This window comes from Fluviibacter sp. (genome assembly GCF_057744235.1).
In genome coordinates this window covers 1-42,671 of the sequence record NZ_JBIJFP010000015.1, presented here as the reverse complement: position 1 = coordinate 42,671, position 42,671 = coordinate 1, and the positions used below count along the sequence as shown (strand labels likewise).

The window sequence follows — 42,671 nt, the reverse complement described above, 5'->3', positions numbered from 1 at the left end:
GCCGGCCTTGTGGCAGAAGATCCGTGTGACCAGTGGCTGGGAAGTGGCCGTTGAAGCGGTGCTGCGCGAGCGGCTGAAGGCCGTGGCCTGCGGACAACAGGATCTGCCGGATCTGGAGCGCTGGTTTGCCGAGCCACCGGCATTGCGTCTGACGCTGCTGCTGCCGGACAGTGCGGGTCAGGAAAGCGTAGGGCAGGAAAATTCACAGGGGCCGGATTCGCTTATGGCACAGGTGGAATGTCTGGATGCCTCGCTCAAGCCGGCACTGAGCCGCTGGTTAGCTGATGTCCGTGTGGTTCAGGATCTGGTATCGGCGCGTGCGCAACAGGCCCAATTGGCGACCAACGAGCTGTTGGTTACGGCAGCCGGTGTGCTGCTGGATCGCTATAGCGTGACCTTCTTTGCACCGGATGCGGCCGACCATGGGTTACTGGAACGTCAGCAGGAGCTGGAAACCACGCAGGCCCGGGTGGCGGCACTGACGGGCCCGTTGGAAGACGCCAATCAAGCCGTGGAAGCGGCACGGGAAGGTTTGCGTTCGGCCAGAATGGCCCTCGAGGCCCTGCGTCAACTGGCGCAATCCGCCCAGGCCGAACAGAACCGTTATGCACTGGATTACGAAAAACTGGCCCAGGCCGTGCGCCATTACGAAGAGCGGGTGCGTTCGCTGGATGCCGGCCGTGATGAACATCTGATCGAGCAGCAGACCGAACAGGCGCGTCTGGAAGAGCAGCATGCGCTGCTGGAGAATCTGGAATCCGCCGTGACGGTTGCCCAGAGCTCGCTGACCGAGCGACTGTCGGTGCGGGAAGCCGCCAGCCGTGCGCTGCGTGATGCCCGTGATGCCATGGTGAAAGTGGAGCGCGACGTGCAGGAAGCCGAGTTCTCCTGCCGGGAGTGTCAGACGCGTCTGGATGATCTGAGAAATCAGGCCCGTTTGTCGGTGGACGAATGCCGCCGTATTGATGACAGTCTGGCGCAATCGAAGACCGAGCTGGCGGGTGCCGATGGGGATGAGCTGCGCGAAAAGCTGGAAACCGCGCTCGTGTTGCGGGCGGAAAAAGAACAGGTGCTGGCAGACATTCGTGACACGGCCGAAAGCAAGGCGGGTGAATTGCGCACACTGGAAGAAGGCCGACTGCGAATGGAGCAGCAGCTGGAGCCGGTGCGTGCCCGGATTAACGATCATCAGCTGAAACATCAGGCCGCCGAGCTGGCCGCGGCACAGTATGAGGGGTTGCTGACCGAAGCGGGCTGTTCACCCGAACAGATCGAGCACCTGCTGGCCAATGTCGGTGATGTGAAGCCGGGCCCGCTGCAGTCGTCGATTACCCGGATTCAGCGTGAGATTGAGGCCATGGGCCCGGTGAACCTGGCGGCGCTAGTCGAGCTGAACTCGGCACAGGAACGCAAGACGTATTTGGATGCCCAGTCGGATGATCTGCTGCGTGCCATGGAAACCCTGGAAAACGCCATCCGTCGCATTGACCGTGAAACGCGCAGTCTGTTGCAGTCCACCTTTGATGCCGTCAATCAGCATTTCGGCACCTTGTTCCCGAGTCTGTTCGGGGGGGGTGAGGCGCGTCTTATCATGACGGGTGATGAAATTCTGGACGCCGGGGTGCAGGTGATGGCGCAGCCGCCGGGTAAGAAGAATTCGACGATTCATCTGCTTTCCGGTGGCGAAAAAACGCTGACGGCGATTGCGCTGGTGTTCTCGCTGTTCCAGCTGAATCCGGCACCATTCTGTCTGCTCGATGAAGTCGATGCGCCGCTGGATGATGCCAACACCGTGCGTTTCTGCGAGATGGTGAAACGCATGTCGGACAAGACACAGTTCCTGTTCATCAGTCACAATAAGATTGCCATGGAAATGGGCAATCAGTTGGTCGGTGTGACGATGCAGGAATTCGGTGTGTCGCGGATCGTCGAAGTGGATATGGAAGAAGCGCTGCAAATGCGCGAAACAACGGTGGGTTGATCATGAACGAACTACAACTGAGTCTGTTGGGGCTGGGGCTGGGCGCGATTGTTCTGGTGCTGATGTATAACCGTTGGCAGGAACGCAAACATCGTCAGCGTCATGCGCCGGCACCGGAAAATATCGCGGAACAGGAAGCGCCTATGGAGTCTTCCGGTGAGCGGCAGGAGCCCATGTGGGACCAGGATAATGCAGGCGCAGCGAATCCTGATTCGACTGCAGTACCGTCGGTTGAACCAGCGCTGACCATGCCGGAGCCTGTGGCTGCTTTGACTGAAGCCGAAACCTGGGTGGATGCGATTGCCACGCTGCGTTTTTACGAGCCACGAAGTGCCGGTTCGATCCGTGAGACTCTGAACCAGATGGGTCCGGAGCGCTTTGAACGTGTCGAGTTCTACACTGCGGATGCGTGGCATCGCGCAGAATCACTTCCGGCCGAAGCCCTGGTCAGTAATCTGCGTTGTCGGTTGCAACTGGCATCCCGCCGGGGGCCGCTGGCACCGGAAGCTATTCATGGCTGGATGCGCTCGCTGGAAAGCCTGGCGCAGATGTTGTCGGCCGGGCTATCGGTCGAATCCGAGGCCAAGCTGGTTGATCGTGCCGTGAATCTGGATGCGTTCTGCGTCCGGGTGGATACCCTGATCAGCATGAACCTGAAGCCGCGTGAAGATGCTGCGCTGGCTTTTGCCCGATTGTCTGGCGATGCTGAAGGGTTTGGTCTGATCGGTGCTTATCCGGCCTATGCGCGTACCGGCGCAGATGATTCGGTGAGCTTCCAGGTGCAGGCAGATGCGAATAGTGGCCTGGTATCCTTCGTCATGGATTTTCCGCATGTCTTGCGGCCGGATGCGGTGGTGACTGACATGTGTGACATGGCCAGAAATCTGGCGGGGCATCTGAACGCCGAGATTGTGGACGATACTGGTCGGCCCTTGAATGACGAGGGCCTGGCACTGCTAACCAATCAGGTGGTTCGCCTGAATGCGGTGCTGCAGGCACAGGGGATTGAGCCCGGATCTGCCCTGGCTCGACGTCTGTTCTCCTGATACGTGATCGTGCAGGACGCTTTTGATTTTGGTGACACGGCGCCGCCAGCAGGCTCTCGCTGCGAAATCTTGCGGACACTGCTCAATCGCTATGCGCATGCCTACTATGTCTGTGATGCACCGGAAGTGCCGGATGCCGAATACGACCGACTCTATCAGGAGCTTGAGGCGCTCGAAGCCGCAGATCCGAGCCTGATTACGCCGGATTCGCCGACGCAACGGGTGGGCGCACCGGCGTTAACTTCGTTTGCACCGGTACGTCACACCGTGCCTATGCTCAGTATCCGTACTGAAACCGATACAACGGCAGGCGGGGCGCAGGCCTTTGATGCTCGGGTTCATCGGGAACTGGGATTGTCTGAGGATGCGCTTCCCGTTGACTATGCGACAGAACTGAAATTTGACGGTCTGGCCATCAGTCTGCGTTACGAGCGGGGATTACTGGTACAGGCGGCGACCCGTGGGGATGGTGAGACGGGCGAAGATGTGACACAAAATATCCGGACCATTCCGCAGATCCCGCTCCGCTTAACGGGATGTGATGCCGAGGTGCTGGAAGTCCGCGGTGAGGTGTATATGCGCCGCGATGATTTTGAAGTGCTCAATGAACGTCAACGTGCCCTGATTGCCGCCGGTGCTAAAAACGAAAAAACCTTCGTCAATCCGCGCAACGCTGCTGCGGGTGCGGTACGCCAGCTGGATTCTGCCGTTGCTGCCAAACGCCCATTAAGCTTTTATGCCTATGGCCTAGGCGATGTCGTGGGCTGGCACATCCCCTCAACGCACAGCGGACTCCTTGATGCACTGGCATTGCTGGGGTTGCCGGTCTGCACCCATCGTGCCGTGGTACAGGGGGCTGATGGTCTGATGGGTTTCCATCAAAGAATTGCCGCGTTGCGCGATGCACTGCCCTTCGATATTGATGGGGTGGTCTACAAAGTCAATGATCGGCGCTTGCAGCAGCAACTGGGTTTTGTCACGCGCGAACCCCGCTGGGCCGTTGCCCATAAATATCCGGCGCAGGAACAGCTGACGCAATTGCTGGATATTGATGTACAGGTCGGTCGTACCGGTAAGCTGACACCGGTCGCTAAACTGGCTCCCGTGTTTGTCGGTGGCACGACCGTGAGTAATGCCACGTTGCATAATGAAGATGAGACACGTCGTAAGGATGTGCGTGTTGGTGATACGGTGATCGTTCGGCGGGCAGGGGATGTGATTCCCGAAGTCGTTGGCGTGGTCCTTGAACAGCGTCCGACAGACGTTGGGCCCCCCTTCGATTTGTATGCCCGATTGCAGGGGCGGTGCCCGGTATGCAGCAGCCCCATTGAACGCGAAGCCGGAGAGGCCGATTGGCGTTGCACCGGCGGCCTCACCTGTCCGGCGCAACGTAAGCAGGCGCTGCTGCATTTTGCCGGTCGCCGTGCGATGGATATCGAAGGCCTGGGAGATAAGCTTGTCGACCAGCTGGTGGATGCCGGTGTGATTGGTTCGATGGTTGATCTCTATGATCCGCAACGCTTAAACCTCTCCTCACTTTGCGCGCTGGATCGCATGGGCGAAAAGAGTGCGCTCAATCTACTGGCAGCAATTGAGCACAGCAAGACAACCACACTGCCGCGCTTCCTTTTCGCCCTGGGGATACGTCATGTCGGTGAGGCGACGGCGAAGGATCTGGCGCGACATTTCGGATCCGTGGAACGGTTGATGGCAGCATCTGAGGCAGCCTTGCTGGAAGTGAATGATGTCGGCCCGATCGTGGCGGCCAGTCTGCGCCACTTTTTTGATCAAGCGCAGCATGTAGCCGTGGTACGGCAGCTGCAAGCGGCAGGTGTGCATTGGCCAGAGGTTGTCGGGCAGGCCAGTGATAGTCCACGGGCCCTGTTGGGTAAAACGGTGGTGCTCACCGGTACCTTGCCTCATCTGAGTCGCGATGAGGCGAAAGCCATGATTGAAGCCGCTGGCGGTAAGGTGTCCGGATCGGTTTCCGCCAAAACCCATTTTGTGGTGGCCGGCGAGGCGGCTGGTTCGAAGCTCGAGAAAGCGCTCAGCCTCAATGTCGAGGTCCTGGATGAAGCCGGCCTCCTGAAACGATTACAATCCTGAAATATCGCAAACACGATGCATACGGAGCCATTGATGAAAAAAGTGCGCAAGGCAGTATTTCCTGTGGCGGGTCTGGGTACCCGTTTCTTACCAGCGACCAAGGCTAGTCCGAAGGAAATGCTCACGGTGGTGGACAAGCCACTGATTCAGTATGCAGTCGAAGAGGCTGTTGCCGCCGGTATTACCGAAATGGTGTTTGTCACGGGTCGAAGCAAACGTGCCATCGAAGATCACTTCGATAAAGCCTATGAGCTTGAAAGTGAATTGGCCCAGAAGAACAAGTTGGCGCTGCTTGAAGTGGTTCAGAACATTCTGCCCAAGCACGTGAATTGCATTTATATCCGTCAGTCTGAGCCTCTAGGTCTGGGCCATGCCGTGTTGTGCGCCAAACCGGTGATTGGTGACGAACCCTTTGCCGTGCTTCTGGCCGACGATTTACTGGATGGTGAAACACCGGTGATGAAGCAGATGGTGGATTGTTATGACTACTACCGCTGCTCGGTCCTAGGTGTTCAGGATGTCCCGCGCGCCGATACCAAGAGCTACGGGATTGTTGATGCCCGCACGGTGTCAGAGCGGCTGGAACAGGTTAATGCGATTGTCGAGAAGCCGGATCCGGCTGTGGCACCGTCGACACTGGCCGTGGTCGGTCGTTATATTCTGTCGGGCCGTATTTTCCATCATCTGGAAAACATCCAACCGGGAGCCGGGGGAGAGATTCAATTAACGGATGGGATTGCCAGTCTGCTGGCAGAAGAGCAGGTACTCGCCTATCGCTACGATGGTGTACGCTACGACTGCGGCTCCAAGCTGGGTTATCTGAAAGCGACGGTGGCCCTCGGTCAGCGTCATCCGGAAGTCGGCACCGAGTTCAGCCAGTATCTCGCATCCATTTAAACCTGGTAAATTATTGAGGGATTTCTGTGCACCATAATCCATCGGTTGCCGAATGCGTATTTGATCGCGCAGCGATTGATGCAATGATGGACACGCAGGCAGCGTTGCTCAATGCACGTTATGCGCAAGCCAGGCCCCTGGTGCTGTGTGTGATGACGGGAGCCCTGGTATACGCAGGTCAACTCTTACCGCGCCTGAACTTTGCGCTGGATCTGGATTACGTGCATGCCAGCCGTTATGGTGAAGCGAGAAGGGGTGGCGAACTAGCGTGGATGGTTCGCCCGCGGCACGACGTGCATGGTCGCGAGGTCTTACTGCTGGATGACATTCTGGACGAGGGCGTGACACTCAACGAGATCCGCAACTGGTTGCAGGTTGCGGGGGCCGTGTGTGTGGAGATTGCGGTATTGACGCACAAGAGAAAGCCATTGTCACAACCTTGTGCGCCAGATTATCCGGCACTGATAACGCCGGATCGCTATGTCTATGGCTTCGGCCTGGATGTTGATGGTCTTTGGCGCAATGCCAATGGGATTTTTGTCGCAACGGATACGGCCGAATGAAACAGGCTTCGGACATGGCCCTGGCGGCTTTGCATGAACCACTGGCCGAAACGCTGAGTCGCTGGTCGGCAGAGTCGGCAGACCTCGAACGTCAGGGCGCTTATGATTGGCTCTGTACGCGTGTCTCAGCGGGCCGAGTACTGGAAATCGGCTGTGGATTTGGTCTGTCAACGGCGGTGTTGCAGCGTCATGGCAAATCGGTATTTGCACTGGATAACCGGATGGATTGTCTGGAGGCTGCGCGTGAGCGGGTGCCTCATGCCGTCTTCGGACTGGCTGATGTTGCTCAGGTTCACGAGATGCTGGTGACGGATTTACGCGACTTTGCACCGGAGGCACTGGTGCTCTGGATGGCCGGTGCACCGGCCGAGGCTTTGCCTCGAACCGAACCTGCGCAGGCGGTGATGCAATACCGTCTGGCATTTCAACGGGCGGCCGTTGCGCTGGCCGCTCAGGTGCCTTCGATTGCCACAGTCCATCTGGCGGACCGGACAGCCTTTCCTTGGCAGATGAAAGATGCCGGCCGTGAGACGATGGCATCCGTGATCCGGAATGCTGTCATTGCCGAAACCCCCTTTAAGCTGGATGTCTGCGATGTGCAATTCCGCAAATTGACACTGCCCGTTTCGACCTCGGTTCACGCCATGCCCGCCGGGATTGTGCCGGTGCTAGGTGAAGCCACCTTGCGGCGGATTGCCTAGACGGGTGAAGGCTTGTTACTCATTTCTTGAGAGAACGTTATGATGACCCACGCTTCTGCGACTCCAGCCACGCAATCGCCTTTGCTGGCAATTATTGGTGGTAGTGGCCTGAACCAGTTGTCGATTCTGGAGGATGCAAGCCGGCAGTTTGTACGGACACCCTTTGGTGAGCCTTCCTGTCCGTTGACGCTGGGCAGCATCTGCGGACACCCGATGGTATTTCTGGCTCGTCATGGTCATGGGCATACCATCATGCCGGCCGATATTAATTACCGGGCAAATATCTATGCACTGCAGTCCATGGCGGTTACCGGCATTATTGCCGTGGGCTCGGTGGGATCGATTCATCCTGCCATGACCCCCGGTGACCTGGTGATCCCGGATCAGGTGATTGATTACACCTGGGGTCGTGCACCGACTTTTCATGGCGCACTGCCGGATGTGGAGATGCACACGGATTTTACGCATCCGTTTTCGTCCGAAATTCGCTCACGGCTTCTGGATGTTGCTGATCTGCTCGGTTTCCAGGTGCATGACGGTGGTGTGTATGCCTGTACCCAGGGACCACGACTTGAAACCGCTGCCGAAATTCGGCGCCTGGCGGGTGATGGTGCCGATGTTGTGGGTATGACGGCTATGCCGGAAGCGATACTGGCACGCGAGCTCAAGATACCCTATGCGCAACTGAATGTCGTGGTGAACTATGCCGCCGGTATCGGTGAAAGCGCCCAGGGTATTGAGTTCAGTGCTCTGGGCGATGTCATGGAGCTGGCAATGTGCAAAGTCCGGTTGTTGATTGAAACCCTGGTTGGCTGCAAGCTTCCTGGATGATCTCCGGCGCAGTTTCAGGTTTTCAGCTGTTCCAGCAGATCATTTTCGAGCAATAGCCGATCCCGGCTTTGTGACAGCGCCCGTCCGGAAATCAGGAAGGTATCCTCGACGCGTTCACCCAGGGTGGAAATACGTGCTGTGTGCAGTGAAGCGCCATGTCGCGTGAGGGTTTCGGCGATGGCATAGAGTAGTCCGGTTCGATCAGCCGCACGGATTGACAAGACATATTGCTGGCCGCTTTCATCCGGTTCTAGCAATACAACCGGTGTAATCGGAAAGGATCGTACCTGACGCGAGATGCGCCCCATGGGCGGTGACCCCGGCCGCGTTTTACCCTGCAGGACTTCCAGCAGATCATGTTCGATGATGGTGCAGGTTTCTCGATCCATACCCCGGTTTGAAGCGTCAAACAGATTGAAACTGTCCAGGGCATAGCCGTGCTTGGTGGTGTGGATCTTGGCATCCATGATCGAGTAACCAATCGAGGCGAAGTATCCGCATAGATGCAGAAAGAGGTCTGGTTGATCCGGTGCGTAAGCCAACACCTGAATCCCTTCGCTATCCGGATTAGGGCGGGCACGTACTACCGGTTTGTTTTCGTGGGTTCGATAGTAGAGGCAGCGGGTGTGCCAGGCGATTTCTTCGTCGGTATGACGGATGAAGTAGACGTCGTCCAGTTGTTTCCAGAACTGCGTCTGTACTGATTCGCCGAGTGCAAAAAAACGCAGATGGGCCAGTGCTTCGCGCTTCCGTTGGACTACGGCGTCACCTAACTGTTCGCTGTCATCGCCTTCGGCCTCTTCTTGCTCCAGCCGGCTCAGCGAACACCGGTATAGCGTTTCAAGCAGTCGCGCTTTCCAAGAGTTCCAGACCTTCGGACTGGTGCCGCGAATATCTGCCACGGTCAGCAGATAAAGTGCCGTGAGGTGGCGTGGGTCGCCGACGCGCTTGCAGAAGGCAGCCACGGTCGCCGGATCGGAAATGTCTTCCTTCTGCGCAACGGCCGACATGGTCAGATGTTCTTTGACCAGCCAGACCACCAGGTCGGTATCTTTTTTCTGCAGGCCATGTGATTTGCAGAACAGCTCGGCATCGGCCATGCCGAGTTCCGAGTGGTCACCACCGCGGCCTTTGGCAATGTCGTGAAAGAGCGCCGCCAGTACCAGCAGCCAGGGTCGTTCGAACTCGTTCATCAAGCGGTGACAAAAGGGATTTTCATGCGCGAAATCTTCACGCACGAAACGACGGATATTTCGGACCACCTGCAGGATATGCTGATCCACGGTAAAGACGTGAAAGAGGTCGTGCTGCATCTGGCCGACGATTTTTCCGAAAGCCGGGATATAGCGGCCCAGTATGTCGAACTGGTTCATCAGACGCAAGGCATGTAGGACACCGTTTTTTTGCCGCAGAATCTGGATGAAGCGTTGCTTGTTTTCCTTCTGTTGACGGAACTCACGGTTGATCAGTCGACGCGCGCCATAGAGTGCACGTAGTGTGCGTGCAGACATTTCCTGTACACCGCCCTGTTTTTCCATGAGCAGGAAGGTTTCCAGAATGGCCGTGGGCTGTGTTTGATAGAGCAGCGGGTCCACGATGTCCAGCTTGTGACCGACTTTCTGGAAGCGGTCATTCAAGCGGCGAATTTTCTGTTTGCTGGCCGGTGCAAGTCGTTCACTGATTGATTTGAGGACGAGGGTGTTGATCTGGGTGACACGTTTGGCAATCCGGTAATAGCGCTGCATGAACTGTTCGCTGGCGCGACGTTCGGCGATATCGCTGAAGCCGAACCGTTGGGCAATCTGTCCTTGGATATCAAAGAGCAGTCTGTCTTCGGCGCGGCCTGTGAGCAGGTGTAGCTGAATACGGACATCGGCCAGAAAGCCGGCGGCACGTTCGATGGCGACGCGTTCATCACCTTGCATGAGTGCGTGCTGCTGTAACGATTGCCAGAGGTGTCCGTCCAGGCCGAAGCCGGCAGCACGTGCCACCCAGGCCAGGCTGTGCAGGTCACGTAAGCCACCGGGGCTTTCCTTGCAATTGGGCTCCAGGCTGAAAGCCGTAAAGGCCTGACGCAGATGACGCTCTTCCTGCTCGGCGAGCTTGGCGGCAATAAACTGATCATGCGCCATGCTTTGGCTGAGTTTAATTTGCAAGGTGTCGTAGAGTGCAGTGTTGCCGCAGATCAGTCGGGACTCGAACAGGGCGGTTTGCACGGTGACATCGGATTGAGCAGCTTCGATACATTCCTCGATGGTACGAACGCTGTGTCCGACAGCCAGGCCGATATCCCAGAACTGGCTGATCAGATGCTGTAGCGTTTCTTCCAGTGCTTGGGAGGGCGTGGCATCCAGGGCAATGAGAACATCAACATCCGAGTGCGGGTAGAGTTCACCTCGACCATAGCCGCCCACCGCAATTAGACTGGTGCTTGCCGGCATGCCAGCGTTTTCCCAAAGTCGGGTCAGTAGGCAATCGACGAGCTGACTTCTGCCTTGCAGATAGGCTTTGTGGTCAGGGCGTGTCAGGTAGGCCGATGCCAGATCCGATTGGCCCTGTCGGAGCGTCTCCCGGATTTCCGTGAGGGGGGTCATGCCGGGCTGTGCCTTCGCCATGGTATGTTGGTCAGAACGTCGGGCGAGCCGGTGTGCCGGCCGAAACGGTCAGCACCTCAACACCGGTGGCTGTGACCACAATGGTGTGCTCCCATTGGGCGGACAGCGAGTGGTCTTTGGTCACGATGGTCCAGCCGTCGGCCAGCTCGCGAATATCAGCTTTGCCGGCATTGATCATGGGTTCGATGGTAAAAATCATGCCTTCCTGAAGCTTCAGGCCGGTGCCCGGTTTGCCATAATGCAGCACCTGCGGATCTTCGTGAAAGTTCTCGCCGATGCCATGGCCGCAAAATTCTTTGACGACGGAGAAGCCGTGTTTCTGGGCGTGTGTCTGGATGGCGTGTCCGACATCGCCCAGTGTGGCACCCGGCTTCACCACATCAATGCCTTTCCACAGGCATTCATAAGTCACGTCGCTGAGGCGTTGGGCCATCGTTGACACGTCGCCAACACTGAACATACGACTGGTGTCACCATACCAGCCATCCTTGATGACGGTAATGTCCAGATTGACCACATCGCCTTTTTTAAGCTGCTTGTCACCGGGAATGCCGTGGCAGACCTGGTGGTTGACTGACGTACAGATCGATTTGGGGTAGGGGCTGTAGCCGGGCGGCTGATAGTTGAGCGGGGCGGGAATCGTCCCCTGGACGTTGACCATGTAGTCATGGCAAAGCCGGTCCAGTTCACCGGTAGTGACGCCGGGCTTGACGTAAGGTGTAATGTAATCAAGCACTTCGGAGGCCAGTCGGCAGGCGACGCGCATGGCATTGATCTGTTCCGGGGTCTTCAGGGTGATGCTGCTCATGATTCGGATCTTTATCGGAGTTTTTATAAGGAAGTGCCGGGCCGTTGGGTTACGGGCGAGCCAATCCTGAAGCATAACCGAGACACTGCCGGTCGGCCAGATAAAGCCCGTGAAAGCTTGCTGCACTGCATTGGTTGCTGATACAATCTACAAGTTTTCTTCGTGAAAACCGACCTTTGGGTCGTTTCTGCCTCAAGCCGTCCGGTTTGGGGCTAATCCTCACACGAGACCGAATTCAGGGTGTTTTTCTCCGGAAAAATCGCAGTCGGTGTCGTGGCGGTCTAACCCTGCAAGGAGTCGTTATGTCGACAATGCGTCAAATGCTGGAAGCCGGCGTCCATTTCGGACACCAGACCCGCTTCTGGAACCCCCGTATGGCCCCCTACATTTTCGGGGCTCGTAACAAGATTCATATCGTTAACCTTGAAAAGACGGTTGCCAAGTACAACGAAGCCATTTCGTTCGTCAAAAAGCTGGCCGCGAACAAGGGAACGGTTCTGTTTGTTAGCACCAAGCGCCAGGCTCGTGAAATCGTTGCGGAAGAAGCAACCCGCGCCGGTATGCCGTATGTTGACCAGCGCTGGCTGGGTGGCATGCTGACCAACTACAAAACGCTGAAGCAGTCGATCAAGCGCCTGAAGGACATGGAACTGTCCGTTGAAGACGGCTCTTGCGAGCGTCTGACCAAGAAGGAAGCCCTGAACTTCAAGCGCGAGCTGGAGAAGCTGCAGAAGTCTATTGGCGGCATCAAGAATATGGCAACGCTCCCGGACGCCATTTTTCTGATCGATGTCGGCTATCACAAGATTGCTGTGACCGAAGCCAATAAGCTGGGTATCCCGGTGATTGGCGTGGTTGATACCAACCATAGCCCGGAAGGCGTGGACTACATCATTCCGGGTAACGATGACTCGTCACGTGCGATTCGTCTGTACGCCCGCGGTATCGCTGATGCGGTGCTGGAAGGTCGTAGCCAGTCGATTCAGGAAATCGTTGACGCCGCTGCCGGTGACGACGAGTTCGTCGAAGTCGAAGAAGAAGTCGCGGGCGAATAACCCGTCAGGCCGGAGCTCCGGTTTCCAGGTGCGATGCCTGGTACTCGCTCCGGCATGGTCGGCCGCCTTCGGGCGGCCGATTTGCAATAAAACCCTGCCTGCCCGGGCGATCGAGACTGGCAGGCGGTTTAAGACCGATTTGAATCAGGAGATAAGCATGGCTGAAATTACCGCAGGAATGGTCAAGGAACTTCGCGAAAAGACCGATGCGCCGATGATGGAGTGTAAAAAGGCATTGACCGAAGCTGGTGGCGATATGGCCAAGGCTGAAGAGATTCTGCGCGTCAAGCTGGGTAGCAAGGCTTCGAAGGCTGCCGCACGTGTCGCCGCTGAAGGGATCGTGGGCATCTATATCGCCGCTGATGGCAAGCTGGCTTCGATGGTTGAAGTGAACTGCGAAACCGACTTCGTTGCCAAGAATGATGATTTCCTGGCCTTTACGAATAAGCTGGCCGAAATGGTTGCCACGCAGAATCCGGCCGATGTGGCTGCCCTGTCCGCCATGCCGATGGACGGTTCGACCGTTGAAACCGTTCGCGCTGCGCTGGTGGGCAAGATCGGTGAAAACATGTCGATCCGCCGCTTCGTGCGTATCGAAGGTGCCGGCAAGGTCGCTTCCTATGTGCACGGTGGCAGCAAGATCGGTGTCCTGGTCGATCTCGAAGGTGGCGAAGAGGGTCTGGCCAAGGATCTGGCCATGCACATTGCCGCCAATAAGCCGAAGTCGCTAGACGCCTCGGGTGTTGATGCTGCATTGATCGAAACCGAGCGCCGTATTGCGACCGAAAAGGCTGCTGAATCGGGCAAACCGGCTGATATCGTTGCCAAAATGGTGGAAGGCACGGTTCAGAAGTTCCTGAAGGAAGTCACCCTGATGGGTCAGGTGTTCGTGAAGGCTGAAGACGGCAAGCAGACGATCGAACAACTGCTCAAGCAGAAGAATGCACAGATCAAGGGCTTTACGCTGTACATCGTCGGTGAAGGCATCGAGAAGAAAGTAGACGACTTTGCTGCCGAAGTGGCTGCACAACAGGCTGCTGCCGCTGCTGCAAAAAAGTAAATTTCATTCTGAGTGGGGTCGCGCCGGTTGGGTGCGACCTACCGGATTCTTGAAGCACGCATTTCTGTATTGAAAGGTCTTACTATGGCAACGCCGAAATACAAACGCATATTGCTCAAGCTGTCCGGTGAAGCATTGATGGGCGATGATGCCTACGGCATCAATCGTCAGACGATCACTGGTATCGTCGCAGAAATCAAGAAAGTCGCCGATCTGGGTGTCCAGATGGGCGTGGTGATTGGTGGCGGCAATATTTTCCGCGGTGTTGCGGCTTCCGCTTCCGGTATGGATCGCGCCCAGGCTGATTACATGGGTATGCTGGCGACAGTGATGAATAGCCTGGCACTACAGGATGCGATGCGCCTTGCCGGTTTGCCAGTGCGTGTGCAGTCCGCACTCGATATCCAGCAAGTGGTCGAGCCGTATGTCCGCGGCAAAGCGATCCGCTATCTGGAGCAGGGACGTATCGTGATCTTTGCTGCTGGTACCGGCAATCCGTTCTTTACAACGGATACCGCTGCAGCGCTTCGTGGTGCTGAAATTGGCGCCGAGATCGTGCTCAAGGCCACCAAGGTGGATGGTATCTATACGGCGGATCCCAAGAAGGACCCGTCAGCAACCAAATATGCCACCATTTCATTTGACGAAGCGATCCAGAAGGATCTTAAAGTCATGGATGCAACGGCTTTTGCCTTGTGCCGTGACCAAAAATTGCCTATTAACGTTTTTTCCATTTTTGAGCCAGGCGCCCTTGAGCGCGTGGTGATGGGTGCCGCTGAAGGCACGCTCGTTTATTGCTGATGGATAGGGTTTTGTAACATGAGCGACGTGAAAAAAAATGCCGAGCAGAAAATGCTCAAATCGATTGAAAGCCTGAAGAACGAGCTGGCGAAGATTCGCACGGGTCGTGCCCATACAGGTATTCTGGATCATGTGATGGTGGAGTACTACGGTTCCATGGTACCGGTTAATCAAGTGGCCAATGTCACGCTGGTTGATGCCCGTACGCTGGGTGTGCAGCCGTGGGAAAAACCGATGTCGGCCAAGATTGAAAAAGCCATCCGCGATTCTGATCTCGGGCTGAACCCGGCGGCTCAGGGAGAACTGATTCGTGTGCCGATGCCGGCTCTGACTGAAGAGCGTCGCAAGGAACTGAATAAAGTCGTGAAGTCCGAGGGTGAAAACGGCAAGGTCGCTATTCGTAACCTGCGTCGTGATGCGAACAATACGCTAAAAGATCAGCTCAAAAACAAGGAGATTTCCGAGGACGACGAACGTCGCGCCCAGGAGGAGATCCAGAAGCTGACTGACAAGTTTGTGGCTGAAGTCGACAAGATGTTGGTTGAAAAAGAGAAAGAGCTGATGCAGATCTGATCGGATACTGTCATGTCGCTTACGCGCTGGTTCAAAAAACAGGCTCAGCCCACGGCTGAGCCTGCTGTCCATGATGGTGTCTGTCCGCGTCATATTGCCATTATCATGGACGGTAATGGCCGTTGGGCGAAACGGCGCCTGCTGCCCCGGGTTGCTGGTCACCGGCAAGGCGTTGAGACTGTCCGAAGTACGGTACGGTGTTGTCTTGAGCTGGGCGTTGCCCACCTGACCCTGTTTGCCTTCAGTTCGGAGAACTGGCGTCGCCCGGCCGACGAGGTCAGTCTGCTCATGCAGCTTTTCATGCGAGCTCTAGAGCAGGAGGTCGGCAAGCTCAAGGATCACGGAATCCGTCTGCGGATTGTTGGTGATCGTAGCCGCTTCGCACCGGAGCTGCAGAATATGATCGCCCAGGCGGAAGCTGAAACGGTTGGCAATATTCGGCTCACATTGCATGTCTGTGCTAACTATGGTGGCCGCTGGGATATCGCTCAGGCGATCAATGCGCTGGTACTGGCCGCGCCGGATAAAGCAGGGGAGTATACGGAGCAGGATCTCGAGCCCTATCTGTGCTTTGCCGGAGTGCCGGAACCCGATCTGTTTATCAGGACGGGCGGAGAAGAGCGCATTTCCAATTTCCTGCTCTGGCAGCTGGCGTATTCGGAGCTCTATTTCACACCCATTCTCTGGCCAGAGTTTGGTGAAGAGGCCTTCTTCACGGCTGTACGTTCATTTCAGAAACGGCAGCGGCGGTTCGGTCAGACGGGTGATCAGATCGAAGCGGCGCAACGTGCTGCGCACCAGGGGCAGAACCCCGTCAAAGAGGATGTCTGATGTTGATGACCCGAATTAAAACGGCGGTAGTTTTGCTGATTCTGGTGGCACTGGTGCTGTTCGTTCTCCCGGAATGGAGCTGGATCCTGTTCTGTTCACTGCTGGCGGCACTCGGCTTCTGGGAATGGTTGCGCATGACGCCCCAGCCTTACACTTCACCGATGGCGCGAATGATTCTGGCGCTGGTTTTTGGTAACGCGCTGGCCGCCGTTGCTTTGGCTGCACCCCTGATGGTCATGGGTTGGCTGACGGGCCTCAGCTTACTGGTGGGCACGGCGTTCTGGCTTTTGATTGTGCCGTTATGGCTCGTCAAGCGTTGGATACTGCGTTGGCCAGCCTTGCACTTTCTGGTCGGATTGATTCTGCTTTTGCCGGCCTGGTGTGCCCTGATTTCTATGAAATCGATCCCGCCGGAGCCCTGGTTGCTGCTGGCGACGATGGCCGTTCCCTGGATCGCCGACATCGGTGCCTATTTCGCCGGTAAAAAATTTGGTAAGCGCAAACTGGCACCCGCCATTAGCCCCGGGAAAACCTGGGAAGGTGTTTTGGGTGCGTCTGTCTGTATGCTGATCTATGCCGTAGTCCTGAATCAGCTGGGCGGTATTTTCAGTGCACTTTCGATTCCGGTGCTACTGTTGCTCCTCGTGTTGTCGGTGGCCGGTGATTTATTCGAATCCCTGATGAAGCGACAGTCCGGTATGAAGGATAGCTCACAGCTCTTACCGGGGCATGGGGGAGTGCTGGATCGGATTGATAGCCAGTTATCTGTTTTACCGGTGGCGCTGCTCTTGATCATTCTATCTGTGGGTCATTGATGTCTAAGTCGTCATTGCAACGGATTGCTGTACTAGGCTCGACCGGTTCCATTGGTCGGAACACCCTAGATGTGATCAGCCGTCATCCTGAACGCTACCAGGTAGTTGCTTTGGCCGCATTGCGGCAGGTTGATCTGCTTGAATCACAGATCCATCAGTTCAATCCCGGCATCGTGGTGGTGGTGGATCCGGAAGCCGCTGATCAGTTGCGGATCCGGTTGCAGGCGCGGGGTTGTGCGACACAGGTCCTGACCGGTGCGGCAGCTCTGAATGCCGTTGTACAGCGCACGGATGTCGATACCGTGATGGCGGCTATTGTCGGTGCGGCCGGCTTCCCATCGGCCCTGGCAGCCGCCGAAGCGGGTAAACGGGTATTGCTGGCAAATAAAGAAGCCCTGGTCATGGCAGGGCCAGTTTTTATGGAGGCTGTGAAGCGCTCAGGTGCCATATTGCTGCCGATTGATAGCGAACACAACGCGATCTTCCAGTCTCTGCCACCGAGTTACCGCAGCGATCCGAATACACATGGGGTCAGCCACATTATTCTTACGGCGTCCGGTGGGCCGTTCCGAGGATACACCCGAGAACAACTTGCCAACGTTACGCCTGCTCAGGCGATCAGTCATCCCAAGTGGTCTATGGGCCGCAAGATTTCTGTGGACTCTGCCACGCTGATGAACAAAGGGCTGGAAGTCATCGAGGCGCATTTTCTTTTCGGGTTGTCGGCCGAGCGGATTCAGGTGGTTGTCCATCCGCAAAGCACGATTCATTCACTGGTTCAGTATGTTGATGGATCAGTGCTTGCCGAGCTGGGTGATCCGGATATGAGAACCCCGATTGCCCATGCATTGGCCTGGCCGGACCGCATTACTTCAGGTGTTGGCATGCTTGATCTGGTGGCCTGCGGCCAGTTTGACTTTGCTCTGCCGGACTTGGCGTCATTTCCGTGTCTGGCACTGGCTTTTGACGCACTTTCTCGAGGTGGTTCGGCACCGGCCGTTTTGAATGCTGCCAATGAGGTCGCTGTTGCTGCTTTCCTGGATGCGCAGATTGCTTTCCTCGATATTCCCGAGATCATCCGCAAGACATTATCGGCGATTCCGGATGTGGTCTTGACGGATCTGGCTTCTGTGCTTGCTGTTGATCTGCAGGCACGACGTTATGCCGAGTCGCTGCTGCCGGGTGTTGCATGACTGTGCTGAATTCACTCTGGGCTTTTGTGGTCGCGATTGGTCTCCTCGTGATCATTCATGAACTGGGGCATTACCTGGTCATGCGGTGGTGTGGCGTTCGTGTGTTGCGTTTTGCCTTCGGATTTGGCAAAACCCTATGGTCGCGACGTGACAAATCTGGCACTGAGTGGGCACTCTGCCTCTGGCCTCTGGGTGGCTATGTGAAGCCGCTGGACACTCGAGATGGCGAACGCATATCTCCGGAAGATCGACGTTATGCTTTCGATACCCAATCGGTAAGCAAGCGCATTGCCATGGTGGCGGCTGGCCCGATTGCGAATTTCCTCCTGGCGATTGTGTTGTACTGGGTGGTTTTTCTCAGTGGGGTGACGGAGTGGCGTCCGATTCTGGCAGCCCCCGAACCTGCGACGCCTGCCGCGGTGGCTGGTATCAAAGCCGGTGATCTGGTGACACGGGTTGATGGTGCGCCGGTAGAGACCTGGGCTCAAACTCAGTGGCAATTGCTGCAGCTTCTGGGTAAGGAACCGGAGATCATGCTGGCGGTTGTTGCAACCGACCGTGGTGAACCTGTGGCCGGCGCGGCTGATCGAGGAGTGACCTTCAAGATACCGGCCGATCTGTCGATTGGTCCGACAGCGCTGGCTGGATTGGGTATTCGATTGGGGTCGCCACAGCTCCCGGCACAGGTCGGTGTAGTTCAGGCGGAAAGTGCCGCCGAGAAAGCTGGTCTTCAGGCGGGTGATCTGATCCAAACGGCCGATGGTCAACCGATTGAGGATTGGGCGGCGTTTGTCAAAATCGTGCGGATGCATCCGGATCAGCCTTTTGCGCTGACGGTGCTGCGTCAGAATGCCACGCTCACGCTTGAGCTAAGGCCAGCGAGCGTTGACGAGCAGGGTCAGGAGATCGGCCGGGCAGGGCTGTCGCCGGCGCAGGGGAAGGCACTGGATGCCTATCGGATTCATCGGGCGCTTACTCCGGTGGAGGCCTTGGCTGCCGCCGTTACTGAAACTTGGGACAAGAGCCGCTTTACGCTGGTGATGCTGGGCCAGATGCTGATCGGTAAAGCGTCACTGGATAATCTCTCGGGCCCGATCAGTATTGCTTCGGCCGCCGGACAGACCGCGAAGATCGGTCTGGAAGCCTTTCTCCGTTTTCTGGCGATTGTCAGCCTCTCCTTGGGGGTGATCAACCTGGTGCCGTTACCGCTCCTCGATGGGGGGCACTTGATGTATTATTTGGTTGAGATTCTGACCGGAAAACCCGTTTCGGCCGAGCGTCAGGCCTTGTTTCAGCGTTTTGGTATCGTAGTGCTCGGATCGCTGATGTTTATTGCAGTTTTCAACGACTTACAGCGACTTTTTAACTGGTAACCGGATGTCATCGAAGCGTTCATCCCCTCTAGAACCGCGTTTTATGAAACATCGCTTGTGGGCGGCCTGTTTCATGGGTTTACTGTCATTGACGACAATGACTGATGTCTGGGCACAACAGCTGCATGAAGCGGCCTCGTTCCATCCCTTTGTCGTTCGCGATATCCGTGTTGAAGGCCTGCAGCGTACCGAGCCCGGTACCGTCTTTACTTATTTACCCATCAAGGTGGGTGAAACAGTCGATGCGGCCAAAATTACCGAAGCCATTCGCGCTTTGTACGCCACCGGTTTTTTCAAGGATGTACGGATCGAAGCTGAAGGCCACGATCTGATTGTTACTATTGTCGAACGGCCTGCGATTGCTTCGATCACGTTTGAAGGTCTCAAAGAATTTGAAAAGGACGTTGTCCTCAAGGCTCTGAAGGAAGTGGGCCTCGCCGATTCGCGTATTTTTGACCGATCCGTGCTGGAACGTGCCGAGCAGGAACTGAAGCGTCAGTATTTGTCACGCGGTAAATATGCGGTAGAGATCACGACGACAGTGACACCCCTTGAGCGTAATCGTGTGGGCATCAACTTCAACATCGTTGAAGGTGAAACCGCTAAGATTCGTGAAATCAATATTATCGGCGCCAAAGCCTATCCGGAAACCGAGCTGCTGGATCTGTTCGAGCAGAGCACGCCGACCTGGATTTCCTGGTACACCAAGAGCGATCAGTATTCACGGCAGAAGCTGACGGCTGATCTGGAAAAACTGCGTTCTTTTTACCAGGATCGGGGTTATCTGGATTATGCGATCGATTCCACGCAGGTTTCGATTAGTCCGGATAAGGAAAATATCTATCTAACCATCACGCAGAGCGAAGGTAACCGTTATCTGATCAGCAGTGTCAAGGTGGTGGGTGAGTTCATTGTCCCCGAACAGGACATTCGCAAACTGATCAAGATTGCTCCGGGACAGGATTTCTCGCGTGCCAAGGTCAACGACACCATCAAGGGCATTACCGAACGACTGGGCAAGGAAGGCTATGCTTTTGCCAACGTTAATGCCGCACCGGATGTGAACCGTGAAAAACGGCTGGTTGGTTTTACCTTGTTTGTGGATCCGGGTCGTCGGGTGTATGTGCGTAAGGTCAACATTACAGGCAATACCAAATCCCGTGATGAAGTTGTTCGTCAGGATATGCGTCAGATCGAGGGAGCCTGGTATGACGCCGACAAGATCAAACTGTCGCGGGAACGTCTGATGCGGACAGATTTCTTCAAGCAGGTAGATATCCAGACGCCACCTGTGCCCGGTACCAACGACCAGGTTGATACGAACGTCAATGTGGAAGAAAAATCAACAGGTAGCTTCCAGATTGGTGCTGGTTTCTCCAGCTATGAAAAGCTCACCCTGTCCGGATCGATCAGCCAGAACAATCTTTTTGGTAGCGGTAAGAACGCCACGCTTTCAGTTAACACCAGTAAGGTCAATACGCTCTACAGCCTGTCGTATACCGACCCGTATTACACGGTCAACGGCATCAGTATCGGCTACGACGGCTACTACAAGACTTTCAACTCGGCGACGCTGGACTGGCTGTCCACGTATAAGACGATGTCAGGCGGCGGTGGTATCCGATTTGGCTACCCGCTGAGTGAAACGAGTAGCACCAATCTGGGCTTTACCATCGATTCAACCAATATTGATTTGTCGGGTGCAAGTACGGTGACGGTGACAGATACCAGTGTGACGCCGAATACAACCTATAACTACCCTAATGTCCCGTATAACATTTACAACTTCACACAGAAGTACGGTTCGACCAATACTTCGCTGATTTCCAGCTTGGGCTGGCGCCTTAATTCGTTTGATTCCAATATCATGCCGACCAAAGGTAACCGCTTTGCAGCTGGGGTTGAGCTGGCGAGCCCACCCGGGAGCATTGCCTATTACAAACTGTCGTATCAGCAGCAACATTTTGTGCCGCTGACGCCGAAGAAATCCCTGTTGGCTATGGCCAACGTTAACCTGGGTTACGGTCAGGGGATGGGGGATAAGGCCTATCCGTTCTATAAAAACTTCTATGGCGGTGGTATTGGTTCCGTCCGCGGTTATAAGCCGGGTACGGTTGGCCCGCAGGCGACTAACGCCGGCGGTGGCACTTCGTATATCGGTGGTAACGAAATCGCAACCGGTAACTTCGAGTTCCAGGGGGCTTTGCCCGGTTTGGGTGATACGCTGCGCTGGAACGTTTTTTATGACGTTGGCTATGTGGGTGCCACAGGTTCTGCAGCACCGGGCTGTTATCCGGGGATGGTGTGCAGTCCAACGAATAACACGGTTGCCACCTCTGTTGGTGTCGGCATGTCGTGGGTATCGCCTGTGGGACCGCTCAAGTTCAGCCTGGGTTATCCTATCGGTGCCGGGCCTGGGGCGCAGAAGCAGCCATTCCAGTTCACCATGGGTAGTGCTTTCTAAAGAGAAAATGATGTCAGTCATGCGTTATTCGATACGAGCTTCAAGTGTCTTGGTGGCGAGCGCCTTTTTATTTTCGGCGTCAGCGCTGGCAGATGTAAAAATCGGTTTTGTCGACATGCAGCGTTTGTTTGATCAGGCACCGATTGCCGTTAAGGCCAATAAGAAACTGACCACTGAATTTGCAAAACGCGAGCTGGAACTGCAGAAACTCGGTAAGCAGATCAAGAGCCAGCAGGATGCGCTTGAGAAAAATGGTGCCACGATGTCTGATGCTGAGCGTCGTAATCGTGAGCGCGAGATTGCCGATGCCTCCCGTGAATTTCAGCGTAAACAACGTGAGTTCCGTGAGGACCTGGATGTCCGACGTAACGAGGCCATGGCCGTGGTGCTGGATCGTGCCAACAAGGCACTTAAGCAGATTGCAGAAGCGGATAAATATGACCTGATCGTTCAGGATGCTGTTTACTTCAGTCCCCGTATCGACATTACTGACAAGATCATCAAGGCACTGGCCGATGACGGAAAGCTGCCGGCACAATGAGCCATCGTCGCGTGAGTCTGTCGCTGGCCGATATTCAGTCGGCTCTCGGTGGCGATCTGGTCGGCGATGGTGCTGTTACGGTTGAAACCATCGCGCCGCTGGCCGATGCCGGGGCAGGGCAGATCAGCTTTCTGTCACAGCGCAAATACGCGCCGTTGCTGGCAACAACGCAGGCCACGGCACTCATTCTGCCAATGGAGGCCGCAGGGCACTTCCCTCGTCCGCATATTCTGACAGCAAATCCGTATCTCTATTTCGCCCGGGTGAGCCAGCTGCTTAATCCGGTGCGAGTGCCCGAACAGCCCATTCATCCCACGGCCGTGATTTCGCCATCCGCAAAAATTGGCCGCAACGCTGTCATTCATCCTGGGGTTGTGATCGGTGAAAATGTTGTCATTGGGGATGATGCCGTGATCTACCCGAATGTGGTGATTTACCATGATTGCCAGATCGGTGACCGGGTAATCCTGCATGCCGGCGTTGTTATTGGTGCCGATGGTTTTGGCAACGCGAAGGACGGAGACGCGTGGGTCAAGATTCCGCAGATTGGTCGTGTCGTGATGGGAGATGATGTTGAAGTCGGGGCCAACACCTGTATTGACCGCGGTGCTCTGGATGACACACTTATCGGTCATGGCGTCAAAATCGACGACCAGATCATGATCGGTCACAATTGCCGCATCGGTGATCACACCGCCATTGCTGCCTGCGCCGGTATTGCCGGTAGTACAACCATCGGCAAACGCTGCATTATTGGTGGGGCAGCCATGTTCTCGGGTCACATCGAAATTACGGATGATGTGACCATTTCGGGTGGTACGGCAGTTATCAAGAATATCCGGAAACCGGGTCAATACACCGGTGTTTTTCCAAGCCTGCAACATGCAGACTGGTTGCATATCGCGGCCAATTTGCGTCAGCTTGATACACTGGCCCGCAAGGTTCAGGCACTCGAATCACAAATCCAGTCTTTGACTGCACAACATACCGGGGAGTCATCCACATGCCACAGCTGAATATTCACCAGATTCGTAAGATTCTCCCGCATCGTTATCCCTTTCTTCTGGTGGATCGCGTCGAAGATATCGATTACGGCAAGTCGATTCATGCCATCAAGAATGTGACGGTGAATGAGCCCTGTTTTACGGGGCACTTCCCGGAGTACCCGGTGATGCCGGGTGTACTGATTATGGAAGCCATGGCCCAAGCCGCAGCGATTCTGACGTTTGCCTCGGCTTCGGAAGAAGAAACCCTGCAGGCGGCTGACGATCTGTATTTATTTGCCGGTATCGACAATGCCCGCTTCAAGCGCCCGGTCGGCCCGGGGGATCGGATTGATCTCTACGCCGAGATGGTTGCGAACAAACGGGGTATTTACAAATACAAGGCGGTTGCCAAGGTCGATGGCCTGGTGGTGGCCGAAGCGGATCTGATGTGCGCCCACCGTAAGATGGGTGAGTGATATGGTCACCATTCACCCGAGCGCTATTGTTCATCCAAAAGCCGAACTCGGCTTTGGTGTGAACGTCGGTGCTTTCACAATCATCGGAGAGCATGTCAAGATCGGCAATGGTACCAGCATAGGTTCCCATTGCGTGATTGAGGGTCATACACAGATTGGTCGCGACAACAGGATTTACCATTACGCGGCGCTGGGTGGTGTTCCCCAGGATAAGAAATACAACGGAGAGCCCACTCGCCTGGAAATCGGGGATCGTAATACCATCCGCGAATTCGTTAGCTTCAATGTTGGCACGGTACAGGATAAAGGCATCACTTCGATCGGTTCCGATAACTGGGTCATGGGCTATGTGCACGTGGCTCATGATTGCCGTATCGGAAACCAGAATGTGTTGGCCAGCAATGCACAGCTAGCAGGACACTGCGAAGTCGGCGATTGGGCGATTCTGGGTGGCCACACGGGCTATCACCAGTTTGTACGCATCGGCTCGCATGCCATGATTGGTGGTGGTTCCATGCTGGTTCAGGATGTGCCGCCTTATGTGATGGCGCAGGGCTATCCGACGATTCCGCGCGGTATCAATGCCGAAGGGCTCAAGCGTCGTGGTTTTTCGGTGGAAGCCGTCAATGCCATCAAGCAGGCTTACCGGGCGGTCTACAAGTCCGGTCTGAGTCTGGAAGAAGCCCGCGTCAAGCTCGATGACTTGCAGAAAAGCTTCCCCGAAGTTGCGGTGCTCAACGAGTTTCTCGCATCGTCGCAGCGCGGCATCATTCGTTAATCTGATCGGTTGGCATGTCTCGTCCGCTGCGTATTGCCCTGGTGGCCGGAGAAGCGTCGGGCGATGTGCTAGGTGCCAGTCTGATTGATGCGCTGAAAGCGCGTTACGCCGATGCCGAGTTCTACGGCATCGGTGGCCCGAAAATGATCGCTGCGGGTTTGCGTAGCGAGTATGAACAGGAAAAGCTGGCTGTGCGTGGCGCGGCTGAAGTGGTTGCGCATCTGCCGGAAATTCTATCGATTCGTCGGGGGATTACGGCAAAACTTAAAGCCTGGCAGCCAGATGTGATGATTGGCATCGACGCACCGGATTTCAACCTCGCCGTTGAGCGTCAGCTCAAGAAGGCAGGGATTCCGACGGTGCATTATGTCAGTCCCACGGTCTGGGCCTGGCGCCGCGGACGTACCAAAAAAATTGTGGCTGCGGTCAATCAGCTGCTCTGTTTGTTCCCCTTTGAGCCGGCGTGCTACCAGGGCCAGGGGCTAGCACCGGTCTTTGTCGGACACCCGCTGGCGGATGAGATTGATCCGGCGATCAATCGTCAGCAGGTGCGCCAATCGCTTAACTTGCCTGAAGCGGCACCACTGATCACGCTGATGCCGGGTAGTCGACAGTCCGAACTGGCCTATCATGCGCAGCTCTTTGTGGAAACGGCCAACCGGGTTGCGCAGGCGCTGCCCGAGGCGCTCTTTCTGGTGCCGCTAACCACCAAAGAAACGCGGGCGCTGTTTGAAGCAGCACTCAAAGCCCATGCGGTTGCCGAGTTGCGCGTACGCATTCTCTTCGGTCACGCCCGCGACGCATTGGCAGCAAGTGATCTGGCGCTGGTATGTAGCGGTACCGCTACCCTCGAAGCCGCTTTACTGCGTTGTCCGATGATCATTACGTATCGATTGTCGGCGTTTTCAGCCTGGGTCTATAAAAAGTTACGCTATCTCACGTGGGTCGGTCTGCCGAATATTCTGCTGGGGCGTCTGGTGGTGCCTGAACTATTGCAGGAGGAGGCGACGGCAGAGAAATTATCGGATGCTCTGATTCAGCTCTGGCGACAACCGAACCGTCGTGCCGAGATGGAAAGTGCCTTTGCATCGATTCATCAGAAGCTCCGGCAGAGCTCGGCCGAGCGTGCGGCCGATGCCGTGCTGGACTGCATCAACCCTGTGTATCGTTCTTTCCAATGAGTGAGTCCAGTCACTGGATCTGTGGCGTTGATGAAGCCGGACGTGGGCCGTTGGCAGGTGCCGTGGTTGCTGCCGCAGTCATTCTGGATCCGGCAAAGCCGATTACCGGTCTGGCAGATTCCAAAAAACTCAGTGCCAGGGTGCGTGAGCGACTGGCTGAAGAGATTCGGGAGAAGGCTATTGCCTGGTGTGTGGCAGAAGCCAGCCCTGCAGAAATTGATCAGATCAATATTCTGCAGGCCACCATGCTCGCCATGCGTCGTGCCATCGAGGGTTTGTCGGTGTTGCCGGCGCATGCGCTCATTGACGGAAATCGCGTGCCGATGGGCCTGGCCTGTACGGCCGAGGCCATTATCAAAGGTGATGCCAAGGAAGCCGCGATCTCGGCCGCATCGATTCTGGCTAAAACTACACGAGATGCCCAGATGGTGGCGCTGGACGTGCGTTACCCGATGTATGGCTTCAAACAGCACATGGGTTACCCGACAGCAGCGCATCTGGCGGCATTACAGGCGCATGGCCCGACACCGGCGCATCGGCGTAGCTTTGGCCCGGTTGCGCAATGCGTATTGCCCGGAGTTGCCTGATGGAACATATTGCCTCTCGCCAGAACACTCTGATCAAGTATGTGCGAAAGCTGGCCGAAAGCAAACGGGCCCGGGCGCAGCATGCTCAGGTATTGGCTGAAGGGGTGCATCTGCTGCAGATGCTGCTGGCGGCTGGCGGCCAACCTGAAATTATCGTTCTGGCGGAGCGCGTCAGCCACGACCGGGAAGTGCATACCTTGTTGACACAATGTCCAGAGGCACGTGTGGTGGCGGTGCCGGATTTACTGTTCGATCAACTTGCGCTGACGGATTCGCCCAGCGGCCTTTTAGCCATATCCGCACAACCGGCTTTAGAACGGCCAATGGACCTTGGCCAGGATACGCTGGTCCTGGATCGCGTCCAGGATCCGGGTAATGTCGGTAGTCTCATTCGCACGGCGGTCGCCGCAGGGATTCGTCAGATGGTACTTTCACCAGGCTGTGCGGATCCCTGGTCACCCCGTTGCCTGAGAGCCGCCCAGGGGGCTCAATGGTTGTCTACGGTATTGGCGGATGTGGACCTAAAGGACTTTTTAAAAGCATACTCCGGTACCATTGCCGCAACGCTATTGGAAGGGGGCTCGCTGCTGTATACCCACGACCTCCGGCAACCAACCGCATGGCTGTTCGGCAATGAAGGCCAAGGTGTTGATCCTGCCCTGGCGGCGCAGGCATCCCAACGGCTGACGATCCCTATGCCGGGTGGGATGGAATCACTCAACGTGAACGCGGCAGCGGCGGTCTGTCTTTTTGAGCAGGTGCGTCAGCGACTTACTTAGAAGGCTGTCGCCTTGTTCTCCAGGCGGATTTCCTGCATCACGGTGGTCGAGATTTCTTCGATGCTCTTGCTGGATGAGTCCAGCCAGTGAATGCCTTCACGACGCATCATCTTCTCAGCATCGCTCACTTCCTGGCGACAGTTGGCCAGTGACGCGTATTTGCTGTTGGGACGACGTTCTTCGCGAATCTGTGCCAGGCGTTCCGGCTGAATCGTCAGGCCGAAGAGCTTGCCTTTATGATCCTTCAGGGTACCGGGCAGGGTGCCACGATCGAAGTCTTCGGGAATCAGCGGGAAGTTCGCGGCCTTGATGCCGAACTGCATCGCCAGATAGAGCGATGTTGGTGTTTTGCCGCAGCGTGACACACCCACCAGAATCACATCAGCGGTGCTCAGATCGCGATCCGTAATACCGTCATCGTGGGCCAGCGTGTAGTTGATGGCTTCAATCCGGTTTTTATAATCGGAACTATCGGTACGGCCATGGGTACGACCCACGGTGTGTGTGGATTTGATGTTGATTTCGGCTTCAATCGGTGCCAGAAAGGTTTTGAAGAAGTTCAGGCAGAGGGCGGGTGCGTGTTCCAGCAGCGTGGAAATTTCATCGTCGACTAGCGTGGTAAATACAATCGGGCAACAACCATCCCGCTCGGCAACCGCCTCGATGCGTTGTACCGCTTCCAGCGCTTTCTCGCGGGTATTGATAAAGGGTAGACGTTGCTGGATCCATTCCACGCCTTCAAACTGGCTCAGTAGGCTGTGTCCCAGCGATTCAGCGGTAATGCCAGTGCCGTCGGAGACGAAAAAAACAGTACGTTTTGTCATAGTTCTTGCATTGTATCTAAACCGTTGTTTTTATGTTTGGTAAATTGGTCATACCAAAAACATCCTAGTGGATTGAAAATATTTCACTTTAAACACTGGTGTTTCAGAATTTCTCTGTGATAAATTGTGAACTATTCAATCTTCCTAGAAATTGGTAAGACCAATTAGGGATTTAAAGACTGGTTCTTGATCACATGAGCACGACGCGTTTATCGGACACTGTGGCGCATCAACTGGAGCAACGCATTCTTGAAGGTGCGTTGAAAGCCGGTGACCGTCTGCCGTCTGAGCGTGAACTGGCACAGGAGCTGGGTGTGTCCCGGCCCTCTTTACGTGAGGCCTTACAGAAACTCGTTTCCCGAGGCCTGCTCTACAGTCGGCAGGGGGGCGGGACCTTCGTTGCCGACCAGTTGAATGATGCGGTCGCCGATCCATGGGCCGGCATGCTGGCGTCGCATCCGGCGCTGAGTGATGATCTGATTGAATTCCGTGCCGTGCTCGAAAGCCAGTGTGCTGAATGGGCAGCCATGCGGGCAATGCCAGCAGATCTAGTACGGCTCGAAGCGGCGCTTGTTGAGGCTGCCAGTGCCATCATGGCGCTCGATATCGAAGCCGTTGCTGTTGCCGATAGGCGTTTTTACCAGGCACTGGCTGAAGCAGCGCATAACGTTTTTATAGCGCACATGATGTCGACGGTGCAGGGCTTGCTGCACAAAGACATTGTTTTTAATCTGAGTGAACTGCTGAGCGTTCCTGTGGCCAGTCGCATGCTGATCGATCAATGGACAGCGATTGTGGCAGCGGTGCGGCAGCAAAATGCCGGCGCAGCCAGACAGGCAGCAGCCACTCATGCCGGTTTCTTCCGCGAAACCCTGAGTCAGGCACAGCGCGCTCTGGCGCGACGAGAAACAGCCGAGCGCCGTCAGGCAGCAACCAATTTTTAGCCGCTTTCCTTTTTACTGAATTTTTAACTTTCACTCACAGGGGATTTTTGATGAACGCCTTTGTTATCAACTTCAAAGAACTGCGCATGACGGACGTCGAGGAAGTCGGCGGCAAGAATGCGTCACTGGGCGAAATGATTAGCCAGCTGTCGACCGCCGGTGTGCGCGTGCCAGGTGGTTTTGCAACCACGGCCGAAGCCTATCGTGCCTTCCTTGCGCATAATGGCCTGGCCGACATGATCAATGCGCGCCTGTCGGGCCTGGATGTCGATGATGTCGATAAGCTCTTGAAAACGGGTGCCGAAATACGCCAGTGGGTCGTTGAGACGCCGTTCCCGGAACAGCTCGAGAAAGAAATCGCTGTTCACTATGCGGCCCTGATTGCTGAAAGTGGCCCGGACGCTTCGTTTGCCGTGCGCTCGTCTGCGACGGCAGAGGACCTGCCGGATGCTTCGTTTGCGGGTCAGCAGGAAACCTTTCTCAACATCAGCGGTCTGGAAAATATCCTGCACGCGATCAAGGAAGTTTTCGCGTCGCTCTACAATGATCGCGCCATTGCCTATCGCGTGCATAAGGGTTTTGCGCACGCCGATGTGGCGCTGTCTGCGGGTATTCAGCGCATGGTCCGCTCAGACAAGGGCGCAGCTGGTGTGATGTTCACGCTGGATACCGAATCCGGTTTCCGAGATGCCATTTTCGTGACGTCGTCTTATGGACTGGGTGAGACGGTTGTACAGGGCGCCGTGAACCCGGATGAGTTCTATGTACACAAGCCGATGCTGCGTGAGGGACGTCCGGCCGTGATTCGCCGCAACCTGGGTTCGAAGCTGATCAAGATGATCTTCTCGACTGACAAAATCGCCGGTAAATCGACCCACACCGTTGATGTGGCGGAAGCCGATCGCAACAAGTTTTCGATTGCCGATGACGAGGTTCTGGAGCTGGCCCGTTTCGCCGACATCATCGAGAAACACTATCAGCGCCCGATGGACATCGAGTGGGGCCGCGATGGCACCGATGGCCGTCTGTATATCCTGCAGGCGCGTCCTGAAACCGTGAAGTCGCAGGAGTCGAAGGACAAGGTCGAAAAATTTGCGCTGAAGAGCTATGGCAAGGTGCTAGCCTCGGGCCGTGCCATTGGCCAGAAAATCGGCGTTGGTCCGGTGCGTGTGGTCAATGATCCGGCCGAGATGAATAGCGTTAAACCCGGCGATGTGCTGGTTGCCGACATGACCGACCCGAACTGGGAGCCGGTGATGAAGCGCGCTGCAGCGATTGTGACGAACCGTGGCGGCCGCACCTGTCACGCAGCAATTATTGCCCGTGAGTTGGGTATTCCTGCGATTGTTGGTTGTGGCGATGCGACCGAGACACTGACTGAAGGCGATGTCGTTACCGTGTCCTGTGCCGAAGGGGATACCGGCCATGTGTATCGAGGCGCTCAGCAATATGAAGTGACGACGCGCGATCTGGGTGAACTGCCGCCGATTCCGGTTAAGATCATGATGAACGTGGGTAACCCGGAACTGGCGTTTGATTTTGCACAGCTGCCCAATGAAGGGGTGGGTCTGGCTCGTGTGGAATTCATCATTAACAACATCATCGGGGTCCACCCGAAAGCCATTCTGGAAATCGACCGGTTGCCAGCCAGTAAGCGTGAAGAGATCGAGCGTCGTGCCCGTGGCTATGCGGATCCGGTCAGCTTCTTTACCGACAAACTGGTTGAGGGGGTCGCAACCATTGCTGCCGCCTTCTGGCCGAAGCCGGTGATTGTGCGTCTGTCCGACTTCAAATCGAACGAATACCGCAAGCTGCTGGGTGGTGATCTATATGAGCCAGAAGAAGAAAACCCGATGCTGGGCTTCCGCGGCGCCTCACGTTACATTGCACAGACTTTCCAGGATTGTTTCGCCATGGAATGTAAGGCCATGCGTACGGTTCGTGAAGTGATGGGCTACACCAACGTGCAACTGATGGTGCCATTTGTACGCACGCTGGGCGAAGCTGAGCAGGTAGAAAAGCTGCTCGCCGGCCATGGCCTGCGTCGTGGCGAGCATGATCTGAAGCTCATCATGATGTGCGAAATTCCATCCAATGCGCTGCTGGCTGATCAATTCCTGCAGTACTTCGATGGCATGTCCATTGGTTCGAACGATCTGACACAGCTTACGCTGGGCCTGGATCGCGACTCCGGACTGGTGGCCTCGCTGTTTGATGAGCGGGATCCGGCAGTCAAAATGCTGCTGGAGCGTGCCATCGAAGCCTGTAACAAGGCGGGCAAATACATTGGTATTTGTGGTCAGGGCCCATCGGATCACCCGGATCTGGCCGAGTGGCTGACCGAGAAGGGCATCACCAGCCTGTCGCTGAATCCGGATACGGTGGTTGATACCTGGCAGCAAATCGCCAAGCGGGGTTGAATCAACGCGTATTAATCAACCAGGGGGCATTCGCAAGGATGCCCTTTTTTATGCCCGATGGTGAAAGCGGGGAAGAGTAATCTTCCAGCGAATGGCCATCATGCGCACCGTAATACAGGCACAAAGTGCAATCCACGCTGCAAGTTTCACATCAACGCCTAACGCATCCAGACAGATCAGGGTCATGGCACCGATCCAGGCCGCGGTGGCATAGAGCTCGCTGGTGAACACCAGCGGCACTTCGTTAATCATGGTGTCGCGCAGGAGTCCACCAAAAACAGCGGTCACCACGCCTAGAAGGCTGGCGGTGAGCCAGGGCATGTTCAGGTCCAGAGCCACCTGGGTCCCTACAATGGCGAAGAGTGCTAGCCCGATGGCGTCCGGAATCAGGAATAGTTTTTCCGGCAAGTGTCGTACTCGCGTCACAAAGAAAGTGATGAAGCCTGTGATGACGGTGACCCAGAGATAGGTCTCATCCGCCATCCAGAAGACCTTGCGTCCCAGGAGCAAGTCACGTACCGTGCCGCCACCCAATGATGTGGCCACGGCTGCCATTAGGGCGCCAAAAAGATCGACTCCTTTGTCGCGGGCAACCAGAACGCCAGTTACCGAGCAGACAACTGAGGCGGCCAGGCCGAGCCCGTAAATCAGCGAGTCATGCGCCTGAACAATATCCTCCGGGATGATCATCTTGCCTCCGAAGCTTAGCGAACCTGGGTTTTGAGCAGCCGTCCCTGCTCACGCTTCCAGTCTTTCTCTTTTTCCGAATCGCGTTTGTCGTGCAGTTTCTTGCCCTTGGCAAGGCCTATCGTCGCTTTGATCCGGCCCTTGTTATAGTGCAGGTCAATCGGCACCAGGGCGTAACCGGCACGCTCCACTTTGCCGATCAGTGTGTCGATCTGGTTCCGGTGCAGAAGGAGCTTACGCGTCCGCGTGGCATCCGGTTTGATGTGTGTCGATGCCGAGATCAGCGGCGTAATGTGCATACCGATCAGGTAGAGCTCACCCTCCAGCACGACCACATAGGCTTCCTTGATCTGAATGCGGCCGGCACGGATGGCCTTGCATTCCCAACCCTGGAGAGACAAGCCGGCCTCGAACTGTTCTTCGATAAAGTACTCGTGGAAGGCTTTTTTGTTGGAAACAATACTCATGCTATCTGGGGGAGGGCGCGTGCAGCGATTTTCGCTAGAATGTGGCATTCTATCAACCCTTCAGCCGTTTAACCTGTTCTGTTCCCATGGCGCTAGTTGAAAAAACCGTTCTTGTCGAACATACCCCGGCACAGATGTACGCCCTGGTTGATGACGTTGAGGCCTACACGCAGTTCCTGCCCTGGTGTGCGAAAGCCGAGCTCAAGTACCGGGATGAACACAAAACTGTCGCCACGTTACATATCGACTTTTTAAGCGTGAAGTCGCACTTTACGACCGAAAACGAAAAGTTGTTTCCGGCGCAGATGGTCATGAAACTGGTCGATGGGCCATTCCGGCGCTTTGATGGACAATGGCATTTCAGGCCCCTCGGTGAGCATGCCTGCAAGATCGAATTCCGGCTGCATTACGAGTTTTCTAGTAAGCTTTTTGAAAAGGTGATCGGGCCGGTATTCAGCCGGATCGCCAATACCTTTATTGAAGCCTTCGTCCAGAGGGCGGGTCAGGTTTATAAAGCATGAAAATTGAAGTCTGTTACGCATTGGCTGACCGTCAGGAGCTGGTTGCGGTCAACCTGCCGGATGGAGCGACGGTTATTCAGGCCATTGAAGCCTCGGGTCTCCTCCAAAAATACCCGGAGATTGATCCTGGTGGTGCCAACAAGCTGGGGGTGTTTGCCAAGCTCGCTAAAGCAGATGCCGTTCTGCGTGATCGGGATCGGGTCGAGATCTATCGGCCGTTGATTGCTGACCCCAAAGAAGTCCGCCGCCAGAAAGCCGCCGAAGGCAAAGTCATGAAGCGCGGTGCGGCCGAGCTGAACGCTGGTGACGCGTAACGTCTGGATTACGGGCAGAGCTGGCGCATGCGTTCCAGAGTGGCAAGGTTTTGCCGCAAGGTCACCAAACCAGATTCCGGGATCAGCAAGGTGCCCGCCGCTTTTTTTCGTTCAACCAGCGCTAATTCGGCCTGGGTTTCGGCATAGCGCTGGTTAATACCCCGGCAAGTGGCCTTTTGTTCGGCGGTCTGTTTCGGGAGTGAGCTTGCCTCAGGCGCATTGACGGGTGGATTCGCTGGATGGGTTGTTTTTGGCCGAATCTGCGATGCGGCCTCCGGCAGGCTCATTAGCTGATCCAGTGCCATCGGCGACGGTGTGGCATCACTCGGCAGTGCCTGGTCTGTCAGAATCAGTGTCCCATTAGTCGCCCGCCCAGCCTGGATCTGGCCCCACGCGGTTCCCTGAAAGGCGCATAGCGATGCCGTTAGCACTGCTGTAAAGAATCGAGTGGTGAGTTGGCGAGTCATAAAAGCTAACGGATAGGGCAGACGTGAGGGTCGGAGTTCCGTATAATATCGTTTTGTGTCTTGGGGCTTGGCACCATGCAGCTTATTCAGAAAGCGCTGACCTTTGACGACGTTTTGCTCGTTCCGGCGCACTCCGCAATTCTCCCGCGCGATGTTTCCCTGCAAACCCGTCTAACGCGCGACATTACCCTTAATCTTCCCTTGCTTTCAGCTGCCATGGATACGGTGACTGAAGGTCGTCTGGCCATTGCGCTGGCGCAAGAGGGGGGCATTGGCATCGTTCATAAAAACCTCACGCCTGCCCAGCAAGCGGCTGAAGTGGCCAAGGTCAAACGTTATGAATCGGGCGTGCTCAAAGATCCGATTACCATTAACCCGAACATGACGGTGCGCGACGTGCTGGCGCTGACGCAGCAGCATCGTATTTCCGGCCTGCCAGTTCTGGATAAGAGCGGCAAAGTGGTGGGTATCGTCACCAACCGTGATTTGCGCTTCGAAGACAACCTGGATCAGGCCGTGCGTCAGATCATGACGCCGAAGAAAAAGCTGGTCACCGTCCGTGAAGGCGGCAGCATCGAAGAAGCCAAGGCACTGATGCATCAGCATCGTATCGAGCGTGTGCTGGTGGTTGACGACGAATTCCAGCTACATGGTCTGATTACTGTTAAAGACATTCTCAAAGCCACCGAACACCCGAATGCCTCCAAAGATGCATCTGGTCGTCTGCGCGCAGGTGCCGCGGTCGGTGTTGGGGCTGGTACTGAAGAACGTGTCGAACTACTGGCTGAGGCCGGTGTGGATGTCATCGTCGTTGATACGGCGCATGGCCATTCGCAAGGCGTGCTGGATCGTGTCCAGTGGGTTAAGAAGAACTATCCGCAAGTACAGGTCATCGGCGGCAATATCGCCACGGCCGATGCGGCGCGTGCGCTGGCTGATCATGGCGCCGATGGCGTTAAGGTTGGCATTGGCCCGGGTTCGATCTGTACCACCCGTATCGTTGCCGGTGTGGGTGTGCCACAGATTACGGCCATCGCCAATGTTGCCAAAGCACTGGAAGGCACGGGCGTGCCTCTGGTCGCCGATGGGGGCATCCGATTCTCGGGTGATATCGCTAAAGCTATCGCCGCTGGCGCCAACTGCGTTATGTTGGGCGGCCTGTTCGCCGGTACTGAAGAAGCGCCGGGCGAGGTTGAACTCTTCCAGGGCCGTTCGTACAAGAGCTACCGCGGTATGGGCTCACTGGGCGCCATGCAGGCCGGCTCGAGTGACCGCTACTTCCAGGAAAACACCGCCAACGTCGATAAGTTCGTGCCAGAAGGTATTGAAGGTCGCGTTCCTTACAAGGGTTCTGTGCTGGCTGTGATTCACCAGCTCATGGGCGGCTTGCGTTCGTCCATGGGCTACCTGGGTTGCGCGACCATCGCCAATATGCACCAGCAGGCACAGTTCGTTGAGATCACCTCGGCCGGTGTGCGTGAATCGCACGTTCACGATGTGCAGATCACCAAAGAAGCCCCGAACTACCACGTTGAATAATTCACCGAACATCGCTTATGTCACGCTCGCATCAGAAGATTCTCATCCTTGATTTCGGTTCACAGCTCACCCAGCTGATCGCACGCCGTGTGCGTGAACATCAGGTTTACTGCGAACTGCATCCTTTTGATGTGAGTGACGACTTTGTTCGTAGCTTCAATCCACAGGGCATCATTCTGTCGGGTGGGCCAAACTCGGTTTATGAGGCCACCGACTGGAAGGCGCCGCAAGCCGTTTTCGAACTGGGTGTGCCGGTACTGGGTATTTGCTACGGCATGCAGACCATGGCCTCACAGTTGGGTGGCAAGGTTGAAAGCTCTAACAAGCGTGAATTCGGTTATGCCGAAATGCGCGCCCGTGGCCATTCGAAGCTCTTCGAAGGTCTGCAGGATCGTGGCAATGATCAGGGCCATGGTTTGCTGGATGTCTGGATGAGCCATGGTGACAAAGTCACCCAGCTGCCGCCGGGCTTCAAAGTAATTGGTGATAACGAATCAACACCCGTTGCCGCTATGGCCGATGAGGACCGTGGTTTCTACGCTGTACAGTTCCACCCGGAAGTGACCCATACGCTCAAGGGCAAAGAAATGTTTGCCCGCTTCGTACACGACATTTGTGGTTGTGGTCGTGACTGGACCATGCCGAATTACGTGGAAGAGGCGGTCGAGAAGATCCGTGCCCAGGTCGGCAGCGAAGAAGTTATTCTCGGTCTCTCAGGCGGCGTGGATTCCTCTGTGGCGGCTGCGTTGATTCATCGCGCTATTGGCGATCAACTCACCTGTGTGTTCGTTGATAACGGGTTGTTACGCCTGAATGAAGCCGAGCAGGTCATGGAAACCTTCGCCCGTGGTCTGGGTGTCAAAGTGGTGCATGTCGATGCATCCGAGCAGTTCCTTGGCCACCTCAAGGGCGTGAGCGACCCTGAGCAGAAGCGCAAGATCATCGGACGCGAATTCGTTGAAGTGTTCGACGCCGAATCCAAGAAACTGGTCAATGCCAAATGGTTAGCTCAGGGCACGATTTATCCGGATGTGATCGAATCGGCCGGTGCCAAAACGGGTAAAGCACACACCATTAAATCGCACCATAACGTCGGTGGTTTGCCTGAGCATATGAAGCTCAAGCTGCTGGAACCATTGCGCGAACTGTTCAAGGACGAAGTTCGCGAACTCGGTGTCGCACTGGGTCTGCCGCATGACATGGTCTATCGACATCCTTTCCCGGGTCCGGGTCTGGGTGTGCGCATTCTGGGCGAAGTGAAGAAAGAATTCGCGGATCTATTGCGTCGTGCCGATGCCATCTTCATTGATGAGCTGCGTGCATCTGGCTGGTACGAAAAGACTTCACAAGCCTTCACTGTATTCCTGCCGGTGAAGAGTGTCGGCGTTATGGGCGATGGGCGCACCTATGAGTATGTGGTCGCGCTACGCGCCGTTGAAACGCAAGACTTTATGACGGCTCATTGGGCTGAACTGCCGCACAGCCTGCTGGGTAAGGTCAGTAACCGCATCATTAACGAAGTGCGTGGGATTAACCGGGTTGTTTACGACATCTCGGGTAAGCCACCGGCGACGATTGAGTGGGAGTGATCTGATGTAGCACTTTTGTGCTACATTGGTGGCTCATGTTTTGTAAGGAGCTAACCGTGGCCACCACCTCAATCCGCTTGCCCGATGATCTTAAAGCCCGCATTGCCGATGCGGCCAAACAGGTTGGGACAACAACCCACAGTTTTATTCTCGCTGCCATAGCCGAGAAGGCAGAGCAGGTTGAGCTGCGTGCGGACATGGAAGGTGTCGCGGCCAAACGTTACGCAGATATCGTCGCTTCTGGAGAAACTATCGGTTGGGATGATATGCGCGCTTATTTGAAAGCGCGTATTGCCGGTAAAGCTGTAAAAGCGCCGCTTCCAAGAAAATTTGGCAGCTAACGCGTAGCAGTTATGGCCCGTATTGAAATTTCCCGTGAGGTTACGGAAGATTTTGATCGCATTCTCGATCATCTTGCGAGATTTGATATTCCTCAAGCCAGTCAACGTATCGAAGAAATCATTACAGCGCTTGATGTGTTGCTGCAAAACCCACTGATTGGCCGACCAGTGGCTGGCGGTCTACGTGAGCTCGTTATCGGGCATGATACGCGTGGTTATCTGGCACTGTATCGCTATGAATCGTTGATGGATACCGTATTTGTTCTTGCTATACGCAGCCAGCGAGAAGCTGGTTACGTCACTTTTGTTTAAAGTACCTCATGGAAATCAAGGTCAACTTTCTCGATAAGCTTCGCCTCGAAGCCAAATTTGATGACTTCACGGTCATTGCCGACCAGCCCATCCGCTATAAAGGGGACGGCTCGGCACCGGGGCCATTTGACTATTTCCTTGCGTCATCCGCGCTGTGTGCGGCGTACTTCGTCAAGCTGTATTGCGATACGCGCAATATCTCGACCGAGAACATCCGGCTGTCGCAAAACAATATTGTCGATCCGGAAAACCGTTACCAGCAGACTTTCAAGATACAGGTTGAGCTGCCGCCGGATATCTCGGAAGTGGATCGCCGCGGTATTCTGGCCTCGATTGAGCGCTGTACCGTTAAAAAGGTCGTCCAGACCGGGCCCGAGTTTGTGATTGAAGAGGTCGAGAGCCTGGATGCCGATGCGCAGTCGCTGCTGACCCTGAAGCCAGCGCCTGATGCCTGCACACGAATTGCCGGTAAAGATTTGCCGCTGGAGCAGACCATTGCCAACATGTCGGGCCTGCTGGCAGAACTAGGTATCAAGATTGAAATCGCTTCCTGGCGCAACATCATTCCCAATGTGTGGTCGCTGCATATCCGCGATGCGCATTCACCCATGTGTTTTACCAACGGCAAGGGTGCCACCAAAGAAAGCGCGCTGGCCTCGGCACTCGGCGAATATATCGAGCGCCTGAGTAATAACCATTTCTATGCCGGTGCGTTCTGGGGCGAAGAAATTGCCAGTGCCCCCTTTGTACATTACCCGAATGAACGCTGGTTCAAGCCGGGGCCGAAGGATGCCTTGCCCAAGGACATTCTGGATGACTACTGCCTCGAGATCTACAACCCGGAGGGTGAGTTACACGCCTCGAACCTGATCGATACCAACTCCGGCAATAGCGAACGGGGTATCTGCTCGTTACCTTATGTACGGCAGTCCGACGGGGAGGTGGTGTACTTCCCCTCAAATCTGATTGAGAACCTGTTTGTCAGTAATGGCATGAGCGCTGGCAATACACTGGCAGAAGCCCAGGTGCAGTGTCTGTCGGAAATTTTCGAGCGGGCCGTTAAGCGCGAAATCCTCGAAGGAGAAATCGCACTGCCCGACGTACCGAAAGCGGTCCTCGCCAAATACCCCGGCATACTTGCCGGCATCGAGGGTCTGGAAGCCCAGGGTTTCCCCGTACTAGTGAAAGACGCATCGCTCGGTGGCGTGTATCCGGTCATGTGCGTCACGCTCATGAACCCACGCACCGGTGGCGTGTTTGCTTCATTTGGTGCACACCCCAGTTTTGAAGTGGCGCTGGAGCGTAGCCTCACCGAACTGCTACAGGGTCGTAGCTTTGAAGGGCTTAATGACTTACCGAAGCCCACCTTTGAAACTCAGGCAGTTACCGAGCCTTATAACTTTGTCGAGCATTTCATTGATTCCAGTGGTATCGTTTCCTGGCGTTTCTTCAGTGCCCAATCTGATTACGACTTTGTGGAATGGGATTTTTCAGCACAAGGCCAAGATGCCAATGTGCAAGAAGCCGCCACACTTTTCGGTATTCTCGAGGGCATGGGTAAAGAGGTCTATACCGCCGTTTACGATCAACTGGGTGCCGTGGCTTGCCGGATTCTTGTGCCCGGTTATTCCGAGGTGTATCCGGTAGAAGATCTGGTCTGGGATAACACCAATAAGGCGTTGCTGTTCCGTGAAGATATTCTTAACCTCCATCAGCTTGATGAAGAGAGCCTCGAAGCATTGCTCGACCGTTTAGAGAACAATGAGCTGGACGACTACGCCGACATCGCTACTCTGATTGGCATCCAGTTTGACGAGAATACGGTCTGGGGTCAGCTCACGGTTCTAGAGTTGAAACTGCTTATCAATCTTGCTCTGCAAGACTTTGAAGCGGCGCATGAGCTTGTTGGCGCCTTCTTGCAGTACAACGACAACACGCTGGATCGTGGTTTGTTTTATCAGGCACTGGATGTGGTTCTGGAAGTATTACTCGATGACGAGATGGCGCTGGAAGACTACGAAGTCAATTTCCGCCGCATGTTTGGCAATGAGCGGATGGATGCCGTGCTTGGCTCTGTGGAAGGGCGTGTACGCTTCTACGGGTTAACCCCAACTAATATGCAGCTGAAAGACCTCGATAGACACCACCGGCTGCTCGATAGCTACCGGAAACTACATAAGGCTCGGGGTAATACAGCGGCTGCCTGACAATGACAAACGCACAACAGCCGTTCCGCATTCTCAGCCTCATCCCGCCGATGACGCAGCTCAATACGCCGTATCCGTCTACGGCGTATCTGACAGGCTTCCTGCGCTCGCAGGGGTTCGATGCCCATCAGGAAGACCTGGCGTTAGGGCTGGTGCTGTCATTCTTTACAGCAAACGGGCTGACAGAGGTACGGGATGCGGCGCTGGCTCAGCCGGAAGAAATACGCAGCGCCAGTGTTAACTACTTCCTTGATTATTTCGATCGTTATCAGGCCACGATCGAACCCACCATCGCCTTTTTACAGGGCAGGGATAGTACGCTCAGTCACCGTATTGCCAGCCGTGGCTATTTACCCGAAGGCTCGAGATTTAGTGCGCTGGATGCGTATGACGATGATGACTCTGGCGATCCGGTCGCCTGGGCCTTCGGTGCGCTGGGCACACATGATCGGGCGCGTCATTACGCCACCCTCTATCTCAATGACCTGGCCGACGTGCTGCGTCATGCCGTCGACGAACGATTTGAATTCGTGCGTTATGCCGAATCTCTGGCCGGTAGCCAGCCCACCTTTGATCCGCTGGCTCACGCACTGGCAGCGCCGCCTACGCTCGTCGATAGGCATCTGCAGTCACTGACAAAGGCTGCCATTGATCGGCATCAACCCCAACTGGTATTGCTATCGGTACCATTCCCAGGGTCTGTCTATGCCGCGTTCCGCATCGCGCAAACGATTAAGCAGCAAAACCCGCAAATAAAAATTGTGCTGGGCGGCGGCTTCGTCAACACCGAACTGCGCGAACTGACGGATCCGCGTGTCTTTGACTATGTGGACTTCATCACGCTGGATGCCGGTGAACGGCCATTACTTGCGCTGATTGAGCATCTTCAAGGGCAACGCTCTGCAGAACGCCTCGTGCGTACTTTTATTCGTAACGCTGACAACAAGGTTCGCTATCAGCACTGGATCGAGCCAGATGTGCCTTTCGAAGCAATCGGTACACCCACCTGGGTCGGCCTGCCGCTGGATTACTATCTGTCGCTGCTCGATATGCTCAATCCCATGCACCGCCTATGGAGCGATGGCCGCTGGAATAAGCTGACCATCGCCCATGGCTGCTATTGGAAGAAGTGCAGTTTCTGTGATGTGAGCCTGGACTACATCTCGCGCTATGAAACAGCCTCGGCCAGTTTGCTGGTTGATCGCATTGAACAGATTATCGCTGAAACCGGACAGACCGGTTTTCATTTTGTCGATGAAGCGGCACCCCCCAAAGTGCTTAAAGCGCTCGCCGAAGAACTGATCCGTCGCAACGTCACCATCTCCTGGTGGGGCAATATCCGTTTCGAAAAAACCTTTACACCTGAACTGGCCGAACTATTGGCCGACAGCGGCTGTATTGCCATGTCCGGTGGCCTGGAAGTGGCGTCTGACCGCTTGCTCAAACTGATGCAGAAGGGCGTCTCCGTCGAACAGGTGGCGCAAGTCACCCGTGGTTTTACCGATGCCGGCATTCTGGTGCACGCCTATCTGATGTATGGCTTTCCCACGCAATCGCTACAGGACACCGTCGATGCGCTGGAGTATGTGCGCCAGCTCTTTGAAAACGGTTGTATCCAGAGCGGCTTCTTTCACCGCTTTACCTGCACGGTGCATTCGCCCGTCGGCCAGGACCCCTCAGCCTATGGCATTGCCTTGCAGCCGCTGCCACCGATCAGCTTTGCTAAAAATGATGTGGCGTTTATTGATCCGACCGGTGTGGATCACGATCTCCTGGGCCAGGGCCTCAGAAAAGCCATCTATAACTACATGCATGGCATTGCCCTCGATGAGGATGTCCGCAACTGGTTTGAATTGCCCAGAGGGCAGGTGCCAAAGCCCACGGTTGCCAGAAACAAGATTGCCCGTGCGTTGGGTTACGCTTGAACGGCCTTGTGTCGTGGGCAATGCGTGAGGTGGTCGTTGACCATGCCTGCCGCCTGCATGAAGGCGTAACAGATGGTCGGGCCGACGAATTTGAAGCCAAGCTTTTGTAGGGATTTGCTCATGGCAACGGCTTGCGGTGTTCTGGTCGGTACTTCGCTCATATTGGCCCAGTGGTTCTGAATCGGTGTGCCACCAACGAATTGCCAAAGATAGTCGCTAAAATGTTGGCCAGTGTCCTTGATCGCTAGAAAGGCCCTGGCGTTCTGGATGGAGGCCGCGACTTTGGCGCGGTTGCGAATGATGCCGGGGTCAGCGAGTAGGGCGGCGACCTTGTGAGCGTCGTATTGGGCAATGAGTTCAGGCCGAAAGCCATCAAATACCTGGCGATAGTGTTCGCGTTTTTTAAGCACGGTTGACCATGAGAGCCCGGCTTGAGCACCTTCAAGAATCAGTAGTTCAAACAGGGCGCGGTCGTCTCTTAGCGGCACACCCCACTCTTCATCATGGTACTGGCGATAGAGATCAAAGCCCGTGCACCACGGGCATACCGCTTCGCTTTTAGCTGAGTTCTGCGGCATAGGTTTCGGGGCTAAAGCCAACCAGGAGTTTCTTGCCGGTGTCGAGCACAGGCCGCTTGATCATGCTCGGGTACTGAATCATCAGTTGGTGTGCTTTTTTCGCATCAATATCGGCACGCTCTTCGTCGGTGAGTTTTTTCCACATCAGGCCACGGGTGTTGAGCAGGGTTTCCCAACCGGCGCGTTTGATCCACTCTGGTAGGTGGCTTTCGGCAACGCCTGCCTTTTTGTAATCGACAAAGGTATATTCAATGCTATTGGTCTCAAGCCAGGCAAAGGCTTTTTTCATGGTGTCGCAATTTTTGATGCCGTAAACCGTGATCATGTTTATTTCCTTAGCTTGGCAAAGGCATTGGCCATGGCATTGGTCATGGGCGCGGCTTGCTGGCGCGGCGCTCTTTGGGTGTTGTTGTCGCGTTGACGCTGTTGCTGCCCACGGTTGCCGCCTGGCGCATCATGGCGCTCGCGCTGGGGTGTTGCTTCATCACTCATGCG

The 42,671-nt window shown here is 55.6% G+C and carries 41 protein-coding genes; 33 read left to right on the top strand and 8 right to left on the bottom strand.

Features of this window, described 5'->3' with window-relative positions; translation table 11 throughout:
• The 7 genes from AC3GOJ_RS08045 to AC3GOJ_RS08015 all read left to right on the top strand — a co-directional run.
• Positions 1-1,981, top strand: a 1,981-nt coding sequence (locus AC3GOJ_RS08045) for a coiled-coil domain-containing protein (protein WP_488236946.1), incomplete at its 5' end; no start/stop codon positions are given.
• A gap of 2 nt (positions 1,982-1,983) precedes the next feature.
• Positions 1,984-3,027, top strand: a complete 1,044-nt coding sequence (locus tag AC3GOJ_RS08040) for a cell division protein ZipA C-terminal FtsZ-binding domain-containing protein (RefSeq protein WP_488236945.1) — start codon at positions 1,984-1,986, stop codon at positions 3,025-3,027.
• A 9-nt stretch (positions 3,028-3,036) separates the two neighbouring features.
• Positions 3,037-5,133 carry an NAD-dependent DNA ligase LigA gene (ligA, locus tag AC3GOJ_RS08035; RefSeq protein ID WP_488236944.1) on the top strand — a complete coding sequence of 699 codons (2,097 nt, stop codon included), beginning with the start codon at positions 3,037-3,039 and terminating at the stop codon, positions 5,131-5,133.
• A 33-nt stretch (positions 5,134-5,166) separates the two neighbouring features.
• Positions 5,167-6,030, top strand: coding sequence for a UTP--glucose-1-phosphate uridylyltransferase GalU (gene galU / locus AC3GOJ_RS08030; RefSeq protein WP_488236943.1), 864 nt, complete (start codon positions 5,167-5,169; stop codon positions 6,028-6,030).
• Positions 6,031-6,056: 26 nt separating this feature from the next.
• Positions 6,057-6,593 (top strand): hypoxanthine-guanine phosphoribosyltransferase, encoded by a 537-nt coding sequence (locus tag AC3GOJ_RS08025; protein ID WP_488236942.1) that lies wholly within the window; start codon positions 6,057-6,059, stop codon positions 6,591-6,593.
• Complete coding sequence (locus AC3GOJ_RS08020; RefSeq protein WP_488236941.1) at positions 6,590-7,294, top strand: SAM-dependent methyltransferase; 705 nt, start codon at positions 6,590-6,592, stop codon at positions 7,292-7,294. Before AC3GOJ_RS08025 ends, AC3GOJ_RS08020 begins: the two co-directional genes overlap by 4 nt.
• 81 nt (positions 7,295-7,375) lie before the next feature.
• The gene (locus AC3GOJ_RS08015; RefSeq protein ID WP_488236949.1) at positions 7,376-8,125 is read left to right on the top strand and encodes an S-methyl-5'-thioinosine phosphorylase; all 750 of its coding nucleotides are present in this window, start codon (positions 7,376-7,378) and stop codon (positions 8,123-8,125) included.
• Positions 8,126-8,139: 14 nt separating this feature from the next.
• Here the strand turns inward: AC3GOJ_RS08015 and AC3GOJ_RS08010 are convergent, their stop codons facing one another.
• Both AC3GOJ_RS08010 and map read right to left on the bottom strand, forming a co-directional pair.
• Complete coding sequence (locus AC3GOJ_RS08010) at positions 8,140-10,719, bottom strand: [protein-PII] uridylyltransferase (RefSeq protein WP_488236940.1); 2,580 nt, start codon at positions 10,717-10,719, stop codon at positions 8,140-8,142.
• Positions 10,720-10,750: 31 nt separating this feature from the next.
• Positions 10,751-11,548, bottom strand: a complete 798-nt coding sequence (gene map / locus AC3GOJ_RS08005; protein WP_488236939.1) for a type I methionyl aminopeptidase — start codon at positions 11,546-11,548, stop codon at positions 10,751-10,753.
• A gap of 302 nt (positions 11,549-11,850) precedes the next feature.
• Here map and rpsB point away from each other — a divergent pair, with 302 nt between their 5' ends.
• The 16 genes from rpsB to AC3GOJ_RS07925 all read left to right on the top strand — a co-directional run bounded on the left by rpsB (position 11,851) and on the right by AC3GOJ_RS07925 (position 27,041).
• Entirely contained in the window at positions 11,851-12,603 is a 753-nt protein-coding gene (gene rpsB / locus AC3GOJ_RS08000) for a 30S ribosomal protein S2 (RefSeq protein ID WP_488236938.1), read from the top strand.
• A 157-nt stretch (positions 12,604-12,760) separates the two neighbouring features.
• A complete protein-coding gene (gene tsf / locus AC3GOJ_RS07995; RefSeq protein ID WP_488236937.1) occupies positions 12,761-13,663 on the top strand; it encodes a translation elongation factor Ts in 903 nt (300 codons plus the stop codon).
• A gap of 84 nt (positions 13,664-13,747) precedes the next feature.
• Complete coding sequence (pyrH, locus tag AC3GOJ_RS07990; protein WP_488236936.1) at positions 13,748-14,464, top strand: UMP kinase; 717 nt, start codon at positions 13,748-13,750, stop codon at positions 14,462-14,464.
• Positions 14,465-14,482: 18 nt separating this feature from the next.
• Positions 14,483-15,037 carry a ribosome recycling factor gene (frr, locus tag AC3GOJ_RS07985; protein WP_488236935.1) on the top strand — a complete coding sequence of 185 codons (555 nt, stop codon included), beginning with the start codon at positions 14,483-14,485 and terminating at the stop codon, positions 15,035-15,037.
• Positions 15,038-15,049: 12 nt separating this feature from the next.
• Entirely contained in the window at positions 15,050-15,868 is an 819-nt protein-coding gene (uppS, locus tag AC3GOJ_RS07980) for a polyprenyl diphosphate synthase (RefSeq protein ID WP_488236934.1), read from the top strand.
• 5 nt (positions 15,869-15,873) lie between these two features.
• Positions 15,874-16,683: a phosphatidate cytidylyltransferase gene (locus tag AC3GOJ_RS07975; protein WP_488236933.1), complete on the top strand. Its 810-nt coding sequence runs from the start codon at positions 15,874-15,876 to the stop codon at positions 16,681-16,683.
• Complete coding sequence (gene ispC, locus AC3GOJ_RS07970) at positions 16,683-17,876, top strand: 1-deoxy-D-xylulose-5-phosphate reductoisomerase (protein ID WP_488236932.1); 1,194 nt, start codon at positions 16,683-16,685, stop codon at positions 17,874-17,876. Before AC3GOJ_RS07975 ends, ispC begins: the two co-directional genes overlap by 1 nt.
• Complete coding sequence (rseP, locus tag AC3GOJ_RS07965; protein ID WP_488236931.1) at positions 17,873-19,249, top strand: RIP metalloprotease RseP; 1,377 nt, start codon at positions 17,873-17,875, stop codon at positions 19,247-19,249. Before ispC ends, rseP begins: the two co-directional genes overlap by 4 nt.
• Positions 19,250-19,346: 97 nt before the next feature.
• A complete protein-coding gene (gene bamA, locus AC3GOJ_RS07960; RefSeq protein ID WP_488236948.1) occupies positions 19,347-21,713 on the top strand; it encodes an outer membrane protein assembly factor BamA in 2,367 nt (788 codons plus the stop codon).
• A 19-nt stretch (positions 21,714-21,732) separates the two neighbouring features.
• Entirely contained in the window at positions 21,733-22,254 is a 522-nt protein-coding gene (locus tag AC3GOJ_RS07955) for an OmpH/Skp family outer membrane protein (RefSeq protein WP_488236930.1), read from the top strand.
• On the top strand, positions 22,251-23,270 hold the full coding sequence (gene lpxD / locus AC3GOJ_RS07950) for a UDP-3-O-(3-hydroxymyristoyl)glucosamine N-acyltransferase (RefSeq protein ID WP_488236929.1): 1,020 nt from the start codon (positions 22,251-22,253) through the stop codon (positions 23,268-23,270). The genes AC3GOJ_RS07955 and lpxD overlap by 4 nt, the downstream gene beginning before the upstream one ends.
• Positions 23,267-23,716: a 3-hydroxyacyl-ACP dehydratase FabZ gene (gene fabZ, locus AC3GOJ_RS07945; protein ID WP_488236947.1), complete on the top strand. Its 450-nt coding sequence runs from the start codon at positions 23,267-23,269 to the stop codon at positions 23,714-23,716. Before lpxD ends, fabZ begins: the two co-directional genes overlap by 4 nt.
• A 1-nt stretch (position 23,717) precedes the next feature.
• The gene (gene lpxA, locus AC3GOJ_RS07940) at positions 23,718-24,494 is read left to right on the top strand and encodes an acyl-ACP--UDP-N-acetylglucosamine O-acyltransferase (RefSeq protein ID WP_488236928.1); all 777 of its coding nucleotides are present in this window, start codon (positions 23,718-23,720) and stop codon (positions 24,492-24,494) included.
• 14 nt (positions 24,495-24,508) lie between these two features.
• Entirely contained in the window at positions 24,509-25,675 is a 1,167-nt protein-coding gene (lpxB, locus tag AC3GOJ_RS07935) for a lipid-A-disaccharide synthase (RefSeq protein ID WP_488236927.1), read from the top strand.
• Positions 25,672-26,262, top strand: a complete 591-nt coding sequence (gene rnhB / locus AC3GOJ_RS07930; protein ID WP_488236926.1) for a ribonuclease HII — start codon at positions 25,672-25,674, stop codon at positions 26,260-26,262. Before lpxB ends, rnhB begins: the two co-directional genes overlap by 4 nt.
• Positions 26,262-27,041 carry a TrmH family RNA methyltransferase gene (locus AC3GOJ_RS07925; protein WP_488236925.1) on the top strand — a complete coding sequence of 260 codons (780 nt, stop codon included), beginning with the start codon at positions 26,262-26,264 and terminating at the stop codon, positions 27,039-27,041. Before rnhB ends, AC3GOJ_RS07925 begins: the two co-directional genes overlap by 1 nt.
• On the opposite strand, the gene ppsR is transcribed toward AC3GOJ_RS07925, so the two are convergent.
• Positions 27,038-27,865 (bottom strand): posphoenolpyruvate synthetase regulatory kinase/phosphorylase PpsR, encoded by an 828-nt coding sequence (ppsR, locus tag AC3GOJ_RS07920; RefSeq protein ID WP_488236924.1) that lies wholly within the window; start codon positions 27,863-27,865, stop codon positions 27,038-27,040. The genes AC3GOJ_RS07925 and ppsR overlap by 4 nt on opposite strands.
• A gap of 194 nt (positions 27,866-28,059) precedes the next feature.
• On the opposite strand from ppsR, the gene AC3GOJ_RS07915 reads away from it, so the two are divergent.
• A complete protein-coding gene (locus tag AC3GOJ_RS07915; protein WP_488236923.1) occupies positions 28,060-28,809 on the top strand; it encodes a GntR family transcriptional regulator in 750 nt (249 codons plus the stop codon).
• Positions 28,810-28,859: 50 nt separating this feature from the next.
• Positions 28,860-31,229: a phosphoenolpyruvate synthase gene (gene ppsA, locus AC3GOJ_RS07910; RefSeq protein WP_488236922.1), complete on the top strand. Its 2,370-nt coding sequence runs from the start codon at positions 28,860-28,862 to the stop codon at positions 31,227-31,229.
• A gap of 48 nt (positions 31,230-31,277) precedes the next feature.
• On the opposite strand, the gene AC3GOJ_RS07905 is transcribed toward ppsA, so the two are convergent.
• Positions 31,278-31,919, bottom strand: a complete 642-nt coding sequence (locus AC3GOJ_RS07905; protein ID WP_488236921.1) for a trimeric intracellular cation channel family protein — start codon at positions 31,917-31,919, stop codon at positions 31,278-31,280.
• Positions 31,920-31,933: 14 nt separating this feature from the next.
• Positions 31,934-32,383 carry an SsrA-binding protein SmpB gene (gene smpB / locus AC3GOJ_RS07900; RefSeq protein ID WP_488236920.1) on the bottom strand — a complete coding sequence of 150 codons (450 nt, stop codon included), beginning with the start codon at positions 32,381-32,383 and terminating at the stop codon, positions 31,934-31,936.
• An 86-nt stretch (positions 32,384-32,469) separates the two neighbouring features.
• Between smpB and AC3GOJ_RS07895 the strand changes: the two genes are divergently transcribed.
• Together AC3GOJ_RS07895 and AC3GOJ_RS07890 are read left to right on the top strand one after the other, a co-directional pair.
• A complete protein-coding gene (locus tag AC3GOJ_RS07895; protein ID WP_488236919.1) occupies positions 32,470-32,904 on the top strand; it encodes a type II toxin-antitoxin system RatA family toxin in 435 nt (144 codons plus the stop codon).
• A complete protein-coding gene (locus AC3GOJ_RS07890; protein WP_488236918.1) occupies positions 32,901-33,218 on the top strand; it encodes an RnfH family protein in 318 nt (105 codons plus the stop codon). Before AC3GOJ_RS07895 ends, AC3GOJ_RS07890 begins: the two co-directional genes overlap by 4 nt.
• 8 nt (positions 33,219-33,226) lie before the next feature.
• Here AC3GOJ_RS07890 and AC3GOJ_RS07885 read toward each other — a convergent pair whose 3' ends face one another.
• Positions 33,227-33,685 carry a hypothetical protein gene (locus AC3GOJ_RS07885; RefSeq protein ID WP_488236917.1) on the bottom strand — a complete coding sequence of 153 codons (459 nt, stop codon included), beginning with the start codon at positions 33,683-33,685 and terminating at the stop codon, positions 33,227-33,229.
• A 75-nt stretch (positions 33,686-33,760) separates the two neighbouring features.
• Between AC3GOJ_RS07885 and guaB the strand changes: the two genes are divergently transcribed.
• Genes guaB through AC3GOJ_RS07855 form a run of 6 tightly spaced genes read left to right on the top strand, consistent with a single transcriptional unit; the run spans position 33,761 to position 41,598 of the window.
• Positions 33,761-35,224, top strand: coding sequence for an IMP dehydrogenase (gene guaB, locus AC3GOJ_RS07880; RefSeq protein WP_488236916.1), 1,464 nt, complete (start codon positions 33,761-33,763; stop codon positions 35,222-35,224).
• Between the two features lie 17 nt (positions 35,225-35,241).
• Complete coding sequence (guaA, locus tag AC3GOJ_RS07875) at positions 35,242-36,813, top strand: glutamine-hydrolyzing GMP synthase (protein WP_488236915.1); 1,572 nt, start codon at positions 35,242-35,244, stop codon at positions 36,811-36,813.
• Positions 36,814-36,869: 56 nt separating this feature from the next.
• Positions 36,870-37,154 (top strand): CopG family transcriptional regulator, encoded by a 285-nt coding sequence (locus tag AC3GOJ_RS07870; protein WP_488236914.1) that lies wholly within the window; start codon positions 36,870-36,872, stop codon positions 37,152-37,154.
• A 12-nt stretch (positions 37,155-37,166) separates the two neighbouring features.
• On the top strand, positions 37,167-37,466 hold the full coding sequence (locus AC3GOJ_RS07865; protein ID WP_488236913.1) for a type II toxin-antitoxin system RelE/ParE family toxin: 300 nt from the start codon (positions 37,167-37,169) through the stop codon (positions 37,464-37,466).
• 8 nt (positions 37,467-37,474) lie between these two features.
• Positions 37,475-39,673, top strand: coding sequence for an OsmC domain/YcaO domain-containing protein (locus tag AC3GOJ_RS07860; protein ID WP_488236912.1), 2,199 nt, complete (start codon positions 37,475-37,477; stop codon positions 39,671-39,673).
• A 2-nt stretch (positions 39,674-39,675) separates the two neighbouring features.
• On the top strand, positions 39,676-41,598 hold the full coding sequence (locus tag AC3GOJ_RS07855; protein WP_488236911.1) for a B12-binding domain-containing radical SAM protein: 1,923 nt from the start codon (positions 39,676-39,678) through the stop codon (positions 41,596-41,598).
• Here AC3GOJ_RS07855 and AC3GOJ_RS07850 read toward each other — a convergent pair.
• Together AC3GOJ_RS07850 and AC3GOJ_RS07845 are read right to left on the bottom strand one after the other, a co-directional pair.
• Positions 41,589-42,176 (bottom strand): DNA-3-methyladenine glycosylase I, encoded by a 588-nt coding sequence (locus AC3GOJ_RS07850; RefSeq protein WP_488236910.1) that lies wholly within the window; start codon positions 42,174-42,176, stop codon positions 41,589-41,591. The two genes, AC3GOJ_RS07855 and AC3GOJ_RS07850, sit on opposite strands and share 10 nt — an antisense overlap.
• Positions 42,157-42,501, bottom strand: a complete 345-nt coding sequence (locus AC3GOJ_RS07845) for an ArsC family reductase (protein ID WP_488236909.1) — start codon at positions 42,499-42,501, stop codon at positions 42,157-42,159. Before AC3GOJ_RS07845 ends, AC3GOJ_RS07850 begins: the two co-directional genes overlap by 20 nt.
• Positions 42,502-42,671 lie beyond the last annotated feature (170 nt).

Bases quoted from the DNA above. Each gene is read 5' to 3' on its own strand.
- ispC (WP_488236932.1), top strand. From the start codon at position 16,683: ATGTCTAAGTCGTCATTGCAACGGATTGCTGTACTAGGCTCGACCGGT.
- rseP (WP_488236931.1), top strand. From the start codon at position 17,873: ATGACTGTGCTGAATTCACTCTGGGCTTTTGTGGTCGCGATTGGTCTC.
- lpxD (WP_488236929.1), top strand. From the start codon at position 22,251: ATGAGCCATCGTCGCGTGAGTCTGTCGCTGGCCGATATTCAGTCGGCT.
- bamA (WP_488236948.1), top strand. From the start codon at position 19,347: ATGACTGATGTCTGGGCACAACAGCTGCATGAAGCGGCCTCGTTCCAT.
- uppS (WP_488236934.1), top strand. From the start codon at position 15,050: ATGTCGCTTACGCGCTGGTTCAAAAAACAGGCTCAGCCCACGGCTGAG.
- AC3GOJ_RS07850 (WP_488236910.1), bottom strand. From the start codon at position 42,176: ATGCCGCAGAACTCAGCTAAAAGCGAAGCGGTATGCCCGTGGTGCACG.
- ppsA (WP_488236922.1), top strand. From the start codon at position 28,860: ATGAACGCCTTTGTTATCAACTTCAAAGAACTGCGCATGACGGACGTC.
- pyrH (WP_488236936.1), top strand. From the start codon at position 13,748: ATGGCAACGCCGAAATACAAACGCATATTGCTCAAGCTGTCCGGTGAA.
- AC3GOJ_RS08020 (WP_488236941.1), top strand. From the start codon at position 6,590: ATGAAACAGGCTTCGGACATGGCCCTGGCGGCTTTGCATGAACCACTG.
- AC3GOJ_RS07855 (WP_488236911.1), top strand. From the start codon at position 39,676: ATGACAAACGCACAACAGCCGTTCCGCATTCTCAGCCTCATCCCGCCG.
- AC3GOJ_RS07865 (WP_488236913.1), top strand. From the start codon at position 37,167: ATGGCCCGTATTGAAATTTCCCGTGAGGTTACGGAAGATTTTGATCGC.
- AC3GOJ_RS07890 (WP_488236918.1), top strand. From the start codon at position 32,901: ATGAAAATTGAAGTCTGTTACGCATTGGCTGACCGTCAGGAGCTGGTT.
- AC3GOJ_RS07845 (WP_488236909.1), bottom strand. From the start codon at position 42,501: ATGATCACGGTTTACGGCATCAAAAATTGCGACACCATGAAAAAAGCC.
- lpxB (WP_488236927.1), top strand. From the start codon at position 24,509: ATGTCTCGTCCGCTGCGTATTGCCCTGGTGGCCGGAGAAGCGTCGGGC.
- AC3GOJ_RS07895 (WP_488236919.1), top strand. From the start codon at position 32,470: ATGGCGCTAGTTGAAAAAACCGTTCTTGTCGAACATACCCCGGCACAG.
- AC3GOJ_RS08040 (WP_488236945.1), top strand. From the start codon at position 1,984: ATGAACGAACTACAACTGAGTCTGTTGGGGCTGGGGCTGGGCGCGATT.
- frr (WP_488236935.1), top strand. From the start codon at position 14,483: ATGAGCGACGTGAAAAAAAATGCCGAGCAGAAAATGCTCAAATCGATT.
- rnhB (WP_488236926.1), top strand. From the start codon at position 25,672: ATGAGTGAGTCCAGTCACTGGATCTGTGGCGTTGATGAAGCCGGACGT.
- AC3GOJ_RS08010 (WP_488236940.1), bottom strand. From the start codon at position 10,719: ATGACCCCCCTCACGGAAATCCGGGAGACGCTCCGACAGGGCCAATCG.
- AC3GOJ_RS07955 (WP_488236930.1), top strand. From the start codon at position 21,733: ATGCGTTATTCGATACGAGCTTCAAGTGTCTTGGTGGCGAGCGCCTTT.
- smpB (WP_488236920.1), bottom strand. From the start codon at position 32,383: ATGAGTATTGTTTCCAACAAAAAAGCCTTCCACGAGTACTTTATCGAA.
- AC3GOJ_RS07925 (WP_488236925.1), top strand. From the start codon at position 26,262: ATGGAACATATTGCCTCTCGCCAGAACACTCTGATCAAGTATGTGCGA.
- ppsR (WP_488236924.1), bottom strand. From the start codon at position 27,865: ATGACAAAACGTACTGTTTTTTTCGTCTCCGACGGCACTGGCATTACC.
- AC3GOJ_RS07905 (WP_488236921.1), bottom strand. From the start codon at position 31,919: ATGATCATCCCGGAGGATATTGTTCAGGCGCATGACTCGCTGATTTAC.
- AC3GOJ_RS07975 (WP_488236933.1), top strand. From the start codon at position 15,874: ATGACCCGAATTAAAACGGCGGTAGTTTTGCTGATTCTGGTGGCACTG.
- guaA (WP_488236915.1), top strand. From the start codon at position 35,242: ATGTCACGCTCGCATCAGAAGATTCTCATCCTTGATTTCGGTTCACAG.
- AC3GOJ_RS07860 (WP_488236912.1), top strand. From the start codon at position 37,475: ATGGAAATCAAGGTCAACTTTCTCGATAAGCTTCGCCTCGAAGCCAAA.
- galU (WP_488236943.1), top strand. From the start codon at position 5,167: ATGAAAAAAGTGCGCAAGGCAGTATTTCCTGTGGCGGGTCTGGGTACC.
- AC3GOJ_RS07885 (WP_488236917.1), bottom strand. From the start codon at position 33,685: ATGACTCGCCAACTCACCACTCGATTCTTTACAGCAGTGCTAACGGCA.
- map (WP_488236939.1), bottom strand. From the start codon at position 11,548: ATGAGCAGCATCACCCTGAAGACCCCGGAACAGATCAATGCCATGCGC.
- tsf (WP_488236937.1), top strand. From the start codon at position 12,761: ATGGCTGAAATTACCGCAGGAATGGTCAAGGAACTTCGCGAAAAGACC.
- lpxA (WP_488236928.1), top strand. From the start codon at position 23,718: ATGGTCACCATTCACCCGAGCGCTATTGTTCATCCAAAAGCCGAACTC.
- AC3GOJ_RS07915 (WP_488236923.1), top strand. From the start codon at position 28,060: ATGAGCACGACGCGTTTATCGGACACTGTGGCGCATCAACTGGAGCAA.
- guaB (WP_488236916.1), top strand. From the start codon at position 33,761: ATGCAGCTTATTCAGAAAGCGCTGACCTTTGACGACGTTTTGCTCGTT.
- rpsB (WP_488236938.1), top strand. From the start codon at position 11,851: ATGTCGACAATGCGTCAAATGCTGGAAGCCGGCGTCCATTTCGGACAC.